The organism is Bartonella sp. TT121SHDZB, from assembly GCF_042193415.1.
Lineage (GTDB): Bacteria > Pseudomonadota > Alphaproteobacteria > Rhizobiales > Rhizobiaceae > Bartonella.
Genome location: NZ_JBHILR010000006.1, coordinates 57672 through 115342, shown reverse-complemented (window position 1 = coordinate 115342; position 57671 = coordinate 57672). Strand labels below are relative to the sequence as shown.

At 37.2% G+C, this 57671-nt stretch carries 49 protein-coding genes (2 of these 49 cut by a window edge); 31 read left to right on the top strand and 18 right to left on the bottom strand.

Translation table 11 applies throughout. The annotated features are described in order from the left end of the window. The 11 genes from proB to ACFIKI_RS05280 all read left to right on the top strand — a co-directional run. Positions 1–569: the end of a glutamate 5-kinase gene (gene proB, locus ACFIKI_RS05330; protein WP_375623101.1), read on the top strand. The gene continues 571 nt to the left of window position 1, outside the view; only the last 569 of its 1140 coding nucleotides appear in the window; its start codon lies beyond the left edge, outside the window; the stop codon is at positions 567–569. A 45-nt stretch (positions 570–614) separates the two neighbouring features. After that, on the top strand, positions 615–1871 hold the full coding sequence (locus tag ACFIKI_RS05325; protein ID WP_375622931.1) for a glutamate-5-semialdehyde dehydrogenase: 1257 nt from the start codon (positions 615–617) through the stop codon (positions 1869–1871). A gap of 29 nt (positions 1872–1900) precedes the next feature. Then, positions 1901–2494, top strand: a complete 594-nt coding sequence (locus ACFIKI_RS05320; protein ID WP_375622933.1) for a nicotinate-nucleotide adenylyltransferase — start codon at positions 1901–1903, stop codon at positions 2492–2494. Positions 2495–2603: 109 nt separating this feature from the next. Continuing rightward, positions 2604–2990, top strand: coding sequence for a ribosome silencing factor (gene rsfS / locus ACFIKI_RS05315; protein WP_375666143.1), 387 nt, complete (start codon positions 2604–2606; stop codon positions 2988–2990). Position 2991: 1 nt separating this feature from the next. Further along, positions 2992–3474, top strand: a complete 483-nt coding sequence (gene rlmH / locus ACFIKI_RS05310) for a 23S rRNA (pseudouridine(1915)-N(3))-methyltransferase RlmH (protein WP_375666142.1) — start codon at positions 2992–2994, stop codon at positions 3472–3474. A gap of 133 nt (positions 3475–3607) precedes the next feature. Then, positions 3608–4852 carry a murein hydrolase activator EnvC family protein gene (locus ACFIKI_RS05305; RefSeq protein ID WP_375666166.1) on the top strand — a complete coding sequence of 415 codons (1245 nt, stop codon included), beginning with the start codon at positions 3608–3610 and terminating at the stop codon, positions 4850–4852. Continuing rightward, a complete protein-coding gene (locus ACFIKI_RS05300; protein WP_375666140.1) occupies positions 4842–6152 on the top strand; it encodes a S41 family peptidase in 1311 nt (436 codons plus the stop codon). The genes ACFIKI_RS05305 and ACFIKI_RS05300 overlap by 11 nt, the downstream gene beginning before the upstream one ends. A gap of 39 nt (positions 6153–6191) precedes the next feature. Continuing rightward, positions 6192–6719: an RNA pyrophosphohydrolase gene (locus ACFIKI_RS05295; RefSeq protein ID WP_375666139.1), complete on the top strand. Its 528-nt coding sequence runs from the start codon at positions 6192–6194 to the stop codon at positions 6717–6719. A 99-nt stretch (positions 6720–6818) separates the two neighbouring features. After that, positions 6819–7379, top strand: a complete 561-nt coding sequence (locus ACFIKI_RS05290) for an invasion associated locus B family protein (RefSeq protein ID WP_375666137.1) — start codon at positions 6819–6821, stop codon at positions 7377–7379. A gap of 348 nt (positions 7380–7727) precedes the next feature. Next, a complete protein-coding gene (locus tag ACFIKI_RS05285; RefSeq protein WP_375666135.1) occupies positions 7728–8021 on the top strand; it encodes a YggT family protein in 294 nt (97 codons plus the stop codon). Positions 8022–8043: 22 nt separating this feature from the next. Then, positions 8044–8370 (top strand): DUF167 domain-containing protein, encoded by a 327-nt coding sequence (locus tag ACFIKI_RS05280; RefSeq protein WP_375666133.1) that lies wholly within the window; start codon positions 8044–8046, stop codon positions 8368–8370. Between the two features lie 39 nt (positions 8371–8409). Here ACFIKI_RS05280 and ppa read toward each other — a convergent pair whose 3' ends face one another. The 3 genes from ppa to mgtE form a co-directional block, all read right to left on the bottom strand. Further along, positions 8410–8940, bottom strand: coding sequence for an inorganic diphosphatase (gene ppa, locus ACFIKI_RS05275; protein WP_375646036.1), 531 nt, complete (start codon positions 8938–8940; stop codon positions 8410–8412). A 68-nt stretch (positions 8941–9008) separates the two neighbouring features. Further along, positions 9009–10835, bottom strand: coding sequence for a translational GTPase TypA (typA, locus tag ACFIKI_RS05270; protein ID WP_375666131.1), 1827 nt, complete (start codon positions 10833–10835; stop codon positions 9009–9011). A gap of 1071 nt (positions 10836–11906) precedes the next feature. After that, complete coding sequence (gene mgtE / locus ACFIKI_RS05265; RefSeq protein ID WP_375666129.1) at positions 11907–13283, bottom strand: magnesium transporter; 1377 nt, start codon at positions 13281–13283, stop codon at positions 11907–11909. Between the two features lie 619 nt (positions 13284–13902). On the opposite strand from mgtE, the gene ACFIKI_RS05260 reads away from it, so the two are divergent. Further along, positions 13903–15927, top strand: a complete 2025-nt coding sequence (locus ACFIKI_RS05260) for a M3 family metallopeptidase (RefSeq protein ID WP_375666127.1) — start codon at positions 13903–13905, stop codon at positions 15925–15927. Positions 15928–16090: 163 nt separating this feature from the next. On the opposite strand, the gene ACFIKI_RS05255 is transcribed toward ACFIKI_RS05260, so the two are convergent. Both ACFIKI_RS05255 and ACFIKI_RS05250 read right to left on the bottom strand, forming a co-directional pair. Beyond that, complete coding sequence (locus tag ACFIKI_RS05255) at positions 16091–17167, bottom strand: SGNH family hydrolase (RefSeq protein ID WP_375666125.1); 1077 nt, start codon at positions 17165–17167, stop codon at positions 16091–16093. A gap of 14 nt (positions 17168–17181) precedes the next feature. Then, positions 17182–18438 (bottom strand): lytic murein transglycosylase, encoded by a 1257-nt coding sequence (locus ACFIKI_RS05250; RefSeq protein WP_375666123.1) that lies wholly within the window; start codon positions 18436–18438, stop codon positions 17182–17184. Between the two features lie 266 nt (positions 18439–18704). Here ACFIKI_RS05250 and ACFIKI_RS05245 point away from each other — a divergent pair, with 266 nt between their 5' ends. Together ACFIKI_RS05245 and ACFIKI_RS05240 are read left to right on the top strand one after the other, a co-directional pair. After that, complete coding sequence (locus ACFIKI_RS05245) at positions 18705–19631, top strand: UTP--glucose-1-phosphate uridylyltransferase (protein WP_375666121.1); 927 nt, start codon at positions 18705–18707, stop codon at positions 19629–19631. Positions 19632–19633: 2 nt separating this feature from the next. Next, positions 19634–20626, top strand: coding sequence for an SIS domain-containing protein (locus ACFIKI_RS05240; protein ID WP_375666119.1), 993 nt, complete (start codon positions 19634–19636; stop codon positions 20624–20626). 274 nt (positions 20627–20900) lie between these two features. On the opposite strand, the gene ACFIKI_RS05235 is transcribed toward ACFIKI_RS05240, so the two are convergent. Continuing rightward, the gene (locus ACFIKI_RS05235) at positions 20901–21260 is read right to left on the bottom strand and encodes a hypothetical protein (protein WP_375666117.1); all 360 of its coding nucleotides are present in this window, start codon (positions 21258–21260) and stop codon (positions 20901–20903) included. Positions 21261–21520: 260 nt separating this feature from the next. Here ACFIKI_RS05235 and ACFIKI_RS05230 point away from each other — a divergent pair, with 260 nt between their 5' ends. The 3 genes from ACFIKI_RS05230 to guaB all read left to right on the top strand — a co-directional run bounded on the left by ACFIKI_RS05230 (position 21521) and on the right by guaB (position 26542). Further along, positions 21521–22909 carry a sigma-54-dependent transcriptional regulator gene (locus ACFIKI_RS05230; RefSeq protein ID WP_375666115.1) on the top strand — a complete coding sequence of 463 codons (1389 nt, stop codon included), beginning with the start codon at positions 21521–21523 and terminating at the stop codon, positions 22907–22909. Positions 22910–23312: 403 nt separating this feature from the next. After that, positions 23313–24884 (top strand): phospholipase D family protein, encoded by a 1572-nt coding sequence (locus ACFIKI_RS05225; RefSeq protein ID WP_375666113.1) that lies wholly within the window; start codon positions 23313–23315, stop codon positions 24882–24884. Positions 24885–25042: 158 nt separating this feature from the next. Continuing rightward, positions 25043–26542, top strand: a complete 1500-nt coding sequence (guaB, locus tag ACFIKI_RS05220) for an IMP dehydrogenase (RefSeq protein WP_375666111.1) — start codon at positions 25043–25045, stop codon at positions 26540–26542. 175 nt (positions 26543–26717) lie between these two features. On the opposite strand, the gene ACFIKI_RS05215 is transcribed toward guaB, so the two are convergent. Beyond that, positions 26718–26864 carry a hypothetical protein gene (locus ACFIKI_RS05215; protein ID WP_375666108.1) on the bottom strand — a complete coding sequence of 49 codons (147 nt, stop codon included), beginning with the start codon at positions 26862–26864 and terminating at the stop codon, positions 26718–26720. 486 nt (positions 26865–27350) lie between these two features. Between ACFIKI_RS05215 and ACFIKI_RS05210 the strand changes: the two genes are divergently transcribed. From ACFIKI_RS05210 to ACFIKI_RS05180, 7 genes are all read left to right on the top strand, one after another. Then, a complete protein-coding gene (locus ACFIKI_RS05210; RefSeq protein ID WP_375666106.1) occupies positions 27351–28637 on the top strand; it encodes an RsmB/NOP family class I SAM-dependent RNA methyltransferase in 1287 nt (428 codons plus the stop codon). A gap of 132 nt (positions 28638–28769) precedes the next feature. Then, the gene (gene guaA / locus ACFIKI_RS05205) at positions 28770–30326 is read left to right on the top strand and encodes a glutamine-hydrolyzing GMP synthase (protein ID WP_375666164.1); all 1557 of its coding nucleotides are present in this window, start codon (positions 28770–28772) and stop codon (positions 30324–30326) included. 169 nt (positions 30327–30495) lie between these two features. Further along, positions 30496–31218 (top strand): glycerophosphodiester phosphodiesterase, encoded by a 723-nt coding sequence (locus ACFIKI_RS05200; RefSeq protein ID WP_375666103.1) that lies wholly within the window; start codon positions 30496–30498, stop codon positions 31216–31218. A gap of 754 nt (positions 31219–31972) precedes the next feature. Then, complete coding sequence (ugpB, locus tag ACFIKI_RS05195; RefSeq protein WP_375666100.1) at positions 31973–33307, top strand: sn-glycerol-3-phosphate ABC transporter substrate-binding protein UgpB; 1335 nt, start codon at positions 31973–31975, stop codon at positions 33305–33307. Positions 33308–33402: 95 nt separating this feature from the next. Then, positions 33403–34287, top strand: a complete 885-nt coding sequence (gene ugpA / locus ACFIKI_RS05190; protein ID WP_375666097.1) for a sn-glycerol-3-phosphate ABC transporter permease UgpA — start codon at positions 33403–33405, stop codon at positions 34285–34287. 10 nt (positions 34288–34297) lie between these two features. Beyond that, positions 34298–35149, top strand: coding sequence for a sn-glycerol-3-phosphate ABC transporter permease UgpE (ugpE, locus tag ACFIKI_RS05185; protein ID WP_375666094.1), 852 nt, complete (start codon positions 34298–34300; stop codon positions 35147–35149). 2 nt (positions 35150–35151) lie between these two features. Beyond that, entirely contained in the window at positions 35152–36198 is a 1047-nt protein-coding gene (locus ACFIKI_RS05180) for a sn-glycerol-3-phosphate import ATP-binding protein UgpC (RefSeq protein WP_375666092.1), read from the top strand. A 614-nt stretch (positions 36199–36812) separates the two neighbouring features. Here the strand turns inward: ACFIKI_RS05180 and ACFIKI_RS05175 are convergent. From ACFIKI_RS05175 to ACFIKI_RS05165, 3 genes are read right to left on the bottom strand one after another with little or no spacing between them, the layout of a single operon-like run. Beyond that, on the bottom strand, positions 36813–37727 hold the full coding sequence (locus tag ACFIKI_RS05175) for a metal ABC transporter solute-binding protein, Zn/Mn family (RefSeq protein ID WP_375622987.1): 915 nt from the start codon (positions 37725–37727) through the stop codon (positions 36813–36815). Between the two features lie 10 nt (positions 37728–37737). Next, the gene (locus ACFIKI_RS05170; RefSeq protein WP_375622989.1) at positions 37738–38607 is read right to left on the bottom strand and encodes a metal ABC transporter permease; all 870 of its coding nucleotides are present in this window, start codon (positions 38605–38607) and stop codon (positions 37738–37740) included. A gap of 3 nt (positions 38608–38610) precedes the next feature. Continuing rightward, positions 38611–39363: an ABC transporter ATP-binding protein gene (locus ACFIKI_RS05165; RefSeq protein ID WP_375666089.1), complete on the bottom strand. Its 753-nt coding sequence runs from the start codon at positions 39361–39363 to the stop codon at positions 38611–38613. A gap of 680 nt (positions 39364–40043) precedes the next feature. On the opposite strand from ACFIKI_RS05165, the gene nrdH reads away from it, so the two are divergent. The 4 genes from nrdH to nrdF are packed head-to-tail and all read left to right on the top strand — an operon-like array spanning position 40044 to position 43784. After that, on the top strand, positions 40044–40268 hold the full coding sequence (gene nrdH / locus ACFIKI_RS05160) for a glutaredoxin-like protein NrdH (RefSeq protein ID WP_005774163.1): 225 nt from the start codon (positions 40044–40046) through the stop codon (positions 40266–40268). Next, the gene (gene nrdI, locus ACFIKI_RS05155; protein WP_375613294.1) at positions 40268–40666 is read left to right on the top strand and encodes a class Ib ribonucleoside-diphosphate reductase assembly flavoprotein NrdI; all 399 of its coding nucleotides are present in this window, start codon (positions 40268–40270) and stop codon (positions 40664–40666) included. The genes nrdH and nrdI overlap by 1 nt, the downstream gene beginning before the upstream one ends. Beyond that, the gene (nrdE, locus tag ACFIKI_RS05150) at positions 40648–42798 is read left to right on the top strand and encodes a class 1b ribonucleoside-diphosphate reductase subunit alpha (RefSeq protein ID WP_375666086.1); all 2151 of its coding nucleotides are present in this window, start codon (positions 40648–40650) and stop codon (positions 42796–42798) included. The genes nrdI and nrdE overlap by 19 nt, the downstream gene beginning before the upstream one ends. Positions 42799–42809: 11 nt before the next feature. Then, positions 42810–43784: a class 1b ribonucleoside-diphosphate reductase subunit beta gene (gene nrdF, locus ACFIKI_RS05145; RefSeq protein WP_375666084.1), complete on the top strand. Its 975-nt coding sequence runs from the start codon at positions 42810–42812 to the stop codon at positions 43782–43784. Here nrdF and prmC read toward each other — a convergent pair. The 4 genes from prmC to secA form a co-directional block, all read right to left on the bottom strand. Continuing rightward, positions 43781–44647 (bottom strand): peptide chain release factor N(5)-glutamine methyltransferase, encoded by an 867-nt coding sequence (prmC, locus tag ACFIKI_RS05140; protein ID WP_375622998.1) that lies wholly within the window; start codon positions 44645–44647, stop codon positions 43781–43783. The two genes, nrdF and prmC, sit on opposite strands and share 4 nt — an antisense overlap. Beyond that, on the bottom strand, positions 44644–45720 hold the full coding sequence (prfA, locus tag ACFIKI_RS05135; protein WP_375623000.1) for a peptide chain release factor 1: 1077 nt from the start codon (positions 45718–45720) through the stop codon (positions 44644–44646). Before prfA ends, prmC begins: the two co-directional genes overlap by 4 nt. Before the next feature lie 214 nt (positions 45721–45934). Then, on the bottom strand, positions 45935–46432 hold the full coding sequence (locus ACFIKI_RS05130; protein ID WP_375623002.1) for a Fur family transcriptional regulator: 498 nt from the start codon (positions 46430–46432) through the stop codon (positions 45935–45937). Beyond that, positions 46371–49088, bottom strand: coding sequence for a preprotein translocase subunit SecA (gene secA, locus ACFIKI_RS05125; RefSeq protein ID WP_375623004.1), 2718 nt, complete (start codon positions 49086–49088; stop codon positions 46371–46373). The genes ACFIKI_RS05130 and secA overlap by 62 nt, the downstream gene beginning before the upstream one ends. A gap of 434 nt (positions 49089–49522) precedes the next feature. Between secA and ACFIKI_RS05120 the strand changes: the two genes are divergently transcribed. The 3 genes from ACFIKI_RS05120 (at position 49523) to mutT (ending at position 52378) form a co-directional block, all read left to right on the top strand. After that, on the top strand, positions 49523–50476 hold the full coding sequence (locus ACFIKI_RS05120) for a peptidylprolyl isomerase (RefSeq protein ID WP_375623006.1): 954 nt from the start codon (positions 49523–49525) through the stop codon (positions 50474–50476). 131 nt (positions 50477–50607) lie between these two features. Further along, positions 50608–51840 (top strand): bifunctional glutamate N-acetyltransferase/amino-acid acetyltransferase ArgJ, encoded by a 1233-nt coding sequence (gene argJ / locus ACFIKI_RS05115; RefSeq protein WP_375666081.1) that lies wholly within the window; start codon positions 50608–50610, stop codon positions 51838–51840. 124 nt (positions 51841–51964) lie between these two features. Further along, positions 51965–52378 (top strand): 8-oxo-dGTP diphosphatase MutT, encoded by a 414-nt coding sequence (gene mutT / locus ACFIKI_RS05110; RefSeq protein WP_375623010.1) that lies wholly within the window; start codon positions 51965–51967, stop codon positions 52376–52378. A gap of 1457 nt (positions 52379–53835) precedes the next feature. Here the strand turns inward: mutT and ACFIKI_RS05105 are convergent. The 4 genes from ACFIKI_RS05105 to ACFIKI_RS05090 form a co-directional block, all read right to left on the bottom strand. Beyond that, complete coding sequence (locus tag ACFIKI_RS05105) at positions 53836–54690, bottom strand: NlpC/P60 family protein (RefSeq protein ID WP_375666079.1); 855 nt, start codon at positions 54688–54690, stop codon at positions 53836–53838. A gap of 165 nt (positions 54691–54855) precedes the next feature. After that, positions 54856–56223: a M17 family metallopeptidase gene (locus tag ACFIKI_RS05100; RefSeq protein WP_375623015.1), complete on the bottom strand. Its 1368-nt coding sequence runs from the start codon at positions 56221–56223 to the stop codon at positions 54856–54858. Positions 56224–56236: 13 nt separating this feature from the next. Next, a complete protein-coding gene (gene coaA / locus ACFIKI_RS05095; RefSeq protein ID WP_375666076.1) occupies positions 56237–57235 on the bottom strand; it encodes a type I pantothenate kinase in 999 nt (332 codons plus the stop codon). A 122-nt stretch (positions 57236–57357) separates the two neighbouring features. Beyond that, positions 57358–57671 carry the end of an asparaginase gene (locus ACFIKI_RS05090; protein ID WP_375666073.1) on the bottom strand. 676 nt of this gene lie beyond the right edge of the window, so 314 of the gene's 990 nt are visible here — the last part of the coding sequence; its start codon lies off the right edge, out of view; its stop codon occupies positions 57358–57360.

Genomic DNA, 57671 nt, shown 5'->3' with positions numbered 1-57671 from the left:
CGGCTGAATTTATACCTTTTGTTGCATCCATTACGCATGATATCGAAAAAATGGCAGATGTTGCTGCTTCAGAGTTTTCACGGGGAGGAATGAAGACTAAGCTTGATGCCGGAAAAATAGCTAATGCTGCTGGAACGGCGATGATTATCACCTCAGGCAAGCGTATGAATCCCCTTGCTGCAATTGACAAAGGTGAACGCAAGAGTTTTTTTGCGGCAAGTAAGAAATCTGTCAATGCTTGGAAAACATGGATTTCTGGTCATTTAGATCCATCTGGTGTTTTGACGATTGATCAAGGAGCCATTAGGGCTCTTGAAACAGGAAAATCGTTATTAGCAGCAGGGGTTATTGGCGTTGAGGGAAATTTCCAACGTGGGGATACGGTTGCAATTGTTGGTACAGATGGAGTTGAGATTGCGCGTGGACTTGTAAGCTATGACAAAGATGAGGCTGTACGCATTATAGGACATAAAAGTGAAGAAATTGAAGCTATTCTTGGGTATGAGGCGCGCTCTGCTATGGTGCATCGTAATGATATGATTGTACGTTGCTTGATCAATTCTGTTTAAAAAAGTTACTTTTGTTTTTATTGTTTTCGCAGAGTGGATAATACGATGACTTTAGAAGAACAAATGAGGAATATGGGGCAGAAAGCACGCCATGCCGCTGCAGTGTTGGCCGTTACTTCTTCTGAGCAAAAGAACAATGCATTGGAAATGATCGCTTTAAGTCTAGAGGCTCAGTCAGATAAAATTTTACGAGCGAATTGTCAAGATTTAGAGAAGGCTGCTCAGAATAATTTGAAAGCTGCAATGATTGATCGGCTAAAATTAGATGATTTGCGTTTAGGTGCAATGATAGACAGTGTTCGTCAAGTTGCTCGTTTGTCTGATCCTGTTGGGCAGGTCATGAGTGCGTGGACACGCCCTAATGGGCTTCATATAAGTCGTGTAAGGACACCTCTTGGTGTGATTGGCATTATTTATGAAAGTCGTCCAAATGTTACAGTTGATGCGAGTTCTTTGTGCTTAAAAGCAGGCAATGCTGCGATTTTGCGCGGTGGTTCGGATAGTTTTCATTCTTCACATGCTCTTCATTGTGCGTTGGTACAAGGTTTAGAGTGCTCTGGTTTACCCAAAGATGCTATCCAAATGGTTGGAACGACAGATCGTGCTGCCGTTGGGGAAATGCTCAAAGGATTGGATGGAGCGATTGATGTTATTGTGCCACGTGGTGGAAAGAGCCTTGTTGCGCGCGTTCAGTCTGATGCACGTGTTCCAATTTTTGCCCATTTAGAGGGACTTTGTCATATTTATATTGATAAATCGGCAGATTTGGATATGGCGCGTAATATTGTTTTAAATGCGAAGTTGCGTCGGACAGGGATATGCGGTGCTGTTGAGACAGTTCTCATTGACAACGAGGCATTAAAAAAGTTTCTTCCTGTTTTAACTGCTTTACAGGAGAAGGGATGTGAAATTCGTGCCACAGAAGATATTGTTTTTCTTATGCCAGATGTCAAATTAGCTTCTGAAGAAGATTGGTCGCATGAATATCTTGATGCTATTCTTTCTGTTAAAACGGTTGAGGGTGTTGAGGGAGCCATTGCTCATATCAAGCGTTATTCATCAGGACATACGGAATCGATTATTGCTGAGGATTTGGAAGTGGTGAAGGATTTTTTTAATCATTTAGATTCAGCTATTTTATTACACAATGCATCTACACAATTTGCTGATGGAGGTGAATTTGGTTTTGGAATGGAAATTGGTATCGCAACAGGAAAAATGCATGCACGTGGTCCCATAGGTGTTGAACAGCTAACATCATTTCAATATCACGTTAAAGGAAATGGTCAGGTTAGAGCTTGAAAAATCCATTTTTTCTATGGAAAAATCGTATGCCACATGTTGAAAGATCTAATGTTGTAGGTCTTTTTGGTGGTTCTTTTAATCCGCCGCATGCGGGGCATCTTCTCGTTGCAAAAATTGCCATTCGGCGTTTGCATCTTGATCAGTTATGGTGGATGGTTAGTCCTGGGAATCCTTTAAAGGATTGTACACAGTTACTCCCTTTAGAGGAGAGAATGCGATTAAGTTTTAAACTTATTGACCATCCAAAAATTCGCTTAACAGGTTTTGAACAGGCTATAGGGAGCAAAGTATCTGTAGATACGATTTTTCATATTCTTACCCATTGCAGTGGCGTAAATTTTGTATGGATTATGGGGGCAGATAGTTTTACGACGATACATCATTGGTATCGATGGCATGATATTGTTTCTATGCTTCCTATTGCGATTATTGATCGTCCTTTAGGCAATCGGTCGGCACTTTCTTCTCCTATGGCGCACATTTATAGCCAGTTTCGTTTGGACGAGAGAGAAAGTGAGCGATTACCTTTTATAAAACCACCAGTTTGGACTTATTTGCATGGACCTTTATCTTTTCAATCTTCAACAAAGCTTCGTTTGAAGAAGAATAATTTTTCTTGAACAATTTATAAGATTCTGCTTCTCTTTAGAGAAAACTTTTTACATTCTACAACAATAAGAAAGGAATATTGATCTGAAAAAAGTTGTAAAAAACCACTCTTACGATATTATGCCCTTAACAGAAAAAGAAGTTTTTTCTGTTAAGGGGAGTCTTGAAGTTATTCTCAAGAGTTTGGAAGATACAAAAGCAGAAGATATTGTTGCTATTGATATTCAAGGGAAGACATCTTTAGCTGATTATATGATCATAGCTTCAGCACATTCGCAGCGTCATGTATCTTCTGTTGCTGATCATTTATTACGTACTTGGAAAGATAGTGGGCAGGGGCTTGCGCGTGTAGAAGGGCTTGCTGGAGGTGACTGGGTATTGATTGATACAGGTGATATTATCATTCATCTTTTTCGTCCAGAAATTCGTCTTTTTTATAATTTAGAAAAGATATGGATGACTCCGGATTTAAACAATACAAAATCGGTTCTTTTCGGAGATCATTAAAATGCAAATTTCTATTTTTGCGGTTGGTCGTATGAAAAGTGGGGCGGAGCAAAAATTGGTTCAGCATTATTTGGATCGTTTTTCTAAAATTTCTGGAGATGTAGGCTTTCATTTAAAAAAGTTACAAGAGATACCAGAAAGTCGTGCTCAAACAGCTTGTCAACGTATGGAGGAAGAGGGGAGAAAACTTATTGAATTTTTACCTGAAAAATGTCGATTAATTGTGTTAGATGAGCGTGGAGAATCGATTTCTTCAACTTCTTTTTCTGAAAAATTGAGGTGTTATCGTGATGAAGGCATTCGAGATGTCGTCATTGCTTTGGGAGGACCTGATGGGCATAATGGACAAATAAGGAAGTGTGCTGATTTTCTTTTATCTTTTGGTTTGATGACGTGGCCACATCAAATTGCACGTATTCTTCTTACAGAACAACTTTACCGCGCTGTAACAATTGAAAATAATCATCCGTATCATCGTTTTTAATATTTTTGTGCAATTTTTAGCACTTATTTATACATTTATTAATAGTGTTTTAGCTGACACCATTTACAACATCTCTAATGTATACGATGAGGTGTCATGGTTTTTGCAAATGAAAAATCTTCTTCATAGAAAGATGCGATATTTATATGGGGGATGCGTGATATTCGTCATCCTGCTCTTGAGTATGTTTTTTTGCTTTTCTGTATCGCATGCGGAAGATACAATGAGGAGTACGGAAGCACATAAAGAATTGGAAGAGATTCGCCAAAATATTTCACTTTCGCGTGAGCGTGTTGCTTTTCTTATGCATCAAGTTGAGCATTTAAAAAAAGATCAACGTGTTTTGAGTGATGCACTCATAAAAGCGGCTAAAGAAGAACGTACAGTAGCAGATGATATTGCTAAAAGGGAAGAAAAGCTTGAAAAAATGATAGAAAAGCGGGTACAAGTCTATCAAAGTTTAAAAAATCGTCGTTCTGAATTTGCGGAAGTTCTTGCAATTTTGGAACGTATGGGATTGAATCCGCCTCCTGCTCTTATGATACAGCCAGAGGACGCGTTGGCTTCTATACGTAGTTCTGTTTTATTAGGTACTGTTATTCCTCAGATGCAGGAGAAAACACGAGATTTAACAGTAAAACTCAAGGAGTTGACCAATTTGAGTAATTCCATTACTAGGGAATATACAGCATTAAAGACAAAACTGCAAAATCAAGCAGAGCAGCGAAAACGTTTAGAGCTTTTATTAGACAAAAAAAACAAACTACAAACAAAATCAGAAAAAGAACTTACAGAACAGCAACGAAAAAATATTGCTCTTGCTAAAAAAGCGCAGTCTTTGGAAGAATTGATTTTAGAGCTCGACCGTCAGTCAAAACTTAGCTCTGATGCATCAGTACAGGTACGGAAAAGTTTGCAATTGTTAGAACAATCCAATTTTGAAAGCCGAAAAGGTTCTTTACTTTTTCCTGTTTCAGGAAAAAGAATATATCATTCTAGCAAAAGTTCGCAGATTACGCGCTTTGGTGAAACGATAGAAACAGAGTCAGGAGCTGTTGTTATATCACCTGTAGATGCTTTTGTTGCTTTTGCTGGGCCATTTCGTTCTTACGGACATTTAATCATTCTCAATGTTGGAAATGGTTATCATATCATTCTTACTGGAATGTCGAGAATTAATGTAAAACAGGGGCAGTTTGTTCTTTCAGGTGAGCCTCTGGGTATAATGGAGATGCAATTTATTTCAAACAGTGTTGCATTGGATATAGGAAAAACTTCTCCAATGCTTTACATTGAGTTTAGAAAGCAGGGAAAACCTGTAAATCCAACTCCTTGGTGGCAGACTGAAAAAATAAGAAGGAGCCAAAATGATTCGTAAAGTTATTCTTTTGGTCGCTGGGGTATTGCTCGGCGCCTGTTCAATGGTTATGGTGCAGTCTGTTGCTGCGAATAATGAAGATAATGCATATAAAAAGCTAGCTATATTTGGCGATGTTTTTGAGCGCGTGCGTATGCAATATGTTACAGTTCCAGATGATAAAAAGCTGATTGAAAATGCTATCAATGGCATGCTCACATCGCTTGACCCTCATTCATCTTATTTGAATGCTGAAGAAGCCAAGGATATGCGGGATTCTACGAAAGGAGAATTCGGAGGTCTTGGTATTGAGGTTACTATGGAGAAAAACTTAATTAAAGTTGTTTCTCCAATGGATGATACACCTGCTTCAAAAGCAGGTATTTTATCAGGAGACCTTATTTCAAAAATTGATGATGTACAAACGAATGGTCAAACATTGAATGAAGCTGTTAATAAGATGCGAGGTGCTCCTGGAACACCAATTACCTTAACAATTATTCGTTCTGGCGTTGATAAGCCATTTGAAGTGAAGATTATTCGTGATATTATCAAAGTAAAAGCGGTAAAATATCGGGTTGAGGGTGACATTGGATATGTGAGAGTTATTCAGTTTTCTGAGCAGACATTAAATAATCTTCTAGCGGCAATTAAAGATATCCAATCTAAAATTCCTGAAGATAAGCTAAAAGGTTACGTTCTTGATTTGCGGCTTAATCCGGGTGGGCTTTTAGATCAAGCTGTTAATGTTTCGAGTGCTTTTCTCAATAAGGGTGAGATTGTGTCAACTCGTGGGCGCAAAAAAAGTGATGTGACGAGATTTGATGCGAAGCCAGGTGATGTCATCAATGGAAAACCGCTCATTGTTCTCATTAATGGTGGTTCGGCAAGTGCTTCTGAAATTGTTGCGGGTGCATTACAAGATCATCGTCGTGCAACAATTTTAGGGACGCAGTCTTTTGGTAAAGGGTCTGTTCAAACAATTATTCCTTTGGGTGAAAATGGAGCTTTACGCTTAACAACGGCACTTTATTACACGCCATCAGGTACTTCTATTCAAGGAACAGGGATTACACCTGATATTATTGTAGAGCAACCACTTCCTGAAAAATATAAGGGTTATGATGTAAAAGTTGGTGAATCTGCATTAAAAGGTCATATTAAAGGGAAGCGAGAAAGTAATAAAGGGTCTGGTTCAGCTGCATTTGTTCCCCAAGATCCTAAGGATGATATTCAATTGAATGAGGCTTATAAACTGTTACGGGGTGAAATAGCAAATGCAGCATTTCCACCAGATCCCAATAAAGATATATTAAAGTGAGAAAAGATATGGACAGTTTGTATTTTTGAGGAATATTAAATGGATGCGGGTGTTAATTTGAAGACTCTTCCTTATCGCAAATGTGTTGGGATTGTTGTCTTTAGTCATGAGGGTAAAGTGTGGGTTGGGCGTCGTTTAATGATGCCCATTCATGCAGATGCGAATATTGACATATCTCATCGTTGGCAGCTTCCTCAAGGAGGGATTGATGAAGATGAAAAACCATTAGATGCAGCGTATCGTGAACTTTATGAAGAAACGGGTATTCGATCTGTAAAGTTGATTAAAGAAGCACAAAATTGGTTCCACTATGATTTTCCACAAGAACTTATTGGGTGCACATTAAGCAATAAATATCGTGGCCAAATACAAAAGTGGTTTGCTTTCCAGTTTACAGGGGAACTTTCTGAAATTGCGATTAATCCGCCGCCAGATGGCAATAAAGCGGAATTCGATCAATGGAAATGGATTGATCTAGAAAACCTTCCTTTGATTGCCGTTTCTTTTAAAAAGCATGTTTATATGAAAGTTGTCAGTGAATTTCGAGGTAGCCTTAGTCCATTATAAAAGCTATATGATTATGAGAAAGCTTTTTTATTAAGGTGCTTTATATTGTTTATAAATAATAAACATGTTTTTCTTTAATGTAAAGAACAGGAATATAAAATGAAAAAATTATTTAATTTACTTATAGTTTGTACTCTCTTGAGTATTTCATCTGTTGCATTGGCAATAAGTTCAAACCCTTCTACATCGAAAGATGCAGGAGCGACATTGCCAAATGGTGCTTCTTCTTTGACTGAAACCTATGGCTTGTGGACCATTAACTGTGGTATACAAGAAGGAAAAAAAGTCTGCTTTATGCACCGTCAAGAAGTGAATGAGCAAGGGCGTGTTGTTGTGGCTATGAGCCTCATTCTCAATGCTGAAGGTGTTGTATCAGGTAATTTAACTGTTCCTTTTGGTATTTTGGTTTCTAAACCTGTTCGTTTACAAGTTGATGAAGGAAAAGCTGTTATTGAAACTGGTATAAGGACTTGTGTACCAGCAGGTTGCATGGTGCCAGTCATTTTTGACAAAAGTCACGTAGCAGCTTTACGTGCGGGAAAGCAATTAAAGTTGGCGATGACAATTGCTGCTGCAGGTGAACCAGCTTTGAATGATTTATTCGTTCAGCTGGATGGCTTTAGCAATGCTCTTAACCGTTTAACTGCTTTGCAGAAATAATTTTAAAAATAAACTAAAAACGGCCTTTTAAGTCCGTTTTTAGTTTGTGTGTTTTTTATATATTGATAATTAAAACAATGAGATTTAAGATTAATCCTATAAGAAATATTTAGAGCTTTTAAAGTTTTCAGATTATTTACCGTTTTTTTTATTTTCACACGTTATTTTTAACTGTGATATTTGTTTTCTAGCTTCATCGTCATTAAATAGAGAGATGAAAAATTTGATTTTTTGTTTTTATTCAAGAAAAAAGAATATTAAAATATAAAACCATTGTTTGATACACAGATTTACTTTAATGAAGGCCTTCTGTACGCTCTTCTGTTTCCTTGATTGAAAGGATAACGCATGATTTATGCATTGCTTAGAGCAATTGATTTGATTTTTGAAATTTATATTGATATTTTAATCGCTAGTGTTGTTTTTTCTTGGCTTTATGTCTTTAATATCATAAATCCGCACAATCGCTTTGTTATTTTGATAAGAGATTTTTTATATCACCTTACAAATCCCGTTCTAAGCCGTATCCGGCGGATTTTACCAAATTTTGGAACAATTGATATTTCACCTGTTGTGGTATTCATTATTATTTATTTTATTCGTACTTTCATGTGGCGCATTTACGCAAACATGTATGTATAGAAATATTACTTGAGGCGAATACATGTTTTATCAAGTTGATAAAAATAACTTGATTTTGTTTGTATATCTCATTCCCAAATCATCTGTTGATAAAATAATAGGGATTGAATGTAGGGATGGTGAAAAACAATATCTGGTTATACGCCTTCGAGCTGTTCCTGAAGATGGAAAAGCGAATAAAGCTCTCATTAAATTTCTTGCGAAGCAGTGGAAAATTTCAGCTTCTTCTATTTCTCTGAAAAGCGGCGCAACATCTCGCTACAAACAACTTTACTTTTCGACACATTTAGAAGAATTACAGCAGATATGGCAATCCCTCACAGAGTATATGTCGCGAAGAAATAAATAATAAAGCCTATAAAAAACAGGCTTTATTTTATTAGAATTGTTATATTTCTTTATTGCGTTCAACAGCTTGCTTAATCAATTCATAAGCAAAGTTTTTATCACGCCACCCTTCAATTTTAGCCCATTTTCCAGGTTCCAGATCTTTGTAATGCTTGAAGAAATGTTCAATTTGTTTGAGTGTAATCTCGGGCAGATCTGTATAGTCATGAATATTGATATAGCGTTTTGTTAATTTTGTAGTGGGAATGGCAATAATTTTTTCATCTTTACCACCATCATCTTCCATCATTAGAGCTCCGATGGGGCGAACATTGATCACACAACCAGGCATAAGTGGACGGGTATTACAGATAAGGACATCAATAGGATCACCATCATCTGAAAGCGTATGAGGGACAAAACCGTAATTTCCAGGATAAACCATCGATGTATGAATAAAACGGTCAACAAATAATGCGCCCGACTTTTTATCCATCTCATATTTTATTGGTTGACCACCAAGAGAGACTTCCACAATAACATTAATATCTTCTGGTGGGTTTTTACCCACGGGTATTTCCTTAATATTCATAAAGACATCCTTTCTGGGATAGGGTGAGGCTCAATACAATCAAGTGTTTTACCAAAGAGATTGTAAAATTAGCTTGAAATTGATGCACGTGTTTTTTCAAAACGTTTACGTTCATTGGGATCAAGATAGAGCTTGCGGAGACGAATATTTTTAGGGGTCACCTCCACAAGTTCATCATCTTGTATCCACGATAAGGCGCGTTCTAACGTCATTTTAATGGGAGGCGTTAGCTTTACGGCTTCATCTTTTCCAGAAGCGCGCATATTGGTGAGTTTTTTTCCTTTTAACACATTGACTTCTAAGTCATTATCCCGTGAGTGGATGCCAATAATCATACCTTGATAGACTTTCACACCCGCATCGATAATCATAGGTCCACGATCTTCAAGATTAAAAAGAGCATAAGCGACAGATTCACCGTTGTCATTTGAAATCATAACACCATTAACACGACCAGCAATGTCTCCTTTATAAGGTTCATATGCATGGAAAAGACGATTCATAATTGCTGTACCACGTGTGTCCGTTAAAAGTTCAGATTGATAACCAATGAGTCCTCGGGTTGGTGCATAAAAGACAAGGCGGACACGATTACCTCCAGAAGGACGTAATTCCACCATTTCACCTTTACGTTCAGACATTTTTTGTACAACAGTACCGGAATATTCTTCATCAACATCGATAACAACTTCTTCGATTGGCTCAAGAGTTATTCCATTTTCATCTTTTTGCATAACAACACGTGGACGTGAAACACTAAGTTCAAATCCTTCACGGCGCATATTTTCAATGAGAACTGCAAGCTGTAATTCTCCTCGTCCTGAAACGTAGAAAGAATCTTTATCGGCAGATTCTTCAATTTTAAGAGCGACATTGCCTTCTGCTTCTTTTAACAAACGGTCACGGATGACACGGCTTGTTACTTTATCGCCTTCAGTTCCAGCAAGGGGACTATCGTTGACAAGAAAACTCATAGTAACAGTAGGAGGATCAATTGGTTGCGCAGTAAGGGGTTCATTGACAGCTGGATCACAGAAAGTATCCGCAACGGTACCTTTTTGTAGACCAGCAATCGCAACAATATCACCCGCACTTCCTTCTTCAATAGGTTGCCGTTCTAGACCACGAAATGCTAAAATTTTTGAAATACGCCCAGTTTCTAAAAGTTTTCCATCTTGTCCAAGAACTTTGACATTTTGATTGGGTTTTAGAGATCCAGAATGAATTCGCCCTGTAATAATTCGTCCCAAAAACGGATCCGCTTCAAGAATAGTTCCAATCATGCGAAAAGATCCTTCTGCTACACTAGGAGAAGGGACATGCCGCGTTACAAGGTCAAATAAAGGACCTAATCCCTGATCTTTTGGTCCCTCTGGGGCTTCAGCCATCCATCCATCGCGTCCAGATCCATAAAGAATAGGAAAATCAAGCTGTTCATCGGTTGCATCAAGAGCAGCGAAAAGGTCAAAAACCTCATTAATGACTTCATCAACGCGTGCATCTGGTCGGTCAATTTTATTAATAGCAACAATAGGGCGCAATCCCACTTTCAATGCTTTGCCAACAACAAATTTTGTTTGTGGCATTGGTCCTTCAGCAGCATCAACAAGTACAATGGCTCCATCAACCATGTTTAGAATGCGTTCAACTTCTCCACCAAAATCGGCATGTCCTGGTGTATCAACAATATTAATTCGAGTATCTTTCCAAACAACAGATGTCACTTTCGCTAGAATTGTAATTCCACGTTCTTTTTCAATATCATTTGAATCCATCATACGTTCGCTTGTGCGCTGATTGTCACGGAAATTTCCTGATTGTTTAAGGAGTCCGTCTACAAGTGTTGTTTTCCCATGGTCAACGTGAGCAATGATGGCAATGTTACGCAATTGCATAAATTTTCTTCTTTTCGTTTAATGAAATTTCATTTGAGGCAAAGTCTTTACATTCTCTGCCTGACTATTAAAAAGCCTTTTACATGTTTTTTTATAATTTTGGAAGATGGAGTCCATATTTTTATGGCAAAACGATTCACCAAAGTCTTTAATGCTCTATGAATCCTCAATTGCTGGAGTTTCGTAAAAGCACTTTATAGTATGGGTGTGTTCTATTCTCGAGACAAAAATTGTCCATAAATCATCATCAATGTGATCTTTATGAATATGACGCGAGAAATTTATGTGATGTCTATAAAAATTAAGTAAATGTAAAGCTAGTTGTGTTATGCTTGTTGTTTTGCAAAGAGATTGATAAAAATCCGGAATATCTCTCAATCCATAGCTAATCTATTAACAGCTTTCTGGTATTTTTCTTCTAATAAAGCTTTTGCTTTTTCTGGAGCTTGTAAATCAATATTCAGATCTAATGCAACCGCATATTTGAGTTTGAGATAAATATTGAGAAGATTAAGAATTTTATAAGAAGTTCTAACTTTTGTATGCCAGATTAGAGGAAGAGTTATTATCTGTTTGATTTATTTATGAAACAGGAACACAGCTTGATTTATAAAGAATATAAAAGCATTAAAAGAAAGATACCTTAATATTACACATCCATTTCATGATAGGGCCAATAAATGCTATAATATACGTGAATGGTAATACTATCAACGCTTTTGTGAAGTGTGTAACCCCCCCTTATATCACCTCCATTATTATTCGTTCTCAGCGGTCAATATTGCGACAGCTTTTGTATTTGAGGGAGGGCATAAGGAGCATTTTACTCCTTTCTTGAATAATTTCCATCCATACATTCATCTTGCTTGTGACAGGTAAGAAGATGATTTTATGAGAAGACTATCATGAGGTAATTTTACGGTATTCAGAGCTATTATTCGATATAAAAATGATGAATTATCATTATAAAATGGTGCGCTAGAAAAAAATACGAGAGTTTGTTTTCTTATGGATAGATTTTAGGTTACATGACAAGATCTTTCCATAAGGGTATATTTTTACTTCACATGTTTAAAGAAGAGTTCCTGACAAAATGAGGGAAGCTACAGAAAAATAAATTATAATGCCCATGACATCGACTAAAGTTGCCACAAAAGGAGCAGAAGCACTTGCTGGATCAAATTTTAAACCTTTAAGAATAAAAGGCAGCATAGATCCAGAAAGAGAACCGAAGGTAACGATTCCAACTAAAGCTGTACCTACTGTTGTTGAAACAGCAATCCAATGTTGTCCATAATCGTAGATACCGAGTTGTTGCCAAAGAGCAATACGTGCAATGCCAATAATTCCGAGTAAAAGACCAAGGGATAGCCCCGTTGGAATTTCACGAATGATAACTTTCCACCAGTCTTTCAGCGTAAGTTCACGTAAAGCCAGTGCACGGATAATAAGGGATGTCGCCTGTGAGCCGGAATTCCCTCCCGAGCTCATAATGAGAGGTATGAACAGTGTAAGAATAATCGCTTTTTCGAGTTCTGTTTCGAAATATTGCATAGCGCTTGCTGTCAGCATTTCACCAATAAAGAGCAAAGCCAGCCAGCCGCCACGTTTTTTCATCATTTCAGGAAACTTAATTTGCATATAGGGTTTATTAAGCGCTTCCATACCTCCAAATTTATAGGCATCTTCATTCATCTCATCAACCATAGTATCAAGTACGTCATCGACGGTTACAATGCCAATGACATGGTTGTTTTCATCAACGACGGGCACAGAGAGAAGATCATGGCGCTGGAAAAGGCGTGCGATATCTTCATGATGCGTGAAGGGCGATATTGTAATGGGCGAGTCATGAGTAGGGACATTGAGAATTTGTTCATCAGGTGAGGCAAGAATAAGGTTACGCAGTGAAACAGCTTTGAGAAGAGTACCTGTTTTAGGATCAATCACATAGCTGGTATAAACTGTTTCACGTGTTCGCTCGACTTCACGAATGTGATCCAAAGTTTTTTGTATGGTCCAGTTTGAAGGAACGGCTATAAACTCTGTTGTCATCAGTGCTCCTGCTGTATGATCAGGATAACTGGTGAGTTTTTTAAGTTCAGCGCGCGTTAAGGGTTTAAGCAAGGCATAAAGTCGTGTGCGGGTTTCTTTATCCATTTCTTGAAAGACGTCTGCGGCAGCATCTGCAGACATGCCATCAAGAATTTTAACAGCGTGATTTATAGGAAAAAGTTCTAGAATAGCAGCAGGTTGCTCAAGTTCTGGTTTGTCAAACAGTTCGATAACATAATCAAGAGGTAGAAGACTGAGAATAGTGACACGTTCCATGATATCGAGATCATTGATGATATCAATAGAGTCTGCAAAATGCTGATTTTTTAATTTTTCAGCGAGAGCTTCAGGAGAAAAATTTTTGAAGTCGAAGGCCGTTTTGATTTCAGTCATGATAAAGTACCTCCTGAAGAGTTGGAGAGTTATAAATCTAGATAATAGATGAGATAAAAACAAAAGTTTATGGAAGATTTGAAAAAACCTCCCCCGATATACTCCAATTGTTAATATTTGAAGTAAAGTCAAGGATAAATTATTAATTATGAACAAGTTTCTGAATCATCGAAACGAGAATACTGCCTAATTGAGGGATAATATAGGCGTAAATGTAAAAATCAATTCTAATTTCTACCATCATTTCTTCAATGCCGTTTTGCAATTTTCAAAAGAATTTACAGCAATATTTTGTAAAGAATAGAAATTATGCCTTTCTTCAAGTGTTTTTATTGCTTCAATTATAATAGAGTTTGAAATGAAAAAATCTTACGATTTTCAGGTTTCTCAATCAATATATAAAAAGATAAATTATCATTATAAATTAATATCTTGTTTCATAATTGTGGAAATTCTTATTTTTATTTATCTCCTGAAGTTGAAGATACTTTTAATTTTTTGATTCAATAGAGCTTTGACAGGTAGTTTTGAAACTCACGAAATAATTTTAGTATATTATCAATTTGTGTCGTAAAGATAATTATTACAGCTTAAATTTATAATGGAGACATAAAGTATTATGACAAAAGAAGCCGTGCTGGACTGGAAGGGATTTTCAGGCCTTCCTGATTTTTCTTCTATAAGTGATGAAGATTTTAAACCTGCTTTTAAACAGGCTCTTCAAGAAGCCGAAGAAGAACTAGAAGCGATTGCGATGGAGCAAGAACCACCGACGCTTGAGAATTTTTTACAGCCTTTTGAGCTTTGCGGCAAAGCGCTTGATCGTGTCTGTTCAATATTTTTCTTGCGCGCCAGTGCTCATACGAATGTATTAATTCAACAGCTAGAGCAAGAGTTCGTTGTAAAACTTTCTCGTTATTCTTCAAAAATGATGATGGATGCACGGATATTTGCAAAAATAGATGTGCTTTATAAACAGTCGCAACAGGGGATATTTGAGAGTGAAACAACACGTATTCTTGAATTATGGTGGAAAAAGTTCGTTTGTCATGGTGCAAAACTCGATGAAAAAGCTAAAAAACGACTTGTGGAAATTAATGAAAGGCTTGCATTTTTAAATGCTACTTTTGGACAAAATGTCTTAAACGATGAAGCTGAATGGATTCTATTTTTAAAACAAACGGATTTATCTGGTTTACCGCAAGATCTCATTGCTTCAATGAAAGAAATTGCGTGCGAAAGAGGCAATGAAGAAGCCTATGCATTAACATTAGCACGCTCGATTGTTGAACCTTTTTTAAAATTCTCTGATCGTCGTGATTTGCGTGAGGTTGCGTTCCAAGCTTGGGCTAAACGTGGTGAAAATAATAACAAGAATGATAATCGAACCATTATTTTAGAGATTGTTGCACTTCGAGATGAGCAAGCTAAATTATTGGGATATAAATCTTTTGCAGATTTAAAACTCGATAATACCATGGCTAAAAGTGTTGATTCAGTTATGGATTTGCTTATGCCTGTATGGGAGCGAGCAAGAGCAAAGGCTTCTACTGAGCAAATTGAATTACAAAATTTTGCCAATAATCAGGGCAGCAATGAATCTTTAGCCGCTTCAGATTGGCGTTATTATTCTGAAAAACTTCGCACTGAAAAATTTTCTTTCGATGGCGCTGAAATTAAATATTATTTTCAGCTTGATCGTATGATTAAAGCAGCTTTTGGAGTAGCAGAAAAACTCTTTGGCATTACATTTGAAGAAAAAAATTCTGTTACACTTTGGCATCCTGATGCACGTTTGTGGGAGGTAAAGAAATCTGATGGAAGTTTGCTTGGGCATTTTATTGGTGATTATTTTGCGCGTTCTTCAAAACGCTCTGGTGCGTGGATGAGTAGTTTGCAATCACAACATAAATTGGATGGCGGACAAAAGCCTATTATCTACAATGTTTGTAATTTTGCTAAACCACCCAAAGGGGAAGTTGCTCTTTTATCACTTGATGATGCACGTACGCTTTTCCATGAATTTGGGCATGCATTGCATGGTTTGCTTTCTGATGTAACATGGCCATCTGTGTCGGGAACATCTGTTTCACGTGATTTTGTTGAGCTACCTTCTCAACTTTACGAACATTGGTTAACCGTACCAGAGATATTAAAATCTTATGCTATACATACAAAAACAGGTCTTCCTATGCCACAAGAGTTGATAGATAAAGTTTTAGCAGCACAGACATTTAATGCTGGATTTTCTGCGGTTGAATTTATTTCATCAGCTTTAGTGGATATGGCTTTTCATCAAGGCGAAACAGTAACTGATCCAACAATTTTTGAACATAAAGAATTGGAAAAGTTACAAATGCCAGATACAATTATTATGCGTCATCGTCCTCCACATTTTATGCATGTATTTGCAGGGGATGGTTATGCCGCTGGTTACTATTCTTATATGTGGTCAGAAGTGCTTGATGCTGATGCTTTTCAGGCTTTTGAAGAAACGGGAGATGTTTTTAATTCAGAACTTGCTGATAAGTTGAAACGTTTTATTTACTCCGCTGGAGGAAGTCGTGATCCAGAGGAGCTTTATAAAGCTTTTCGGGGACGGATGCCTTTACCAGAGGCAATGATTAACAAACGTGGTCTGTAAGATATAACGGTATGGTTAACACCATGCCGTTTTCATATTCTTTGGAAGGATGTGGTTGCGATTTATGCAAATTCTCTCTGCATTATAGCTCTGTAAACAGAGTTTTTTATCTTATTCGCTTTTTGTTTATAGAGGAAATTAGATTTTGTATTTTAAATAGACATTATGGGAAAGAAAAATTATCAGCCCGATCTTTTTGATGCCCATTTGGTGGAAACCATGATTTTTTTATAAAACTTGACGTTCTTCTGCCTAGAAGGTGGGTATTTTGTTGTACCATATCATCGAGGCTCATTGGAGGCTGGCGCATAATATTACTTGACTCTTGATTATTTGGCTCTTGTATAAGTTTTTGAATAGCTTTATCGGTTGAGTATGAATTTTCATGAGAAAAGGCATGAAAATTTAAAATATTTTTCAATGGTTTTTCTAAATAAGAAGCAAGTTTTTTCTTTCCTTCAGAGGTGAAATACATGCCATTATTGGTGCGTAATTTGGCTATTTTTCCATTAACATCATAGCCAGAAAAAGAAAAGTTTCCTTTTTCATCACTAAAGTTACTCCAGATATCGAGAAAATATCCTCCTGCTGTTTCTGTTTCTTGTTTATAGAGCGCATTAAAAATTTTCATTTTTTGTGTCAAAAGGTCATTTCCAAAAGAAGGCTGACCTATCCATATCCATGATTTTCCAGAGGCGTGAAGACTTTCAGTAATTTCGATAATTCTTTGTTTGTAGATGCGCATCCATTCTGACTGATCTGTGTTAATCATGTTATGAGAGTTTGTGATGGGTTGATTATCATTTGCACCGATCATCATAATAATAACATCGGGGTTATTTTGATCAATGAGTTTAGAAATATTTCTTTGCCAAGAATAATAATCCGTTCGAATTAAGCCCGAAGCCGATATTGTGTTGTTCATGATAACGATATCGCTATTATTTATAAAAAACTTTTTAAGTGCATCGGCAACAGCAGAAGCTGCAAAATCCCCTACAACAAGAATGCGCTTTGCATTCTCATTTTTTAGCTTTTGTGTGTTTTTTTGTGTGACAATCTTTTTTTGCGGCTTGTCTATTTTTTGTTCTATAATTTGTGGTTGTTGTTGTGCCTGTTTATTATGTTGTGACAACCATTTGAAGAAGTTCGTTGCTTTACTTGGGGATGGCTGTATAATCGCTATAATAGCAAGTGAAAGCAGTAGGAATATCAAGTATATTAGGCGAGAAAGAGACAAAACCTTATTCTCCATTATTGTTTGCGAAGGAGAAAAAGCACTTGAGATGATGGATATCCATTTGCTTTTAGTCCGTGACGGAGTTGAAAAGCTTTAATTGCTTCGCGAGAGGCTGTTCCGATTTTTCCATCAACATTCCCTTTATAATAGCCTAGTGCCCTTAAGTGCGATTGCAGTTCTTTACATTCTTGGAAAGTAAGAGATTGAAAAGGTCTTTGCCAATCATGCACCAATCCAGGATGTCCAGCGATGCGATCAGCAAGAAGGGCAACAGCAAGAGCATAACGATCGGCATTATTATAATGTTTCAGAACAAAGAAATTTTTTGTGACTAAAAATATAGGTCCTTTTTCTCCATCTGGATATTTTAATATTGCGTGTTCAGCTAATGTAGGAAGAGGATGCCCATTTGCGTGTTTTACACCTAATTTTTTCCATTGTTCAAAGGAATACCAGCCTTCAGGAAGGTTTTTCCCCTGCGGCACTTTTACTTCTACTCCCCAAATAAGATTAGGTTGCCAGCCATTTTTATGGAGAAGGTTAGCAGCAGTAGCAAGAGCATCGGGAACAGAGTTCCAAATATCACGCCGTCCATCTTGGTCTATATCAACAGCATAGGCGAGATAACTGCTTGGAATAAATTGGGTATGCCCCAATGCGCCGGCCCAAGATCCAGTGAGTTGAGAGCGATTAATTTCGCCACTTTGTAGAATTTTCAGAGCAGCAATCAGCTGTGTATATGCATATTTTGCACGTTTTTTATCAGCATAGGCTAGCGTTGCAAGTGAGCGAATGGCATCACGCATTACACTTTTATTGGTTAAAACTTTCCCATAGTTACTTTCCATTGACCAAATAGCAAGCAGAATATTGCGGTCCACACCAAAACGTTTTTCAATTTGAAGAAGCCATTTGTTCCATTTTTGAGTTTGGCGCCGTCCTTCCTCAATTGCAATATCATGGACACGATTGTCGAAATAGTTCCATGAAGGAGCAATAAATTCCGGTTGGTATGCGGCGCTTTTTAGAACTTCTGGATCAATGGCATTAACACCTTTAAACGCCATATGAAACGTAGAAGGGGTAATATTTTGAGCAATAGCTATTTTTTTAAACTCTTGAATCCAATGTTTAAATCCGCTATCAGCATATGAAAGGGGTGCAAAAAACATTAAAAAAGCAGAAAAAATAACGGCAGAGCCAGTGAGAAGAGTTCTCCAAGCTATTGACTTCTCTAAAAAAGAGAAAGTCTTCAATTCTGTTTTTTGCATTTTGAAATCCCCATTAATATTCAATTCATTAGATGTGCAATAACTTTATTTTGTATTTAGTTTAATCGATAATATGATCAAGAAGAGGAGAAAACTGAAATAAATAATTCGTTTTAATTCCTTCAATAAATTCTCAGACTCTTTTTATATTTTTGATTGCCCATTATAATGATAATCAAAACAATAAGATATCTTTTTTACCATTTCGTAAAAACATATGATAAATAAAACAAAAAAGTTATATGAATTCATTGAGGAAGGTGAGTGTGCGTAAAATCCGGAAAGCAGTATTCCCAGTGGCAGGTCTTGGTACGCGTTTTCTTCCTGCGACAAAAACGATTCCTAAAGAAATGCTAACGGTTGTTGATAAACCTGTTATTCAATATGTTATGGATGAGGCGAGGGAAGCTGGTATTGAGCATTTTATTTTTGTAACTGGACGTAACAAAGCCGTTATTGAGGATTATTTTGATGAACAAGTTGAATTATATACGACACTTGCTGAATGTGGAAAGAAAGAAGATCTTGCACATTTATACCGTTTACAGCCATTACCAGGGTCAACTTCTTTCACTCGGCAACAACAACCTTTGGGATTAGGGCATGCTCTTTGGTGTGCACGTGAATTAGTTGCAGGGGAACCTTTTGCTTTGTTATTACCGGATATGTTGATACAAGCGAAAAAGGGCTGTCTTTCTGAAATGATGAGCCTTTATGAAAAGATGGGTGGGGGAAATATTATAGCAGTTCAGGAATGCGATCCTAGAGAAACACATAAATATGGTATTGTTGGGAAAGGCAAACAGATTGCAAATGGTTTTGAAATCACAAAAATGGTAGAGAAACCAGCACAAGGAACAGCACCATCAAATTTATATATCAATGGACGTTATATTTTGCAGCCAGAAATTTTTAATATTCTTTCCACTCAAGAACGAGGAGCAGGAAATGAAATTCAATTAACAGATGCTATGATACGGCTTTCAAACGAACAAAATTTTTGGGGTTTGCAATTAGAAGGGCGCACTTTTGATTGCGGTTCTAAAGCTGGTTTTATTGAAGCTAATGTTGCATTTTCTTTAGCCCGCGCTGATATGCACAGCCACATTTCTGCCTCATTGAAAAATTTATTGGAAACCATTAAAATTGAAAATGATGTAGATTTCTCATTTAATTTTATTGATCGAATTTGATTATGACCAGACCATCTCCTCATGTGGCTTTGCAAGGTGCTGTTGCATCGGCGCTTAAAACACTTGCAAGTGAAAAGCAAGGGCTTAAAGCCCTTGAAGAAGCTCTTCTTGGAAGTCTTTCTTCTTCTTTTGAAGCAGCTGTTCAAACTATTAGAAATGCCCGTGGACATGTGGTCATTACTGGTCTTGGGAAAAGTGGTCATATAGGGACAAAAATTGCAGCAACCTTAGCTTCAACAGGAACACCGGCTTTTTTTGTTCATGCTGCAGAAGCCAATCATGGTGATCTTGGTATGATTGGATCTGATGATGTTATTCTTGCTTTATCATGGTCTGGTGAAACTCAAGAGTTAAGTGGCATTATGAGCTATGCTGCACGTTTTCGTATCCCCCTTATTGCAATGACATCAAGTGAGCATTCTGTGTTAGGACGACAAGCTGATATTGTGCTATTATTACCAAGGATAGAGGAGGCTTGTCCCCATGGTTTAGCTCCTACAACTTCAACAATTATGCAATTGGCAATGGGAGATGCATTAGCGGTTTCTCTCTTAGAAATGCGTGGTTTTACTGCAACGGATTTCAAAATATATCATCCTGGTGGTTCTCTTGGTGCAAGCCTCAAATATGTGTGTGATATTATGCATGAGGGTGATAGTATTCCTTTGGTTATGCAGGGAACAGCTATGACTGAAGCGATGAATGTTTTGGTAAAAAAACATTTTGGTTGTGTTGGTGTTGTGAATCAGGAAGGTGAACTAATCGGCATTGTAACTGATGGCGATCTTGCACGTAACATTCATTTTAATTTATCAAAATTTAATGTTGACGAAGTGATGACCAAAGCTCCTAAAGTTGTAAAGCCAAATACACTTGTTGGTGCAGCAACAGCTTTTATTAATGATCATCATATTGGTGCATTTTTCGTGGTTGAAGATAAGAAGCCGATAGGAATTGTTCATTTTCATGATCTTTTGCGCATTGGTGCTGCTTAGATTAAAGTTCCCTACCAAAAAATGTTATTATTGGTTTAAATAGATTGAATGATGCAAAGTCATAATTTTTTGTGAAATGAGTTTTCTTATGTTTTGTAGAAGAAAATGAGTGTTTTGCGCATTTCATAATGTTTAAAAAATCCTATGGATAGAGATTGTAACAGTCTCTTTGCATATTTTAGAGAGGGTTTCCTATCAGGAGGAGAAACGATCACCTCCTGCTTAATGTATGTACTTCCTCTATTTCTAAGAGAAGTGTTACTTTATATTTTGTTTAAGATTTTCTCTGAAGAAAAAACTGTGCTCCTGTATGTGAGGTGCAAAGAAGTTGTGTCGCGTTATATGACATTGTGCAATTGACTCTAGAGATTGTTCCACGGAGAATAGAGCGTATTTCAATTTCTATATTTTGAGCATTGAAATAATTATATGTCCCTTCTGATAGTTTTTCTTCTGTATCTGCTGCATGCGTTTCGAAAACACCATTGTGGAAAGAAGAAATAATACCATTCTCATCAATCCATTTTCCATCAATTCCAGTTGGCATATTGGGGCTATAATATTGCGAAAAGCTACAGGCACTTAATAGAATCGCAGCAATTGTAAGACATAAAATATGATAGGTGTGTTTCATTTATTTCACTCTATTTTGATTATTTTGCTCTCTAGTTTCTATTTTGTATAAAATTATTAAATTACGCCATGAGTCAATATGAAAAATTTGATGAAAATCAATGAAAAAGCAAAAAAATGGAAAAAAATGCCTTAATGTTGTATTTAATTAACAGCTTGATGAAGTTCGTAAGTGAAACACAAGAGGTGAAATATTTCTTATGGTTTACAACAATTTTTACATTAAGCCCCTGAGTAGTCTCAAAGGAGATTATTGACATTATGGTTGGTCCCATTCTTGTTGCGAGTGAAGATTATGGAAGACGTATAGAGCTTGCTGCAATGCTCAGAAGTTTTGGTTACCGTGTCATTGAAGCAGAAAATGGCCTCCGTACGATTGATCTTTTACACAGGCGTAAAAACATTATGCTTGCACTCCTTGATGTCGTTATGAGTGATTTGAGTGTGAGCGATTTGATTAAAATGATTAGAGTTTCTGGGGTTTCTATTCCTATTATTGTTATAGCACAGCAAGAGAATCAGAATTTACTCCAGAGAGCTTTAGCAGCTGGAGCTATTGATTATTGGATTCATCCAGTAACATTATTACGCGTAAGAGTTACTTTGGATATTCTTGCTCTTATTTCTGCCTTGGAGAATGAGGTTCGAGATATTCGACGAAAAAAAGAGAATCATTTACGGTTTTCTGATCTTTGCATAAAAAGTAAAGCTATGCAGAGAGTTTTAGAACAATCGAGAAAAGCAGCGACTTCTTTACAAAATCTTTTGATAGAGGGTGAAGTTGGAACAGGACGTGAGACATTAGCTCAGATTATTCATCATGAGGGTTTATTCTCGGAGGGCGTTTTTATTCGCTTTCAATGTTCAGCCATCGTTGATCCAGAAGAGGAAAATCAGCAGTGGTTTAAAGAATTTCTACCATTGGTTTCTTCGCTTGAAAAAGGAACACTTTGCCTTTGTGATATTGATCGACTTGAGCCCATACAGCAAAAACGGTTTGCTGATTATCTTAAAGAAAGGGATACAAAAGAAGAACTTTTTCCTTTTCGAATCATTGCTATTTCAACATCGTGTTTAAAGGACTTGGTTAAAGAGAGTCTTTTTTTGCATAGTTTGTTTGAACAATTTTCTCATTTGTCTATTAGCGTTCCTGCTTTACGAGAATTAAGGGATGATTTTCCAGAGATCACACAACGTTTGATTGATCGCATTATCACAGAAACAGGGCGATCACATGTTCATGGTTTAACAGGATCGGCTCTTTCCTTGCTTATGCAGTATGATTGGCCTGGCAATAGAAATGAACTTGAAAATTTTTTATTTCGTGCGATTTTACTCAGTGAAGGACCATTATTAACTGTTCGAGATTTTCCCCAATTAATGGGAAATTCATTAATGAACGTTCCTAATATCATTGAGGGTAATATGCGGGAAGATCAAGAAGATAATGAACAAGAATCGATACAGTTTTTGAATACTGATGGGCATGTACGTACTTTTGCAGAGATGGAACATGATATTATTGAGAAAGCGGTTAAACATTATAAAGGACATATGAGTGAGATTGCGCGCCGCCTTCATATCGGTCGCTCTACACTTTATAGAAAAATGGAAGAATTGAGAACAATAAGAAGTCAAGAACGGAAGTAAAATTCATAACAAATTTCTCTTCATGACAAGCATGCGTTTCAAAAAATAGAGTGAATTTTGATAAAGTCCGTGGGGGAAAGCTGAAGAAAACAATCATTTATTGTAAAATTTATCTATAGAGGATGATTTTGTTGATTTAAATCAAATATAAATTTTATGTGACTATTTTAATCGTTTGTTTCAATTTATACAATTTTAGTTAAGTTTACATTTATTAAAACAGAGAAGCATTTTTAAAAACTTTTAAATACTACCGCTAAAATTTTTGTATCATCAATATTAAATTTATACTCTCTTAAGCAAGAAGTGGCATTTTACCTGCTATACGATTAAGATAAAGTGATTAGTGTTATTGTTTGCATTACTGATGATGTGATAGTTTAAAATAGAAAGTTTGCCCTCTTTGACTCTTTTACAGATTGTTATTGGTTTTGTCCTCTTTTTTTTTATTGCATCTATGTTGGCAATCTACACCTATGGGCGTTTTGTGAAAAATGCTAGGGGGCAATGTTCTTATGCGTTGCCTATTCAGAAAGATGAAACCAAGCTTGATTGTATCATTAGTCAATTAGCAGAGAAAGAAAATGGATTGGGGATTGATAAAGATGCTCTTTCCCTTATCATCAGCAATTTAGATGCGTTTTGTGTTCGTGCAATAGGAGCAGCAGAGGCTGGGCGTAGCCTTGATCTGATGTATTATATTTGGGATGATGATTTAACGGGGCGCCTATTATTAAGTGAAATAGTTGAGGCAGCTGATCGAGGGGTTCGGGTACGGCTTCTTTTGGATGATATTAATGCTCAGGCACGTGATCCAGCTTATATTGCGCTAGATAAACATCCTCACATTGAGGTGAGAATGTTTAATCCAGGGCGATCGCGTAAAGGTGGTTTACGCCGTGGTTTAGAAATTATATTACGGGCAATTACTGTAACACGTAGAATGCATAATAAAGCTTTTATTGTTGATGGCAGGGTCGCTTTTGTAGGAGGACGTAATCTTGCAGATTCTTATTTTGATGCTGGTAAAGAATCCCATTTTCGAGATTTAGATTTGATGTTAATCGGTCCTTCTGTTAAAAAGGTAGAAAGTATCTTTGATGATTTTTGGAATAGTGCTGTTGTTTTGCCAATTCATACTTTGGTTGTTCCTAAAAGCGCAAGTGATCTTAGCTATTGGAAAGATAAATTACGAAAGTTTCGTGATTCCAAAGTTGCAAAAGTTTATTTAGATTATGTCAAAGAGCACATTAACTTTAATTGTTTTATCCAAACAGGAAAGCGGTTATTTTTAGCAGACAAAGTTGTTGTTCTTTCTGATCCTCCAGAAAAAGCATTACGTAAAAAAGCGAGCAATTGGCTTATGAAGGCACTCTCAAAGGTTATTGGAAATGCCCAGAAAACGGTTCAGATTACGTCACCTTATTTTGTTCCTGGTAAGGTCGGTACGCAGAATTTTAGTGATTTGGTTTCAAAAGGTGTTGATGTCAGAATTCTTACGAATTCCTTAGCGGCGACCGATGTAGCATTAGTGCATGGTGGTTATGTACCTTATCGTAAGGCACTTTTGAAAAGTGGTGTTAAGCTTTATGAATTAAAAGCGGAAGGCAACACCCATGGGTTGAGATTGTTTCGATCGAGTAAGGCGAGTTTACACGCTAAAGCTTTTTTAGTTGATCGTAAAACGGCTTTTATTGGATCTTTAAACTTTGATCCTAGATCGGCAGCGTTAAATACAGAAATGGGCATTCTTTTTGAATGTGCCCCCATTACAGCAAGGTTAGATTTATTGTTTTCTGAAGAAACGACGGGAGAAATGAGTTATCATCTTCGTCTTGGTGATAATGATCGTATTTATTGGGATTTTATTGAAAATGAAAAACAGTATAGCATTGATTATGAACCAGAAAGCAATTTTTGGCGTCGCGCATTTGCAAAAATAATAAGTTGGTTACCTATTGAATCACAATTGTAAATTTTTATAAACCATACTTAAAAAAATATTTATTTTTCTTTTCATTTTGTTTGTAGCATGGCATAATTTTTTGCCAATCACCTATGAGAACCGCAGTTGTGTTTTAAGGCTCCTTGCGGTGTTTTATTATAATATTTTATTATACAAGGAATTTTGCTATGGCAAAGATTGTTGAAACGGGGACAGGTGCATTGGCACTGACTTTTGATGATGTACTTTTACAGCCCGGTCATTCTCTTGTTATGCCTAGTCAAGTGGATCTCAGTACACGCATTGCAGCTGATATTAAGCTCAATTTGCCATTGCTTTCTGCTGCAATGGATACGGTAACAGAATCGCGTTTGGCTATTGCGATGGCTCAAGCTGGCGGTCTTGGGGTTATTCATCGTAATATGTCTCCTATAGAGCAGGCAGAAGAAGTCCGCCAGGTAAAAAAGTTTGAATCTGGTATGGTTGTTAATCCAGTCACCATTGGACCAGATGCAACACTTGAAGAAGCAAAAGCTTTGATGCGTTCTCATGGCATTTCCGGTATTCCGGTTGTTGCAAATAGTGTTAAAGGTGAGACAGCGGGACGACTTGTTGGCATTTTAACCAATAGAGATGTACGTTTTGCCTCAGATCCAAAACAAAAAATTTATGAATTAATGACGCATGAAAATTTGATCACAGTGCGTGAAAATGTCCAGCTCAATGAAGCAAAATATCTTTTACATCATCACCGTATTGAAAAATTATTGGTTGTGGATGAACAAAATCGTTGTGTCGGACTGATAACAGTTAAGGATATCGAAAAAGCGAAATTAAATCCGAATGCTGCTAAAGATTCTCAAGGGCGTTTGCGTGCTGCAGCGGCTAGTAGTGTTGGGAATGATGGGATTGAGCGTGCTGAACGTCTCATTGACGCAGGCGTTGATGTTCTGGTCATTGATACAGCACATGGACATTCTCAACGTGTGCTAGAAACTGTTGAACGAATTAAAAAGATGACTTCTTCTCCAGCTGTTATTGCTGGGAATGTGGCGACTGCTCAAGCAACGCAGGCATTGATTGACAGTGGTGCAGATGCGGTAAAAGTTGGGATTGGTCCTGGCTCTATTTGCACAACGCGTATAGTTGCTGGTGTCGGTGTACCTCAACTTGCAGCCATTATGAATGCTGCAGAAGTTGCTGAAAAAGCGGGCATTCCCATAATTGCAGATGGTGGGATCAAAGCTTCGGGTGATTTTGCTAAAGCTTTAGCGGGTGGGGCTTGTGCAGCGATGATTGGTTCTCTTTTAGCAGGTACAGAAGAAAGTCCTGGTGAAGTTTATCTATATCAAGGTCGATCTTTTAAAGCCTATCGCGGTATGGGATCTGTTGGTGCTATGGCACGAGGATCGGCTGATCGCTATTTTCAAGATGACGTTCGTGATGAACTTAAGTTGGTTCCTGAAGGTGTGGAGGGGCAGGTGGCTTATAAAGGTTCTATAGCATCAGTTCTACATCAGCTTGCTGGTGGACTTCGTGCTTCGATGGGGTATGTTGGGGCAAAAGATCTCGTAGAGTTTCGTGAAAAAGCAACGTTTGTTCGTATTACAAATGCAGGACTCCATGAAAGTCATACGCATGATGTTTCTATCACACGGGAGAGTCCAAACTATCGTGGGCCAGTTTAAAGATACAAGAGCCTATGTCATATTGCATCAATATAAAATCTTTCGCAAACAAGGAAGAGAGGCTGTTCTTTTTCTGTTTGTGATTTGGAATAATAATCCTAAAAGGAAAGAATTAGAGGTTAAAACTCTAATTCTTTCTTCAAGACTATGTGAAATAAGTTATATAAAATTAGAATTAATTTTTTGTTGTCTTCCGTCCTGTCTTTGATGCACGTTGGCGAGTGTTTGTCTGATCACTTTGGACGGATTTCTTTGCATTGTTTGAGGGTATTGTATTGTGACGGCTTTTAGATGAAGTTGTTTTTCCATTATTATAAGTCATTATTTTCTCCTTTTAAATTGTCTGGCAATTGCCAGTACAATAAAAACGGTCATGCCAAATAGTGGTTCCAAGCATTTTCTAAAAAGTTAATTTTTTGTTAAACGTAAGATGAACTTGTTTAATTTTATAAGAATATTTTTTCTATTTTTTAGAAGGATATCCATACAAAGATGGGAGATATTTTTTTCTGTTGTTCAGACAATTCTCGTAAATTTTATTTTACGCAAATAATTAAAGAGTTTGGTTTTTTCGTAATGCATGGAGGAAATAAGTTCTTTATGGATGGCTCCGTATCTTTTAACATAATAGGTAGAAGGATAAAAAGCGACTGGCAGAAGATAAAGGAAAAAATCTAGATACTCTAAATTAGATTTTATAAAAAAGTATATGGTCAAATCATTTTAATATTGAATACAAATTTTTGATGGCTTTGAGAAAGTTTCATTGGCAATTCAGAAGATAATATTATTTTAATAGGAGAAGTGAATGCGATTAGGTGGGCGTTTGCAAGCGGCAATAGATGTTCTCACAGAGATAGAAATTAGGCATCGTCCAGTAGGAGAAGCTTTAAAAGATTGGGGTCTTTCTCATCGCTTTGCTGGAGCAGGTGATCGCGCAGCCATTGGTACAATCGTTTATGATGTTTTAAGACGACGATATTCTTTACAATGGCGTATGGAGAGTGATGATATCCGAGATATCGTTTTTGGTGCCTTATTAGATTCTGGAAAAATGACGCTGGAGCAAATTGACGGTGAGTTGGCAGAAGATCGGTTTGCACCGCAGTTATTAGGGGTTAAACAGCGTAAATCATGGCAAGGTCAGCAATTAGTGGATGCTCCAGACTATATTCGTGGTGATATTCCGCAATGGTGTCAAGCGCATTTGCATCCTTTATTTGGTGATAATTGGATCACTGAAGCGGCTGCGTTAGCAACGCGTCCTTCTTTAGACCTACGGGTAAATAACCTAAAAGCAACACCAGAAAAGGTGCTGAAAGAATTAGCAAAAACCAAACTTAAATCTTTGCCATGGTTTAGACAAGCTTTAAGAATTGCACCGATTGAAAAGTGTAATCGTCATCCCAATGTTCAAGTGGAACCCGCTTTTCAAAAAGGACACTTTGAAATACAGGATTTAGGATCTCAAATTGTTGCTCACCTTGTGGAAGCGCAAGAGAGCATGCAGGTATTAGATTATTGTGCAGGTGCTGGGGGCAAAACATTAGCTTTAGCTTCCGATATGAACAATCGTGGGCAAATTTATGCTTATGATTCCGATAAAGCGCGCTTAGCTCCTATTTTTGATCGTCTTCGACGCGCTGGTGTTCGTAATGTCCAAATACGAGCGCAAAGAGAAGAACTGAGGTCATTAACAGGTCAGATGGATAGAGTTCTAATAGATGCACCCTGTAGTGGGACAGGAACATGGCGTCGTCGTCCTGATGCGAAATGGCGTTTAACATTAGAACAGGTGAAACAACGCCAAACAGAACAGAGGGCTATTTTGAATGAAGCGATAGCTTATCTTAAGCCAAATGGGCGCCTAGTCTATATTACCTGTTCTCTTTTTATAGATGAAAATGAGGAACAAATTTCCCATTTTCTTCAACAACATTCTCATTTTTCTCCAATAGATATGCCAGCGCTTTGGCAAAAACATTTTAGTTTTTCTCCTGTGCAACCAGTTTTTTCAAATTATGGACTTACTTTGTCGCCGGCCACAACACAAACAGATGGGTTCTTTTTATCTGTGTTGCAAAAAAAACATTGATCCATATTTTTGCACTTTTTATCATAAACTTTACGAGAATAATCTTTTTCTTAAGAAAACAGGCTTGTGAAAAGAGAAAGATTGAATCATAATTCTCATGAGTTTTCTTTTACAATTGTTGATTGGTTTTCTATGAGCATATCACATCCAGACACTGTTCTTATTATTGACTTTGGTTCACAAGTTACACAACTTATTGCACGACGGGTGCGAGCAATGGGGGTATACTGTGAAATTGTTCCTTTTCAATTAGCTTTAGAAGCTATTAGACGGATCAATCCTAAAGCTATTGTTTTATCAGGGAGTCCTTATTCCGTTATGGATGAAAGTTCGCCGCGTATTCCAATGGAAATTTTTGAGGCAGGTATTCCGATTCTTGGTATTTGCTATGGCGAACAGGTCATGTGTATTCAGCTTGGAGGAAAGGTTGAAGCTGGACATGAGCGTGAATTTGGGCGCGCTTTTTTGGAAGTACAAGAGAAGAGTGCACTTTTTGATGGAGTGTGGGAAAAAGGATCTTGTTATCAAGTATGGATGAGCCACGGTGACCGTGTGGCCGCTTTACCAAAAGGTTTTCGTGTCATAGGAACCTCAAAAGGAGCTCCCTATGCGGCTATTGCTGATGAGAAAAGGCATTTTTATGCAGTACAGTTTCATCCTGAAGTTATCCATACGCCAGATGGTACAAAACTTTTGCAAAATTTTGTTCATAAGATCTCTGCTATTAAAGGCAATTGGTCAATGGCTTCTTATCGTGAGCAGGCAATTGCGACAATACGACAAAAAGTTGGAAAAAGTCGTGTGATTTGTGGTCTTTCAGGTGGGGTGGATTCATCTGTTGTAGCAGTACTCCTTCATGAAGCCATAGGAGATCAACTGACATGCATCTTGGTAGATCATGGATTGATGCGTAAGAATGAGGCTCAGGAGGTTCTTACATTATTCCGTGATCACTATAATATAGAGCTTATTCACGTTAATGCTGCTGATGTGTTTCTTAATGCTTTAGAAGGTGAAACAGATCCAGAAAAAAAACGCAAAACAATTGGTCGTCTTTTTATTGAAGTTTTTGAAGAAGAAACGAAAAAAATAGGAGGTGCAGAGTTTTTAGCACAAGGAACACTTTATCCAGATGTTATTGAGAGTGTATCTGCTATTGGGGAATCGGTAACCATTAAAAGCCATCATAATGTGGGAGGGTTACCAGAACAGATGAATATGAAGCTTGTAGAACCGTTGCGTGAGCTCTTTAAGGATGAGGTTCGCTCGCTAGGGCGAGAGTTAGGGCTACCGGAGCAATTTATTGGTCGCCATCCTTTTCCAGGTCCCGGCCTTGCAATTCGGTGTCCAGGTGCTGTAACACGTGAAAAATTAGAAATTTTACGCGAAGCAGATGCTATTTATCTTGAGGAAATCCGTAAGGCTGGTCTTTATGATGAAATTTGGCAAGCTTTTGCTGTTCTTCTGCCTGTTCAAACTGTTGGTGTTATGGGGGATGATCGCACTTATGAATTTGTTTGCGCTCTCCGCGCAGTCACATCTGTAGATGGAATGACCGCTGATTTTTATTCCTATGATATGGCATTTTTAAGTAAGACAGCAGCACGTATTATTAACGAAGTTAGAGGGATTAATCGTGTTGTGTATGATGTAACCTCAAAGCCTCCTGGTACCATTGAATGGGAATAATTGAAATGAAGGATAAGCCTTTTTCAGAATAAAATATGACTGAAGGTTTGATATTCAGAAAAATGTAGAAAAAATCTTTAAAAATGATTGTGCATTTTCATGTGATATGAGTCTTTATCTGAAAATCTGTACGTCAATATATTGAAAAGTGAGAAGTATGAAATTTTGCATGTCTGAGAAAAAAATTGTTGCACATCGTGGAGGAGCTCATCTTTATCCTGAAAATACTCTTTCTGCATTTAATAATGCCATAGCGTTAGGTATTGATGAAGTTGAATGTGATGTTCACTTACTGAAAAGCGGTGAGGTGGTTGTCTTTCACGATTTTCATCTAGAGCAATTGGTTGGCAAAAAGGGATATATTCACGACATCGATAATGAAACACGCAAACAACTCTGCGTGAAAGGAAGCCGAGAAGCACCTCCTTTGTTAGAAGAGGTACTTGATCTTCTAGCACCAACGAATGTTGCGTTACATCTTGAAATCAAAACATGTGGTGAAGTGGAGCGTGAAACAATATTATCCCAAAAAGCGCTTGCGCTCATAAAAAGCCGCAATTTAACAGAACGGGTTTCTGCAATTAGTTTTGATCCTTTAGTCCTTCGTCCTTTTATTGAAGCAGGAATACCATCTGGTCCATGTGTTGATAATTTTGAAGGTGATATGGACCGTCATTTTTCTGAATGGAAACAATTGGGATATTCTGATCTCAGTTTAAATGGTTCTATTGTTTCACAGAACTTTATTGAATCAGCTCTTGGGGCTGGTTTTACTGTAGGAGTATGGACGATCAACGGAAAAGCTCGGTTATCACATTGGCTTGATATGCCTGTACATTATATTACGACAGATCAACCTGATCTTGCATTGAAATTGCGAGCACAAAGGTAAAAAATATATATTTTATAAAAGAAACTCCTGTACCTTCATAAAGCTAGTATGATGGAAAAAATATCTAATATATAACAATAATACATTGATTTATAATGCTAATTAATAGTTATATTCATATAATTAAGAGACCTTAATACGTCAGTTTCTCTTATTTCAAATATTTTTACAATGAATCAATCAAAATCATTCGTTTTCACATTACAAGCAGGGTTGGTGTGTGGATAAAAAATTATTGAGAAAAGAATAAAAATATTCATTGAACGTATTTCAAATGCAAGACTTGTTGAAGCATGAGGGTCTCATATGATGATGTTCTTTTGCACTTTTATGAAGTGTAAAATGATGGCATACAAAAAGTCTTAGACACTTTAGTGGAGAGGCTTTATGGCTTATTTTATAGGAGCTATCATGAAATGTAGAGGTATTGAAAGATTTTTTAACAGCATGGAAATTGGTAATACAGTGTCATTTTGTTTTGCGTGAGGGGCGTGATCTTGTTACAGGGAAAGAGACTATTAAGCGCTCAAAATGATTTTTTAATTTTAAGAAAAGTTTTATTTGTCTCTTCATTAATACATAAGAATGCTTATAAAAGAAAATGAATAAATTTAAACAAATTCATTTGACCTTTTGGTGGTTCCTGTTTAAATGAAAGAATATGTTTCTGAAATAAAACTGTCATAGCATGTTCATGTGTAATACTATAAATTTAGGGGTAGTTTGTATTCCATCACTTCAGAAAGGGTGAACCATGAGTCGTTTTTATCTTTCCATAGCGGCCACGGTTGCTATCATAATGTCTACAGCGGGGGTGACAGCAAGTTTTGCACAGACAAAAATCAGCTTTTGGCATTCTATGAGTGGTGAATTAGGAAAGCAAACTGAAAGTCTTATTAACGATTTTAATGCGAGTCAGTCTGAATATAAAGTTATTTCTTCATATCGCGGTGAGTATGAAGAGGGTTTGATTTCACTCATTGCAGCATTTCGTGGAAAGAAACAGCCAGTGCTCGCTCAAATTTATGATGTTGGTACTGGAACTATGATGGCAGCAAAAGGCGCAATCTATCCATTTTATCAACTTATGGCTGATACAAAACAAGAGTTCGATTCTACAGATTATTTTCCTGCTATTAGTGGCTATTACTCCGATGAACAGGGGCGTATGGTTTCTATGCCATTCAATATTTCAACACCAATCCTTTATTATAACAAAGATATCTTTAAAAAAGCAGGGCTTGATCCAGAACAGCCTCCTAAAACGTGGCAAGATATAGAAGATTTTTCCAAAAAAATTCTTGAGACTAAAGCGGCAACGTGTGGTTTTACAATGACCTATGCCGCTCAATGGATTGGTATAGAAAACTTTTCAGCGTTGCATAATGTTCCTTTTGGAACGAAGGAAAATGGCTTTAAAGGATTTGATTCAGAACTTACATTTAATGGACCTTTACAAGTACATATGTGGACTGACCTAAAAAAGTGGTCTGATCAAGGTATTTTCCGCTATGGTGGTCCTGCTGGCGCATTAGATTCAACACCAATGTTTATGGCACAAAATTGTGCAATTTTAATGCAATCTTCAGGATCATATGCTGGAATTGTTTCTGAAGCTCAGTTTAATGTGGGGGTTGGTATGCTACCGTACTATAAGGATGTAGAAGGAGCACCGCAAAATTCAGTTATTGGGGGAGCTTCTATTTGGACGTTTAAGGGCCATACCGCAAAGGAATATGCGGGGGCAGCCGCTTTTCTTAAATTTCTTTCAAAAACAGAAAATCAAGCAAAATGGCATCAGGAGACAGGTTATCTTCCAACCACAAAAGCAACTTATGAATTGAGCAAAAAACAACATTTCTATGAGAAAACGCCAGGTGCCGATATAGCTATCAAGCAGATCAATCTTAATCCTCCAACAGTTAATTCGAAAGGTATAAGATTTGGTAATTTACCACAAATCCGTGCCATTCTTGATCAAGAGTTGGAAGCTGTTCTTAGTGGTTCAAAAACACCGAAAGATGGTTTAGATGAGACCGTTAAACGTGGAAATAAACTCTTGCGTGAATTTGAAAAATCTAATCATTAATTTCGTTTTATTGTTAAACATTAAAGACTCAACAAAAACAGTTGAGTCCTTTTTGTTTATCTTTTTAAAGTCTCTACATTTAAAGAGCCCTATGAATGCAAGAAAAACATGCATATTTTAAAAATAGTCTCCTTTCTTACGGATTGCTTTTTCCTCAGCTTCTTGTTACTTTTTTGTTTTTCTTTTGGCCTGCTGCTCAAGCAATAAAATCATCTTTTGAGCGTGAAGACCCTTTTGGCTTTACAACAACCTTTATTGGTTTTGAAAATTATCTAACCGTTCTTTCTGATCCTGCTTATCTGCAATCACTTCTTACAACCGCAGTATTTTCCATCTCAGTTACTGTCGTATCAATGACAATATCGCTTCTTTTAGCTGTTTGTGTTGATCGTGTCATCTGTGCAAAAAAGGCTTATACAATGCTTTTGCTTTGGCCCTATGCTGTTGCTCCAGTATTGGCAGGTATATTATGGTTGTTTATCTTTCATCCCACTATTGGGATTATCCCTTTTCTTCTCGAAAAAATAGGGGTTTTATGGAATTATCGTATTAATGGCAATCAAGCGATGCTTCTTATTGTCATTGCGGCTAGCTGGAAACAGATTTCTTACAATTTTCTCTTTTTTCTTACAGGTCTTCAGTCCGTTCCGCGTTCTCAAATAGAAGCAGCCGCCATTGATGGTGCTGGTCCCTTTAAACGATTTTGGACGGTGGTCTTTCCGCAAATTTCACCAACGACATTTTTTCTTCTTATCGTTAATGTCAATTATGTTATGTTTGATACTTTTGGTATCATTGATAGCACAACTTCTGGAGGTCCTGCGCGTGCAACGAGCATCCTCGTCTATAAAGTATATGATGATGGCTTTAGAAATCAAATAATCGGTGCATCGGCAGTACAATCAACACTATTGATGTTGATGGTTATTGTCTTAACGTTTATCCAATTTCGCTGGATTGAGCGTCGTGTACAATATTAGGAAATAAGTTATGGTTGAAAATCGCCCTGTTTTGAAATTTCTAACCCATATAACGCTTATTGTTGGTATTACCATTATTTGCTTTCCAGTTTATGTTGCTATCATTGCATCAACTCATAGTTCAGCAGCATTTAACTCAGGAACACTTCCTCTTTTGCCTGGGAAATATGCTTTGGAAAATTATAAAACAATCTTTGGTGATGGTCTTGCACAGCTGGGTTTGCCCAACCTCTGTCCACTCTTAATGAATTCACTCATTATGGCTCTTGGGATTAGTATTGGAAAAATTATTATTTCACTTTTGTCTGCTTATGCAATTGTTTACATGCGTTTTCCCTTCCGAAAAACTGCTTTTGTTCTTATTTTTGTTACATTGATGCTCCCTGTCGAAGTTCGTATTCTTCCAACCTATGAGATTGTTGCGAAATTGGGGATGGTTAACACTTATAGTGGAATGATTATTCCACTTATTGCATCTGCAACTGCTACATTTTTATTTCGCCAGTTTTTTTTGACTGTTCCAGATGAACTCTTAGAGGCGGCACGTGTTGATGGTGCAGGTCCAGTTAAATTTTTTAAGGATATTCTTCTTCCTCTTAGTAAAAGCAATATCGCTGCTTTATTTATCATCATGTTCATTTATGGATGGATACAATATCTTTGGCCTCTTATCATCACAACGGATCAAAATCATCAAACGATCCTTATTATTTTAAAACAGCTTATTGTCGAATCACTTCAACATGATCCTCAATGGAATATACTCATGGCAGTATCGGTTGTTGCCATGGTTCCCCCTATTCTTGTTGTTATCTTCATGCAGCGGCTTTTTATCAAAGGCCTTATTGAAACGGAGAAGTAATTGTGGCCATAATCCAGTTATCAAATATAAAAAAACAGTATGACAACGGCATTCTGGTCATTGATGATTTAAACTTAACTATTGCCGATAAAGAACTTCTTGTTCTTGTTGGTCCTTCAGGGTGTGGAAAATCAACCTTATTACGTATTATTGCAGGGCTTGAACAAGTTACCTCAGGTGAACTACGTATTGATAACGAACGTATCAATGATCGTGAACCCGCTGATCGTGATGTTGCTATGGTTTTTCAAAATTATGCTCTTTATCCCCATATGACAGTTCGTGGAAATTTAGAATATGGTCTTAAAAATCGAAAAACCCCTAAAGAAGAAATAAAAAAACGTATCGCACATGCTGCAAAACTTTTGGAAATAGAACCATTTCTTGATCGTAAACCACGACAATTATCAGGAGGACAACGCCAGCGTGTTGCAATGGGGCGTGTGATTGTACGTCAACCCCGTGTTTTTCTCTTTGATGAACCTCTTTCAAATCTTGATGCAAAATTACGGGCACAAATGTGTATTGAGATAAAAACACTACAGCGTTCATTAGGAACAACCAGTGTCTATGTTACCCATGATCAACTAGAAGCTATGACATTAGCTGATAGAATAGTCGTTTTGAATAAAGGAGCTATCGAGCAAATTGGAACACCAATGGAAATTTACGATACTCCAGCAACAACATTTGTTGCTGATTTTATTGGTTCTCCTCCTATGAATTTTCTTGATCGCCATGTCTTAGAACAGCATTTAGGGCATTCATTTACTTATAGCGAAGAAACAGATTTTTTAGCCTTCAGACCTGAAATAATCTTATTGGGTGAACATCCAGATAAAGGACCAGTATTTCACACAAAAATTGAGCTTATCAAGCCTATTGGAACAGGTTGCCATGTTTTAACGCGTTGGAATGGTATCATCTTTACGATTGAAATAAAAGAACGCTTGACACAAGACTATGGTCAAAAACTAAGTTTCACAGTTGCTCATCAGAATTTTCATACTTTTAATAAAAACACAGGAAAGCGCACAAATAATAAGTAAGCATTACTTGATGTGACACGACTCTCTTTTATGCTGCGTCATGATAATGTTGTGTTTTGACTTTCTTGATTACATTCACAAAATCAGAGTATAACCGATGAAATTAAAAATAAAATTTTAAAAGTTTTGGTAATGCTCCATTGTCACATGATGTTGAGAATATTCGAAACACTCATATAATGAAATCTTGCACTTTTATGGTCTGTAAGAAGGATAATTATTTTCAAACATCAAATATAATAGAGTTCTTTTCATTGTAGAAAAACATCAAGAGGTAATAACCATTTATTAACCATATTTCTACTCATTTAGAAAGATACTTTATCAATAAAAAACAATCTATTATTATCTATTTCCTGATGTAATAATTTATGTATCTTATAAAGAATGAATAAGAAAAATAGAGAGAGAAAATTATTCCATAGATGATGGCGCTATGCACCTTATATCTTAACTTTGATCCATTTTAGCATCTATAGGGTATAAATTTTCTCTGTAAGATCAACTTTGTTTTATATCATTGTCACCAATCATGAGGATTGAGTATCATTGGTAACATAATCATAGATCTATGATTTTATGAATTTTTTCTTCTCTCTTTTGTAGAAGATTTTTTAAGGTTTCGTGATAGCATCAATGATGGTATTTACATTATGTTCCATCATATCGAGATAAGTTGCTGCAGGGCCATTTTTGTTTGACAATGCATCAGAATAAAGTGTTCCACCAATTGTTAAACCTGTTTCTTTTGCAATCTGTTTTATGAGACGGGGATTAGAGATATTTTCAACGAATAGGGCAGCTGCCTTATTGGTTTTAATTTGTTTTATAAGTTTAGCAACATCGGCTGCGGTTGCTTCAGCTTCTGTTGAAGCACTTTGAGGGGCAAGGATAGTAAAACCATATTCCTTGGCAAAATAGCCAAAGGCATCATGAGATGTGATAATGATACGTTTATCTTTAGGAATGGCAGCAATTTTTGTTTTCAGGGTATCTTGTGCTATTTTAAGTTTTTGAATGTAGGTTTCGGCATTTTTTTTGTAGCTGGTACAGGATTGTGGATCGATTTTACAAAAAGCAGCAGCGATATTCTTCACATAGATTTCGACATTGGGAATTGTTTGCCAAGCGTGTGGATCAATAACGCTGTGATGATGGGCATCATGTTCTTGTTTTTTCATTTCGAGAGGGGGTATATTATCACTAACTTTGACAAGAAGTGCTTTTGTACCGCTTGCTGTGATGAGGCGGTCAATGAACCCCTCTAAATGAAGTCCGTTGATGAAAATAATTTGAGCATTTCTAAGAGCTTGAGCATCATGAGGAGTAGGTTCATAAGTGTGGGTATTCGCATTGGGACCTACAAAAGTGGTCATAGAGATATGGTTGTCTCCTACATTTTTTACGAGATCTGCGAGAATGGAAAAGCTCGCAACAACTTTTATTTTATTGTGTGCAGAAGCAGAAAATGGAGAAAGGGCAAGCAATAAAGCTCCAAGAAGAGCAAATTTTTGAGCAAACTTAGGCACATTTTTTTCCTTAAAGTGAGGAGGTATAGAAGAGGTGGGGAAACCATGTTACAATAAAGCCACGTGGGCTTATCAAACAGGAAACAAGATAAATAAATCCTGCGGCCATGATGATAGCTGGGCCGGAGGGAAGTGAAAGATGAAAAGAAAGCAGGAGACCACATACGCTAGAAATGATTCCAAAAAGAGTGGAAAGCGCGCAAATAGGGCCTAGCCGTGAAAACCAAAAACGGGCTGTAATGGCTGGAATCATCATAATGCCAACGGAGAGTAATGTTCCTAGTGATTGAAAGCCTCCAACCAGATTCAACACTACAAGTCCAAGTAATGAAATATGAATATATTTACTCAATGGAGAGAGTGATTTAAAAAAGAGGGGGTCAAAGCTTTCTAAAACGAGTGCACGCCAAAAAATACAAAGGCTGCAGAGTGTAATCAGCATTATAGTAGTGATTAACCAAAGGGCTTGTGCATCAAGTGCAAGAACCGATCCGAATAAGAGATGAAGCAACTCAATTGTTGAGTCTTTCAGTGAGATAATAATAACACCTGACGCGAGTGCAATAAGATAAAAGACGGTCATTGATGCATCTTCTTTCTGAAAGCTGTTTCGTGAAATCAAAATGGTTGCTAAAGCAACAATAATACCAGCGAAGATGCCACCAAGAGTCATAGATATGAGGGAAAAACCACAAATCAGAAAAGCAGTTGCAACACCAGGAAGAATGGCATGAGAAATAGCATCTCCTGTCAAGCTCATTCCACGGAGCATCAAAAATACACCAACAGGACAAGCGCTAATAGACAGGAAAATAGAACCGATAAGGGCGTTTTGCATAAATTGGAAATCAACAAAGGGGGCAAGAAAAAATGCATACACGTCTTATAACCTAAGAAAGAGAGGATCATTGATGGGAAGATTTTGTTTTTGTGCGCTAATAGGGACAGAATTGGATGTGAGAGATGGCATAACGTGATAAAGGGTGTTGTTTAAAAACTGTGTTGTTTCTCCATAAAAGGCGTTTTGTTGATCAATTTGAATCATTTGGGGGAAAAATTCTTGCACGATGAGAGGGTTATGGAGTGCTGTGAGAACTGTGCGTCCTTGCTGTTGCCAGCATGTAATCAGTGCAAGAAGATCTTTTTGGGTATTATGATCTACACCATTGAAAGGTTCATCAAGCAAAATAATATTGGCATCTTGTACAATGATACGTGCAAAAAGAGCGCGTTGCAATTGTCCGCCTGATAATGTTTCAAGCGAACGGGATGCGAGTTCTGTAAGCCCAACCATTTTAAGAGCATTTTGAATCTTAGAATCATAAGGGCGCTGATTCTTCCATAATCCACAAAAAGACCACAATCCTGTTTTTACAAGCGTTTTCACATCAATTGGAAATGTTTGATCTACATCACATTGCTGAGCAAGATAAGCAATGCGGCTTTTTTTTGGTTTTGTAATTTTTCCTTTAAGAGGTTTAATTAATCCGGCGATGGCTTTTAGCAGTGTTGATTTTCCAGCGCCATTATCACCTGTTATTGCAACCAATGAACCAGCTTTTAACTTTGCTGAAAAGTTCTTTATTGCTATTCTATTCCTATAGCCTAATGTTGTCTTATTAAAGTGCAGATCCATATTTTTTACCATCGTTGCTTATTATTTTGGAAATTATGTAATAATATAACGTTTGTCAACAAAATGTTATATTATTACATAGTTTGAGTACTGAAAATTTTAGTGTGAAGATCGTGGAAAATTAAAAATAATAATTGAATTCACCTTGACGAAAGAGAGAGAGTATATACTATATATAGTATCAAAATGATTGGTGATTCTAAATAAGCACAAGAGAGGGTGTGAGTGTGTTTCGTTTGGTATCTAAGTTATTTCCATTATTGTAAAGAGTTTATTGGCCAAAGGTATAGCAGTATTTTTACTGAGGAGTCTCTTTTGGAAGGATTCCCTTTCGTTTTTGTAATTGATTTTTGCCGTAAAAGAGTAAAACAGAGCTCTTGAAAAACGGTGGTTTAGAACGTTAGTTTTTTAGACAGCAGGAGGGAATTGTAATGCAAACAAAAGATTGTTTTATAACTAGGGGGCTTTGCCATTTAAGTTGTAGAATAATCGCTTATTCTCATCATAGTTTTTGAAGTTATTTGATGAGGAATTCTGTTATGTTCAGGAAGCAGTGTATTATTTGAAAATAACCACATGTTTTGCGTACAATTTCTGTTTTTTGTTATTCTTGAGTATCTATAAAATTATTAGATTGACCTTTCAGGGTTGATTGTTTGGAATTGTGAAAGTTGAAGAAAATGTCGATCACTATTTATAGCAAACCATCTTGTGTCCAATGTGATGCTACACGCCGCGCTTTTGATGCAAAAGGCATTCATTATCGTGTTGTTGATATTTCTTGTGATGAACAAGCATACAGTTTTGTTCAATCTCTGGGGTATCGTCAGGTTCCTGTCGTTGTTTGTGGTGAAAATCATTGGTCTGGTTTTAGACCAGATATGATTAGTGGTCTTTGTGCTTAATGGGGCTTATTGTTTATTATTCGAGTGCAACGGGTAATACAGAACATTTTGTCTCGCAGCTTGGTCAACGACTCTTCAAAATTGATAAAAGAAAGCCTTCTGCATTGGTTGGTGAACCTTATGTATTGGTTGTTCCTACATATGCAGATGGCGAAGGAAGAGGGGCCGTGCCGAAAGCCGTTGTCCAGTTTCTTAATGAAGCTGAGAACCGAAAATTAATTTGTGGTGTTATTGGCGGTGGGAATCGTAATTTTGGTCGCTATTATAATTTAGCAAGTAAAATTATTGCTGAAAAATGTTGTGTACCTTGCCTTTATCGTTTTGAGCTGCGTGGAACTGATGAAGACGTTATTTATGTAAAAAAGGGATTGGAAAGATTTTGGAAACAATTGGTATAGGACAATCGCAGAAATCGGATCAGATTACGGATTATCATGCGTTGAATGCAATGCTTAATCTTTATGATGAAAATGGTCATATTCAATTTGATATGGATCGGCTTGCTGCACGGCAATATTTTCTTCAGCATGTTAATCAAAATACAGTTTTTTTTCATAACCTGAAGGAAAAAATAGATTACTTAATAGAAGAAGGTTATTATGAAAAAGCTTTATTTGAGCTTTATGATTTTTCTTTTATTAAAAAGCTTTTTAAACGTGCTTATGCATTTAAGTTTCGTTTTCCTACCTTTTTAGGCGCATTTAAGTATTATACCAGCTATACACTGAAGACTTTTGATGGGAAACGTTATCTTGAACGTTATGAAGATCGCGTCTGTCTTGTAGCTTTATATTTGGCACAAGGGAATAAAGCTCTTGCTGAAAGTTTTGTGGATGAAATTATTACAGGACGTTTTCAACCGGCAACACCAACATTTTTAAATGCTGGGAAAAAACAACGTGGTGAATTGGTTTCGTGTTTTTTGCTACGTGTTGAAGATAATATGGAATCGATAGGTCGTTCGGTTAATTCGGCTTTGCAGCTTTCAAAACGTGGTGGAGGTGTGGCGCTTTGTTTAACGAATTTGCGGGAAGCTGGAGCGCCAATTAAGCAAATAGAAAATCAGTCCTCAGGTGTTTTACCAGTGATGAAACTCTTGGAAGATTCTTTTTCTTACGCCAATCAGCTTGGGGCACGACAGGGGGCTGGAGCTGTTTATTTGCATGCTCATCATTTAGATATTATGAAGTTTTTAGATACAAAGCGTGAAAATGCTGATGAAAAAGTTAGAATTAAAACGCTTTCGCTTGGTGTCGTTATTCCTGATATTACTTTTGAGCTTGCACGGAATAATGAGGATATGTATCTCTTCTCATCGTATGACATCGAGCGTGTGACAGGTAAGCCCTTTAGCGATATTTCTTTAACGGAGCATTATCGTTCTTTTGTTGATAATGCAAAGATTCGTAAAAAGAAAATAAGTGCACGCGTTTTTTTCCAGACATTAGCGGAAATTCAATTTGAGTCGGGTTATCCCTATATTTTATTTGAGGATACTGCTAATCGATCGAATCCGATAGCTGGGCGCATAAGTATGAGCAATTTATGTTCAGAAATTTTGCAGGTGAGTGAGGCGAGTGAACTGGAGACAGATTTAACTTATCGCACGATTGGAAGTGATATATCCTGTAATCTTGGATCCATGAATATTGCCAAAGCAATGGAAAGTCCTGATTTTGGACAGACCGTGGAATCTGCTGTTCGCGCTCTGACTGCTGTTTCGGATATGAGCAATATTGATTGTGTGCCTTCCATTGCGAAAGGCAATGCTGAAAGTCATGCGATTGGTTTGGGACAAATGAATTTGCATGGGTTTCTAGCGCGTGAGCAGATCTATTATGGATCTCCAGAAGCGATTGATTTTACCAATATCTATTTTTATATTGTGACATATCACGCCATACGTGCTTCCAATTTAATTGCGCGCGAACGTCAAGAAATGTTTGCAGGGTTTGAAAAATCAGCTTATGCAGATGGACGTTTTTTCGAGAAATATATTGAAAGAGAATGGAAACCGCAATTTGCGCTTGTGCAAGAGCTTTTTGAGCGGAACAATATTGTTATTCCAAGTCAAAAGGATTGGCAGGAACTCAAGGATTTAGTTGTTGAGTACGGGCTTTATAATCGCAATCTACAGGCAGTTCCTCCCACGGGATCTATCTCCTATATTAATCATGCCACTTCCTCTATTCATCCGATTGCTTCAAAAATCGAAATTCGCAAAGAGGGAAAAATTGGGCGCGTTTATTATCCCGCTCCTTATATGGATAATACGAATTTGAATTTTTACCAAGATGCTTATGAGATTGGCCCTGAAAAAATTATAGATACCTATGCTGCGGCAACACAGCATGTTGATCAAGGTCTTTCATTAACATTATTTTTTCCTGATACGGCTACTACACGTGATATTAATCGCGCACAAATTTATGCCTGGAAAAAGGGGATAAAAAGTATTTACTATGTACGATTACGGCAAGTAGCATTGAGTGGAACAGAAGTAGATGGCTGTGTTTCGTGTAGTTTATAGGAGATCATCATATGACCAAGATTACAACCAAAAATCCTGTTGTGTGTGCTGTTAATTGGAATAGATTACATGATGAGAAAGATCTTGAAGTATGGAACCGCTTAACTGGAAATTTTTGGTTGCCTGAAAAGGTTCCGCTTTCCAATGATATTTCCTCATGGTCAAGCTTAACGGATGAAGAACGCAAGCTAACAATTCGTGTTTTTACAGGATTAACGCTTCTCGATACAATTCAAAATACTGTAGGAGCCATTTCACTGTTGGCTGATGCGATAACAGAGCATGAGGAGGCGGTTTTGACGAATATTGCCTTCATGGAAGCGGTTCATGCACGTTCTTATTCCTCTATTTTTTCAACCCTTTGCTCGACGGTAGAAGTTGATGATGCATTTAGATGGTCGGAAGAAAATATTCATTTGCAGAAAAAGGCTAGATTAGTACTAGAACGTTATGAAGCAAATGATCCACTCAAGAAAAAAATTGCTTCTACTTTACTGGAAAGCTTTTTATTTTATTCTGGTTTTTATTTACCAATGTATTGGGCTAGCCGCGCTAAGTTAACCAATACAGCAGATCTCATTCGACTGATCATTCGTGATGAAGCTGTTCATGGTTATTATATAGGTTATAAATTCCAATTAGGCTTTGCAAAGCTTGATGAAGCCAAAAAGCAAGAAATTAAAGATTTTGCTTTTAACTTGCTCTTTGACCTTTATCATATCGAGTGCAAATATACTGAAGATCTTTATGATGCACTTGGATTGACGGAAGATGTTAAAATTTTTCTCCATTATAATGCAAACAAGGCTTTAATGAATTTGGGTTTTGAAGCTCTTTTCCCACCTGAGGTTTGTCATGTTAACCCCGCTATTTTGGCAGCTTTATCACCAAACTCTGACGAAAATCATGACTTTTTTTCAGGGGCTGGTTCTTCTTATGTCATTGGTAAGGCGGTTGCTACTACGGATGATGATTGGGAATTTTAATATTTGCATGTAAACAGAAGAGCGCGAGGTATCCCACAGAGATCTTTGCGCACTTCTAAACATTGAAAACCATTTTTTTCAAACAGATTGCAAACTTCATTTTCTTGAGAGAAACCAATTTCAACAGCGACATAGCCGTTTTCTTTTAAGTGGTTGGCTGCTTCATGGGCGAGTTTTCGATAAAAATCAAGACCATCTTCCCCTCCTATCAGAGCGCGCAATGGATCATATAAGCGCACTTCTTTTGCAAGTTTTTTGATATCTTTTGCGGGAATATAAGGTGGATTGGAAATAATGAAATCAAAGCGATCTGCGACAGAATCAAACCAGTCGCTAAGAAGAGGTGTGAAGCGGTGTGCTACTTCAGCATTTTTTGCATTTTTTTTCGCTGTTTTAAGGGCATCTTCAGAAATATCGACTGCCACCGCATAGGATTGGGGAATTTGTTTAAGGAGTGCAATGGCAATGGCGCCACTTCCTGTTCCCATATCAAGGAATGTTGTTCTTCTTGAATTTTCGACCTGTTTTTGGAGAAAAGGGAGAACAAGATCTATCAGCGTTTCTGTATCAGGGCGTGGTTCTAACGTCTCTTGAGACAATGTAAAAGATATACCATAAAATTCTCGTGCTCCTATAATACGGTAAACGGGTTCGCCTGCAATACGCCGTTGTAAAGCCTGTTCTATTTGTGTAATGTGCTCAGAAGTTAGAGGCATATCCGGTTGAGAAATTCTTTCAGCAGCATTTATTCCTGTTATCCATTCAACGAGTATTTTCGCATCGAGATCGGCTTCAGCAATTCCTTTCGTGCGCAGTTTTTCTTGAGTTCGTTGGATGACATTTTTAAAAGAATATTTACTCAATTATTATCCATTTCCATCAGGAGTGCTGTTTGGTGATCTGAGATGAGTGCATGAATAAGCTCATCAAGATCTCCCTCTAGAATGCGATCAAGCTTATACAAGGTTAGATTAATACGGTGATCCGTGACGCGTCCTTGTGGAAAATTATAGGTACGAATACGTTCTGAACGATCACCAGAACCAACTTGACTTTTACGGGAAGCTGAACGTTCACTTTCCGCTTTTTGTCGTTCGATATCGAATAAGCGTGCCCGTAAAATTTGAAGGGCTCGTGCTCGGTTCTGATGTTGTGATTTTTCTGCTTGTACGACCATAATTCCTGTTGGAATATGCGTGATACGAACAGCTGAATCCGTTGTATTAACATGCTGTCCTCCTGCTCCAGATGCACGCATTGTGTCGATACGAATATCTTCAGGACGAACATCGATATCAATTTCTTCAGCCTCTGGAAGCACAGCAACGGTAGAAGCAGATGTATGGATACGTCCACCTGTCTCTGTTTCGGGGATACGTTGCACACGATGAACCCCTGATTCATATTTCAATTTAGAAAAGACTCCTTTTCCTGAAATGGTAGCAATAATCTCTTTATATCCACCAACTTCCCCCTCACTGATTGAAATAACTTCTACTTTCCAATTGTGAGCATGGGCATAACGTTCATACATGCGGAAAAGATCACCGGAAAAAAGTGCTGCTTCTGATCCACCCGTTCCTGCTCGAATTTCAACAATAGCGTTTTTTTCATCAGCAACATCTTTAGGCAAAAGCAGAATTTGGAGTTCTTTTTCAAATTGCTCTACTTTTTTATATAACGATGGTAGCTCTTCTTGGGCAAGATTACGCATCTCTATATCTGTTTGTTTATCGTTGATAATCGTTTCTAATTCTGTAATCTCTTCGTAAAGAGCATTTAATGCGCGTATAGAGGCAATAACGGGTTGTAGTTCTGCATATTCAGAAGCTAATTTGACATATGTTTCAGCATTTGGATTCGTCGTCATTTGGCTTTCAATTATTTCAAAACGCTTTTCAAGCTGTCTCATACGATCTTGTGGCAAAGAAACCATGATAATATTGGCCTAATTTTTCATAATACAATTTTTATAGTATTTTGTTGCAATGATTTTTTGTTATAATATTGGCAATGAATTACCGCATAGCATCATACAAAAAGAGGTAATAAAGCAATTCTTTTTTTTTGCCAATGAAAACTATTATATTTTAAAGGTAAATTTTTATAAAATTTGATTTGCCAGAGGTCTTTTATCTAATGATATATAATCATTTTTTTAAGAGTTTTTTTCCGTAAAGCTCAAGGCGATGATTAATAATATCATAGCCAAGGGATTTTGCAATTTCCTCTTGCAGTTTTTCAATAACATCAGAATGAAACTCGATAACTTGTCCTGTTTCTATATCAATGAGATGATCATGATGTTGCCCATCTGCTTGTTCAAAACGAGATGGACCACCACTAAAAGTATGCCGATGGATTGTTCCATTTCCTTCTAATGTTTTCATGGTTCGATAAACCGTCGAGAGTGAAATACTCGAATCCACTTTGTTTGCACGCTGAAAAATTTCAAATGCATTGGGATGATCATTTGTATCATTCAAAATATCAAGAATAATACGTCGTTGGCGTGTTACTCTTAAACCAGCTGTGCGCAATTCTTGCTCATAATTTCGCTTTTTATTCATTTGCATAGTTTGCTTTTCAAACAAAGGTTCCATGACAGTGTTTGTATTTTTTCTCTGAACCGCAAGGACAACGCTCATTACGTCCAACTTTTCCCCATGTGGTTATATCATTAGGGTCACGATCTTGTGGATTAACAAATCTATTTTCTTGTGATCTTGCCCATAAGGTGGGACCATTTTCTTGACTTTGATCATTAAAGATAGAAGAAGCAGCATCAGTTTGCTCAGGCATGGTCGGTTCTGTGGAGTGTTGAATAATTTCAAAGCGCATAAGTTTAGAAGTGACAATTTTGCGCAAATTTTTCAACATACTTTGAAAGAGTTCAAAAGATTCTGTCTTATATTCATTGAGTGGATCCCGTTGAGCATAACCACGAAAACCAACAACAGAACGCAAATGATCTAGACTTACCAGATGTTCACGCCATAACGTGTCAATAGTTTCGAGCAATACTGCTTTGTGAAAATAAGCCATAACTTCTGGAGAATAACGTTCAGTACGCTCATTTTCAAGTTTTGTAACAGCATCTGAGATACGCTCTAGAATTTGCTCTTCGGCAATTCCGTCTTCTTTTGCCCATTCTTCCACTGGAAGCTCAAGATTAAAGAGGTGTTGAAGCTCTTCTTCGAGAGTTTTTGCATCCCATTTTTCAGAATATGTCCCTGAAGGAATATAGGCCTCTACAAGATCCTCTACGACTTCATCGCGCATTTCATGGATCATTTCTGTTAAATCATCTGCGTTCATGACTTCCATACGCTGTTCAAAAATAACCTTGCGTTGATCATTCATGACATCATCATATTTTAGCAGATTTTTACGAATTTCAAAGTTTCGTGCTTCGACCTTTTTTTGTGCTTTTTCAAGGGCTTTATTAATCCATGGATGGATAATAGCTTCATTTTCTTTCAATCCAAGTTTTTGCAGCATACCATCCATACGGTTAGAGCCAAAGATACGCATAAGATCATCTTGAAGAGAGAGAAAGAATTTTGAGCGACCAGGATCACCTTGGCGACCAGAACGTCCACGAAGCTGGTTATCAATACGACGGCTTTCATGACGTTCAGTAGCGATAACATAAAGCCCTCCAGCTGCTAAAGCTTTTTCTTTAAGCTTCTGAACATCTTTTTTGATTTCTTCAATTTTAGCTGTGCGCTCTGGACCTTCAGGGATATCCTGTAACTCTTGCCGGATGCGCATTTCAACATTACCACCAAGCTGTATATCCGTACCGCGTCCCGCCATGTTGGTTGCGATGGTGAGAGCTCCAGGAACTCCTGCTTGCGCAATGATGTATGCTTCTTGCTCGTGATAGCGAGCATTTAAGACTCTAAAACCGGTAATGCCCTCTTTTCGCAAACGCTCTGCCAATTGTTCTGACTTTTCAATAGAGGTTGTTCCAACAAGAATAGGCTGTTCTTTTTCGTGTGCTTGACGGATATCACGCACAATTGCTCGATATTTCTCTTCTGCTGTTCGATAAATCTCATCATCTTCATCAATACGTTGTATTGGCAAATTTGTAGGGACTTCAACAACGTCAAGACCATAAATATTTCTGAATTCTTCGGCTTCTGTTGTTGCCGTTCCAGTCATGCCAGATAATTTTCTATACATACGGAAGTAATTTTGGAAAGTGATGGAAGCAAGTGTCTGGTTTTCTGGTTGAATAGCAACATGCTCTTTAGCTTCTAAAGCTTGATGAAGTCCTTCAGAATAACGCCGCCCAGGCATCATTCGCCCTGTAAATTCGTCAATAATAACGATTTCATCATTGCGAACAATGTAATCTTTATCGCGAGAAAACAGTTTATGGGCTTTTAGAGCATTATTGACATGATGAACGATAGCGACATTTTCTATGTCATAAAGACTTTCACCTTTAAGATGCCCAGCTTGTTCAAGCAGTTTTTCAATTTTTTCAGTACCAACTTCGGTAAAGGTCGTTGTTTTTTGTTTTTCGTCTATTTCATAGTCCTCTGGAGTTAAGGCAGGAATAAATGTATCAATAAGGTTATAGAAGTCAGTACGATCTTCTAGAGGACCAGAAATAATAAGGGGGGTACGGGCTTCATCAATAAGAATCGAATCAACTTCATCGACAATTGCGTAATGATGTCCACGTTGGACCATTTGACTACGATCGAAGGCCATATTATCCCGCAAATAATCAAAACCTAGTTCATTATTTGTGGCGTAGGTGATGTCGCATGCATAGGCCTCTCGGCGGGCATCACTATCAAGGTCATGAAGAATCACGCCCGTTGTAAGTCCTAGAAAACTAAAAATTTTTCCCATTGTTTCAGCATCACGACTAGCGAGATAATCGTTTACTGTCACAACATGAACGCCTTTACCCTCCAACGCATTGAGATAAATTGGTAGAGTTGCCATTAATGTTTTACCTTCACCTGTACGCATTTCAGCTATGCCACAGTCGTGAAGGACCATTCCACCAATAAGTTGTACGTCAAAAGGACGCATGTCATAAACACGTTTTGCGGCTTCACGAACAGTTGCGAAAGCTTCTGGTAAGAGCAAATCAACACTTTCACCTTCACGAAGACGTTTACGAAAGGCATCTGTTTTTTGGCAAAGCTGCTCATCACTTAATTTTACGAATTGTTCTTCCAAAGCATTAATTTGTGCAACTTTTTGGCGGAGTGCTTTGAGATGTCGCTCATGAGCAGAACCAAAAAACTTACGGGCAAAAACACCTAAACTGACCATCTCTGGCCCTTTCTTTTAATTGTTGTCACTCTTGTTGGGTAATTCATACGCTTTCCCCATACTCTACATTTTTTTCAAGTTATCTGATATCATTAGAGACATCATGAAATGCAGATGGTACCATTATACTTGCTGGTGTGCAATTTTCCACTTTAATTGTAAAGTAGAGATAAGAGGCTAAGCGCTCTATGTCAACTTTAAGTATGCTATTTAATTGATACAATACAAAGTAATTTAAGATACAATATGTCATTTTTCTCTATTATCATGTTTTTCATCTGCATTAGATAGGATTGGAGAAACTGAGATAAAAGGACAATTTTATACTTTTTTGAAATAAATTACCAATTTATTTCTCTATGTTTAAAGATTAAAGTGTTATGGTAAAGAAAATTGGAATCTTGAACCTGCCTTCATTTTTAAGGAGTATATTTATGAAATTTAACTTTATCACGCTGTTTTTAGCATCAACTTTATTGGCAAGTACAAGTTTAGGGGTGAAAGCCCAAGAAGGTTTGAATTCATCGTCGAATGATTTAAAGACTTTAGAGAAAGCTTCTGAAAAATCCGTTTCTCCTTCTCATATTATGGCGGTTATTGATGGGAAAAATATTACAGCAGGCCAATTAGATGATTTAGCGCTTGAAATAAATCCTAATTTAGCACGTTTTCCTGATGAACAACGCCGTATGATGGTTCTAAAAGCTTATTTAGATATGCAGGCACTTGCAAAAGCAGCAAGAAGCAAAGGGCTTGATAAGACAGAAGCTTACGATAAACGTATGGCAGTCATGCGTGACAATGTTCTTCAGCAGCTTTATTTTAAACAGGCGATTGTTGATAAAATATCGGACACTGATTTGGAAGCTCTTTATAAGCAAGAAGTTGCGGCTTTACCTAAAGAGGATGAGGTTAAAGCGCGTCATATTTTGGTCAAAACGAGAAAAGAGGCAGAAGCTATCATTAAGCATTTGAATAAAGGCGAAAATTTTGAAGAGATTGCAAAGAAAAGTTCAACAGATGGTTCTGCTGCCGTTGGGGGTGATCTTGGTTATTTTAGCCATGGTCAAATGGTCAAGCCTTTTGAAGATGCAGCATTTGGTTTGAAAGTTGGCGAATACACGAAACAACCCGTTGAAAGTCCTTTTGGTTGGCATATTATTAAATTAGAAGATCGTCGTGTAAAACAACCGCCTGCATTTGATGATGTTAAAGAGATGTTGCGGACACAGCTGATAAAAAAGCGCTATCAAGAACTGATTGTTGATTTGCGTAGCAAGATAGATGTGAAATACCCTGATCCTAATGTTACAAAAATCATGGAATCGCTTCATCAAAATGGGACGCTACTTCCCGATGAGACATCCGATGAAGAAGATACGGAGTAGCTAGGAAAAATAGGTGGATAGCCTCTTTAATAGATAATTTGCTAGGTTAGTTTTGTTCAAAAAAACTAGCAGTTTTCTATGAGAGGTTATTGATCTGCAGTCATTTCATTCGTTTTTATAGAAAGCATATTGTGGTTTTGAAAATTTCTCCTTTGTCGCCTCAAAAGATCCAGGAGCTTTCTCCTTTATCTGGTGTACGGATAGCAACAGCTGAAGCTGGGATTAAATATAAAAATCGTACAGATCTTCTTTTCATCATATTCGATAAGCCAGTGAGTGTGGCCGGTGTTTTTACCCGTTCAAAATGTCCATCTGCCCCTGTAGCGCATTGTCGTGCATCGCTTCCTCATGGGGTTGCGAGGGGGGTTGTTGTGAATTCTGGAAATGCAAATGCTTTTACAGGAAGCAAAGGAAAGCACACAACCAATGCAATCATCTGTGCAGCAGCGAACGCTTTAAAGGTTAGAGAAGATGAAATTTTTATAGCTTCTACGGGTGTTATTGGTGAGCCAATGGATGCATCGGGTATTGTCAATCTGTTACCAAGTATGACAGAGACAGCAGAAGAGGGAAATTGGTTGGAAGCTGCAAAAGCCATAATGACAACGGACACATTTCCAAAACTTGCTACGTGCACTTTTGACTGTGGGGGAGAGCATGTTACCATTAATGGAATTGCAAAAGGTGCTGGTATGATTGCACCCGATATGGCGACAATGCTGTCATTTGTGGTTAGTGATGCTACCATTTCTTCGGATGCACTCCAATCCATGTTGTCAGAGGCGGTTCAGAGCTCTTTCAATTCAATCACGGTTGATAGCGATACCTCAACCTCAGATACACTCATGATGTTTGCGACAGGAAAAGAAAATTTTCCTTGCATTAGATGTAAAACAGATCCGCGTTATGAAGTGTTCTCAAAGCACTTGAGTGCACTTTTGCATGAGCTTGCGTTACAAGTGGTGTGTGATGGTGAAGGTGCTCGTCATTTAATTGAAGTTAATGTAATTGGTGCTACAACAAACGATGCTGCAAAAACAATTGCTCTCTCAATTGCAAATTCACCCCTTGTAAAAACAGCAATTGCCGGTGAAGATGCCAATTGGGGGCGGGTTGTTATGGCAGTGGGTAAGGCAGGTGTTGAAGTAGACCGTGATCTGTTAACGATTTGGTTTGGTGAACATCGTTTGGCGATTAATGGCGAACGAGATCCTGAGTATTGTGAAGAAGCAATAGGTACTTATATGCAAAGTAAACACATAACAATTCGTGTTGATATCGGTTTGGGTAATGGTACGGCGACAGTTTGGTCTTGCGATTTAACAAAAGAGTACGTTATGATCAACAGCGATTATAGAAGTTAACGAATGCACTTTATATTTAACAACTTATTATTTTCAGAGAAAATGGGGTATGTGAGCTCTTTTAGGAGCAGAGGGGATATGATAGAAAAGACAGTTATCTTTATGTTCCCTATTGGGGAGTGATATGTGTATAAAAAGTTCCATTCTTCTTGTTGTTGCATGCGCATTGTTCGATCAGAATAATCGTGTTTTGCTTACACAGCGTCCTGAAGGAAAATCACTGGCTGGTTTATGGGAGTTTCCTGGTGGAAAGGTTGAGCAAGGTGAAACTCCAGAAATTTCATTGATTCGTGAACTAGAAGAGGAGCTTGGTATTTATGTTCAACCAAATAATTTACACCCTTTAACGTTTGCGAGCCATAGCTATGAAACATTTCATCTCTTAATGCCATTGTATCTTTGTTACCATTATGAGGGCGTTGCGCAAGGACGAGAAGGGCAAAATTTAGAATGGGTTTTTATTAATGATCTTGATAAATACCCTATGCCTAATGCTGATAAACCATTGGTTCAGGTATTGAAAAATCATCTTCTTTAATGTGTTATAAGAAGCAAATATTGTTTAAATATAATTCAATATATTGATTTAAAATGATAATTTTAAATTTTCATGTTGAATGAGGAAGTTCAGAGTCGTAAAAATTTTTCTCATTTCAAATCTGTTTTATGTTAAATTAATCAAAACCATTCTTTTGCCCGTTCCAAGCGGAGAGGGTCATGTGGATAAAGTTATTTAAGAAAAAAATAAAATACGTGCTGAAAAAACGCTCTCCAACAACTAGGGGGTATCGCAATATTGAGAATGGGCAAAAGTGTATAATGGTTCCTTTGTACGCTTCATAAGCATAAAAATGGTGGTAGATAATGGATTTATACTTTTTGCGATTATCATTGAGAGATTGTCTTGGATGCACCGAAAAATATTAGAAGTATTTATTTCATAATAGCTTATGATTGATAATTATACATTATCGTTTCATTATTTCTCTTGATGCTCTATTGTTTCTCAATCAAAAAAATTCAATAACGTACTCATAAAAAGGGTAGTATGTAATGTGAAAAATAATTTTAAACTGAATAAAATATATGGCTAATGAACTATTAAATATAAAAGAAAAACATGAAGAGAAGAGTACTTAGGGGATTGTATTATAGTATGAGAGATGAGGAAAAAGCTATCTGACTTAAGTATATAAATGAGAAATACAAATTAATGTGAGAGTGTTTTATGAAGTTTATGTATTTCATTCAGAATGGAAGAGATAAAAATATAAGGAATTGTGCAATCTTCATTTTTTTTGAAAAGAATACGCTCATTTCTCTATTGGTTTGTAATAAAGGTGTTTGAAACAGTGAAATATGATAATATCGAAAACGCTGATTCAAATGGTGTCATACGAGTTTATGATTATAATTAACTGTATGATATTTTAATACATATTATTCAGTAAGCCTGTTGATGAGTCTTTACACTATTTAAAGATAGGCGAATATTAATAAAGACTTCTAAATGAATATTGGATATGAGCTTTAAGAAAAGATCAAAAATGCTCTTTTCGAACAATGGGGGCACACTCCTCATATAATACAGAACGCTATTGCGTTGCATATTTATGAGATTGTTTTAAAAAGGCATTTCTTAAAGTACCCAAGTCCATTTCACACTGGCGCCTGAATGGTATAACGATAAAGCCATTGAGCACCACCATCTTTACGCTTATGAAGGAGTAAGCTGGTCCCAATGTTATTATGATAGCTCTTGGTATTTGAGAGCATTCAGAAGGGATATTTTTATTTATACATCAATTTCGCTTGCGATAAACAGGCAAGCGATTTTGATTGATTCAACATAAAAACAGATTTGAAATAAGAGAATTTTACGATATTTAGAATTCTTGACGCAGAGTGAATGATGGATAATTATCCTTATAAATCAATTTATTGTATAATAAAAACATTCAATTAATTTTTTATAAGAGGTATATATTAAGTCTCCTAAATTGGACGGCGTTTTGCGATGGGATATTGATTTTTTTTAGCGATACGCGTAATTGCCTGTTCCAATGGCTCGATCATAACGTCCATAGAAAAACCACTTGCATGAATAATATTTTCATGATCAACCATAATAGCAACATGACCTTTCCAAAAAATCAAATCGCCTCGTTGAAGTTTATCAGTGTCTGTAAGAAGCTTGCCTATAGTTTTTTGCTGCATATCAGTGTCACGTAAAACTATTTGACCGGTCATCATCATCGAGAGTTGGATGAGTCCTGAACAATCAATTCCAAAACCGCTGACCCCACCCCAAAGATAAGGTGTACGGATAAAGGTTTCTGCAACCGTAACATAATCTTCATATACGCGTCCAATGGGGCTGAGATGGTTCGTAATGATTGCTGTTCCATTTTCAAGAATAGAATACTGTGTGTCACGGATTTCAATTTCATCAGCAACACTGACTTTGCTTCCCATAGATAAAGGGAACTCTATCGGTCCATGTAAGTCAGCGTGTAAATATTTAAATGTGCGTGGTACCGAAACCACATGCGTTTGTTTTATGGTTGATGTACAAAGAACTTTTGTATCAATATAACCAACATAACCATCTTTGAGTGATTGTCCCCACGACATTGTTTCCCCTTGTTCAAAAATGAGAAGTTCTTCTCCGAATAAGCATTCTGTTTGTCTTTCACTTTTTTTATTATTTTCTTTAAAAAGTCCAGCAACCGCTGTATTAACGCGTCTTTTTTCACCTTGAACAAAGCGCTGAGCGGTAATTTCTGTTTCAAGACGTTGATCTGCTAGATCATCTCTGAATGCATGGAGTCTTGGGTCTTTAGAGTTCATCTTTTTGCTTTCCATTTTTTGGTTTCTCACCTTTAAATAAACTCATGGAAACTCTATTGGTAAGGTTTCTATCTTCAAACACAACTAAGAACACAGTTTAAAACGATAGCAATTGTTCTTGAAATTGCAAAATTGTCCATTTTTGTGGATATTTTGTGTCAAAATTCATTTTTTAAAAATATTATAAAGGGCACGAATAGTTTGTGCTGATCCACCAATAGGGTACCCTGGTTTTTCTTTTGGAACCCACCCATAAAGGTCGAAATGCGCAAAATGTTCAGCTTTTTCAACAAAAGAATTAAGAAATAAAGCAGCTGTTATAGAACCAGCAAAGCTATTTCCAGTTACATTGTTAAGATCAGCAATTGGTGATGATAACATCTCTTGGTAAGGTTTCCAAAGGGGCATTTGCCAAAGAGGATCAAAGACAGCATGAGCAGATTCAGAAATTTGTTGTGCCCATATTGAATCATTACAATAAAATGCGGGAAGATCTGGTCCTAATGCTATACGGGCTGCCCCTGTTAAAGTAGCCATACAAAGCATGAATTGTGGACTTTCTTCATCACCATAGGTGAGTGCATCGGCAAGAACAAGTCGCCCTTCAGCATCTGTATTGCCTACTTCAACACTTAAGCCTTTACGACTTTTGAGAATATCGCCTGGTCGGTAAGCATTCGCAGAAATTGCATTTTCTACGGCTGGAATCAAAACACGGAGACGGAAAGGCAATTTTGCATCCATGATAAGTTTAGCCAATCCCAAAACGTTTGCCCCACCCCCCATGTCTTTTTTCATAAGCAACATGTTATTGGCTGATTTAATATCGAGTCCTCCAGTATCAAAAGTTACGCCTTTGCCCACCAACGTTATTTTAGGATGATGTTCTTGCCCCCAGAGTAACTCAATCAATCGTGGTGCAGTACTGCCTGCTCGTCCCACGGCATGAATCATTGGAAAGTTATGGGTTAAGAGATCATCTCCACAAATACTTTGGACATGAGCACCATAAATTTTCCCTAGTTGGCGAGTTTCTTCTTCGAGAGCGTCAGTGTTCATATCATTGGCTGGAATATTAATGAGATCACGGACGAAAAAGACAGCTTCATAAATTCGTTGGAGTTCATTAAGATCAACGGCCTCATTGACATGGATGGATAATGATTTGAAAGAAGAATTTTGACGATAGCGATTAAATTGATAGCTACCAAATGCCAATCCAAGATAGGTATTTATTTCATCAGAGGTTGTACCTTCTAAATGCCATTGACCAGCAGGAAGTTTTTGAGCAAGAACTCCTGTGATAAAAGGATCGTTACCATCGCCAATTCCAAATAAAACTTTTTTTAAATGCCCCGTTTCGTGAGGAACAAAGAGTATTTGTCCTGCTTTGCCAGTAAAGTCATTAACTTTTATCCATGCTGTTGTTGATGCATCAAGTGATAAGTTAGCAAGACTTCTTTGGTTTACCAAGATGATAGGGCAACTGTTATCGATACGCGTTGAGGTAAAATGAATGTGGTGGTGCTGCATAGTTATGAGATCCTTATAGTCGTCTAAGTGCGACATATTCGACCAAATGATTTTTTCCCTTTCGTAGAATGAGATTGGACCGTGGTCGTGTTGGCAATATATTTTCCTGTAAATTTTTTAAATTAATCGTTTGCCAAAGATCCTCAGCGATTTTTGAGGCTTCTTTTTCATTGAGGTGGGCATAACGATGAAAATAGGATTCAGGATTTTGAAAAGTTGTTTTACGCAAACGTTTAAAGCGCTCCAAATACCAGTGACGAATGACTTCTGTTTCGGCATCGACATAGATTGAAAAATCAAAAAAATCTGATACGAAAGGAATAGCTTTTCCATCTTTAGGAAGATCACTGACCTGTAATACATTAATACCTTCAACAATTAAAATATCAGGATGATCAATGGTAATTGTCTGATTTTCTAGAACATCATAGGTCATATGTGAGTAAAGTGGGGCACGGACATTTCCGATACCTGCTTTTATAGCCGAAAGAAAGCACAGCAGTTTTTTAATGTCATAGGAATCAGGAAATCCTTTACGATTCATACGATTTTTTTGCTGTAAGATTGCGTTAGGATAGAGAAAACCATCCGTTGTGATTAGATCAACTTTAAGACTAGATGTCCAACGTTTCAACAGTTCTTGAAGAATGCGAGCCGTGGTTGATTTTCCTACAGCTACAGAACCAGCAATTCCAATAATAAAGGGCGTTTTTCTACTCTCTTCTTGATGGAGAAACTGCTGACGTTTGTGAAAAAGTTCCTGTACTGCTTCAACATGGCATGATAACAGACGCGATAAAGAAAGATAAATGCGTTGGACTTCTTTAAGATCGATAGGATCATCAATAGAGCGTAGACGCTTAATTTCATCAAAAGTCAAAGTAAGGGGTGTGTCTTCACGAAACTCTGACCATTCTTGTGCAGTAAAAACACGATAGGGTGAATATCGGTCAGAAACGGATTTGACCAGATTATCTTTCTGATTAATTTTTTGTATAGTCGTATCAATCATTTGTATTTGTCGAGATTTTTTTGCAGCAGCAATTGATTAAGAGCAGACAGAAGAGCGGCTTTATTTTTAAATAAATTTTGTTTTGCATGCTCTCTTCTTTTAAGATAATAGATCATTTTTCATTAACTTACAGTCCAGTCATTCCAGTTTGCACGGATTTGTGCTAATGAGTGCCCTTGCGCCAAAAAAGCCCATAAAAGTAGACGCGCTTTTACGGCTGATAAATAACCAGACATGAGAGCACCAGAAGCAATCATATCGATTTCGGAGCCTTTATAGCCATAAGTTATACGAGTTGTTGAGCCATTACAACAACGACTAGCAATAATGATTGGTATTTTTTGTGCATATTGTTGTACAAGGTCTGCTTCTTGAAAACTACAGTGCCCCGCACCAAAACCAGCAATAACAACTCCAGCATAATACCCACTTTCAA

What these genes read in the sequence shown, in the direction of transcription:
- ACFIKI_RS05325 (WP_375622931.1), top strand. Translation starts at nt 615, where the DNA reads ATGACTTTAGAAGAACAAATGAGGAATATGGGGCAGAAAGCACGCCAT.
- ACFIKI_RS05320 (WP_375622933.1), top strand. Translation starts at nt 1,901, where the DNA reads ATGCCACATGTTGAAAGATCTAATGTTGTAGGTCTTTTTGGTGGTTCT.
- rsfS (WP_375666143.1), top strand. Translation starts at nt 2,604, where the DNA reads ATGCCCTTAACAGAAAAAGAAGTTTTTTCTGTTAAGGGGAGTCTTGAA.
- rlmH (WP_375666142.1), top strand. Translation starts at nt 2,992, where the DNA reads ATGCAAATTTCTATTTTTGCGGTTGGTCGTATGAAAAGTGGGGCGGAG.
- ACFIKI_RS05305 (WP_375666166.1), top strand. Translation starts at nt 3,608, where the DNA reads ATGCGATATTTATATGGGGGATGCGTGATATTCGTCATCCTGCTCTTG.
- ACFIKI_RS05300 (WP_375666140.1), top strand. Translation starts at nt 4,842, where the DNA reads ATGATTCGTAAAGTTATTCTTTTGGTCGCTGGGGTATTGCTCGGCGCC.
- ACFIKI_RS05295 (WP_375666139.1), top strand. Translation starts at nt 6,192, where the DNA reads ATGGATGCGGGTGTTAATTTGAAGACTCTTCCTTATCGCAAATGTGTT.
- ACFIKI_RS05290 (WP_375666137.1), top strand. Translation starts at nt 6,819, where the DNA reads ATGAAAAAATTATTTAATTTACTTATAGTTTGTACTCTCTTGAGTATT.
- ACFIKI_RS05285 (WP_375666135.1), top strand. Translation starts at nt 7,728, where the DNA reads ATGATTTATGCATTGCTTAGAGCAATTGATTTGATTTTTGAAATTTAT.
- ACFIKI_RS05280 (WP_375666133.1), top strand. Translation starts at nt 8,044, where the DNA reads ATGTTTTATCAAGTTGATAAAAATAACTTGATTTTGTTTGTATATCTC.
- ppa (WP_375646036.1), bottom strand. Translation starts at nt 8,940, where the DNA reads ATGAATATTAAGGAAATACCCGTGGGTAAAAACCCACCAGAAGATATT.
- typA (WP_375666131.1), bottom strand. Translation starts at nt 10,835, where the DNA reads ATGCAATTGCGTAACATTGCCATCATTGCTCACGTTGACCATGGGAAA.
- mgtE (WP_375666129.1), bottom strand. Translation starts at nt 13,283, where the DNA reads ATGACTGAAATCAAAACGGCCTTCGACTTCAAAAATTTTTCTCCTGAA.
- ACFIKI_RS05260 (WP_375666127.1), top strand. Translation starts at nt 13,903, where the DNA reads ATGACAAAAGAAGCCGTGCTGGACTGGAAGGGATTTTCAGGCCTTCCT.
- ACFIKI_RS05250 (WP_375666123.1), bottom strand. Translation starts at nt 18,438, where the DNA reads ATGCAAAAAACAGAATTGAAGACTTTCTCTTTTTTAGAGAAGTCAATA.
- ACFIKI_RS05240 (WP_375666119.1), top strand. Translation starts at nt 19,634, where the DNA reads ATGACCAGACCATCTCCTCATGTGGCTTTGCAAGGTGCTGTTGCATCG.
- ACFIKI_RS05235 (WP_375666117.1), bottom strand. Translation starts at nt 21,260, where the DNA reads ATGAAACACACCTATCATATTTTATGTCTTACAATTGCTGCGATTCTA.
- ACFIKI_RS05230 (WP_375666115.1), top strand. Translation starts at nt 21,521, where the DNA reads ATGGTTGGTCCCATTCTTGTTGCGAGTGAAGATTATGGAAGACGTATA.
- guaB (WP_375666111.1), top strand. Translation starts at nt 25,043, where the DNA reads ATGGCAAAGATTGTTGAAACGGGGACAGGTGCATTGGCACTGACTTTT.
- ACFIKI_RS05215 (WP_375666108.1), bottom strand. Translation starts at nt 26,864, where the DNA reads ATGACTTATAATAATGGAAAAACAACTTCATCTAAAAGCCGTCACAAT.
- ACFIKI_RS05210 (WP_375666106.1), top strand. Translation starts at nt 27,351, where the DNA reads ATGCGATTAGGTGGGCGTTTGCAAGCGGCAATAGATGTTCTCACAGAG.
- guaA (WP_375666164.1), top strand. Translation starts at nt 28,770, where the DNA reads ATGAGCATATCACATCCAGACACTGTTCTTATTATTGACTTTGGTTCA.
- ACFIKI_RS05200 (WP_375666103.1), top strand. Translation starts at nt 30,496, where the DNA reads ATGTCTGAGAAAAAAATTGTTGCACATCGTGGAGGAGCTCATCTTTAT.
- ugpB (WP_375666100.1), top strand. Translation starts at nt 31,973, where the DNA reads ATGAGTCGTTTTTATCTTTCCATAGCGGCCACGGTTGCTATCATAATG.
- ugpA (WP_375666097.1), top strand. Translation starts at nt 33,403, where the DNA reads ATGCAAGAAAAACATGCATATTTTAAAAATAGTCTCCTTTCTTACGGA.
- ugpE (WP_375666094.1), top strand. Translation starts at nt 34,298, where the DNA reads ATGGTTGAAAATCGCCCTGTTTTGAAATTTCTAACCCATATAACGCTT.
- ACFIKI_RS05165 (WP_375666089.1), bottom strand. Translation starts at nt 39,363, where the DNA reads ATGGATCTGCACTTTAATAAGACAACATTAGGCTATAGGAATAGAATA.
- nrdH (WP_005774163.1), top strand. Translation starts at nt 40,044, where the DNA reads ATGTCGATCACTATTTATAGCAAACCATCTTGTGTCCAATGTGATGCT.
- nrdI (WP_375613294.1), top strand. Translation starts at nt 40,268, where the DNA reads ATGGGGCTTATTGTTTATTATTCGAGTGCAACGGGTAATACAGAACAT.
- nrdF (WP_375666084.1), top strand. Translation starts at nt 42,810, where the DNA reads ATGACCAAGATTACAACCAAAAATCCTGTTGTGTGTGCTGTTAATTGG.
- prfA (WP_375623000.1), bottom strand. Translation starts at nt 45,720, where the DNA reads ATGGTTTCTTTGCCACAAGATCGTATGAGACAGCTTGAAAAGCGTTTT.
- ACFIKI_RS05130 (WP_375623002.1), bottom strand. Translation starts at nt 46,432, where the DNA reads ATGAGCGTTGTCCTTGCGGTTCAGAGAAAAAATACAAACACTGTCATG.
- secA (WP_375623004.1), bottom strand. Translation starts at nt 49,088, where the DNA reads ATGGTCAGTTTAGGTGTTTTTGCCCGTAAGTTTTTTGGTTCTGCTCAT.
- ACFIKI_RS05120 (WP_375623006.1), top strand. Translation starts at nt 49,523, where the DNA reads ATGAAATTTAACTTTATCACGCTGTTTTTAGCATCAACTTTATTGGCA.
- mutT (WP_375623010.1), top strand. Translation starts at nt 51,965, where the DNA reads ATGTGTATAAAAAGTTCCATTCTTCTTGTTGTTGCATGCGCATTGTTC.
- ACFIKI_RS05105 (WP_375666079.1), bottom strand. Translation starts at nt 54,690, where the DNA reads ATGAACTCTAAAGACCCAAGACTCCATGCATTCAGAGATGATCTAGCA.
- ACFIKI_RS05100 (WP_375623015.1), bottom strand. Translation starts at nt 56,223, where the DNA reads ATGCAGCACCACCACATTCATTTTACCTCAACGCGTATCGATAACAGT.
- coaA (WP_375666076.1), bottom strand. Translation starts at nt 57,235, where the DNA reads ATGATTGATACGACTATACAAAAAATTAATCAGAAAGATAATCTGGTC.